This window comes from Photobacterium rosenbergii (assembly GCF_003026455.1).
In the GTDB taxonomy this organism is placed as follows: domain Bacteria; phylum Pseudomonadota; class Gammaproteobacteria; order Enterobacterales; family Vibrionaceae; genus Photobacterium; species Photobacterium rosenbergii.
Genome location: NZ_PYMB01000019.1, coordinates 1 through 57,671 on the forward strand (window position 1 = coordinate 1; position 57,671 = coordinate 57,671).

At 46.0% G+C, this 57,671-nt stretch carries 47 protein-coding genes and 6 tRNA genes (1 of these 53 running past the window's edge); 30 read left to right on the plus strand and 23 right to left on the minus strand.

The window, feature by feature from the left end; genetic code table 11:
- The 4 genes from C9J01_RS22650 to C9J01_RS22665 all read left to right on the plus strand — a co-directional run bounded on the left by C9J01_RS22650 (nt 1) and on the right by C9J01_RS22665 (nt 530).
- Nucleotides 1-74: transfer RNA gene (locus tag C9J01_RS22650), tRNA-Cys, on the plus strand.
- An 85-nt stretch (nt 75-159) separates the two neighbouring features.
- Nucleotides 160-233, plus strand: a tRNA-Cys gene (locus tag C9J01_RS22655).
- Nucleotides 234-297: 64 nt separating this feature from the next.
- A tRNA-Cys gene (locus C9J01_RS22660) sits at nt 298-371 on the plus strand.
- 85 nt (nt 372-456) lie between these two features.
- A tRNA-Cys gene (locus tag C9J01_RS22665) sits at nt 457-530 on the plus strand.
- An 85-nt stretch (nt 531-615) separates the two neighbouring features.
- Here C9J01_RS22665 and C9J01_RS22670 read toward each other — a convergent pair.
- Complete coding sequence (locus C9J01_RS22670) at nt 616-1,701, minus strand: cytochrome-c peroxidase (RefSeq protein WP_107300409.1); 1,086 nt, start codon at nt 1,699-1,701, stop codon at nt 616-618.
- Between the two features lie 199 nt (nt 1,702-1,900).
- On the opposite strand from C9J01_RS22670, the gene C9J01_RS22675 reads away from it, so the two are divergent.
- Nucleotides 1,901-2,938 carry a GGDEF domain-containing protein gene (locus tag C9J01_RS22675; RefSeq protein ID WP_107300410.1) on the plus strand — a complete coding sequence of 346 codons (1,038 nt, stop codon included), beginning with the start codon at nt 1,901-1,903 and terminating at the stop codon, nt 2,936-2,938.
- A gap of 17 nt (nt 2,939-2,955) precedes the next feature.
- Here C9J01_RS22675 and C9J01_RS22680 read toward each other — a convergent pair whose 3' ends face one another.
- From C9J01_RS22680 to C9J01_RS22685, 3 genes are all read right to left on the minus strand, one after another.
- Nucleotides 2,956-3,561 carry a LysE family transporter gene (locus C9J01_RS22680; protein WP_107300411.1) on the minus strand — a complete coding sequence of 202 codons (606 nt, stop codon included), beginning with the start codon at nt 3,559-3,561 and terminating at the stop codon, nt 2,956-2,958.
- A gap of 250 nt (nt 3,562-3,811) precedes the next feature.
- The gene (locus C9J01_RS29815; protein WP_170114928.1) at nt 3,812-3,955 is read right to left on the minus strand and encodes a hypothetical protein; all 144 of its coding nucleotides are present in this window, start codon (nt 3,953-3,955) and stop codon (nt 3,812-3,814) included.
- A gap of 84 nt (nt 3,956-4,039) precedes the next feature.
- Entirely contained in the window at nt 4,040-6,283 is a 2,244-nt protein-coding gene (locus C9J01_RS22685) for an acetyl-CoA hydrolase/transferase C-terminal domain-containing protein (protein ID WP_107300412.1), read from the minus strand.
- A gap of 328 nt (nt 6,284-6,611) precedes the next feature.
- On the opposite strand from C9J01_RS22685, the gene C9J01_RS22690 reads away from it, so the two are divergent.
- Both C9J01_RS22690 and C9J01_RS22695 read left to right on the plus strand, forming a co-directional pair.
- Nucleotides 6,612-6,977, plus strand: coding sequence for a phasin-related domain-containing protein (locus tag C9J01_RS22690; protein ID WP_107300413.1), 366 nt, complete (start codon nt 6,612-6,614; stop codon nt 6,975-6,977).
- Nucleotides 6,978-7,110: 133 nt separating this feature from the next.
- Nucleotides 7,111-8,787 (plus strand): wax ester/triacylglycerol synthase family O-acyltransferase, encoded by a 1,677-nt coding sequence (locus tag C9J01_RS22695; protein ID WP_107300414.1) that lies wholly within the window; start codon nt 7,111-7,113, stop codon nt 8,785-8,787.
- 153 nt (nt 8,788-8,940) lie between these two features.
- Here C9J01_RS22695 and C9J01_RS22700 read toward each other — a convergent pair whose 3' ends face one another.
- Nucleotides 8,941-9,207, minus strand: a complete 267-nt coding sequence (locus C9J01_RS22700) for an acyl-CoA-binding protein (protein ID WP_107300415.1) — start codon at nt 9,205-9,207, stop codon at nt 8,941-8,943.
- A 361-nt stretch (nt 9,208-9,568) separates the two neighbouring features.
- Between C9J01_RS22700 and C9J01_RS22705 the strand changes: the two genes are divergently transcribed.
- The 9 genes from C9J01_RS22705 (at nt 9,569) to C9J01_RS22745 (ending at nt 18,199) form a co-directional block, all read left to right on the plus strand.
- Complete coding sequence (locus C9J01_RS22705) at nt 9,569-11,206, plus strand: GMC family oxidoreductase (protein ID WP_107300416.1); 1,638 nt, start codon at nt 9,569-9,571, stop codon at nt 11,204-11,206.
- Between the two features lie 250 nt (nt 11,207-11,456).
- The gene (locus C9J01_RS22710) at nt 11,457-12,554 is read left to right on the plus strand and encodes a PGAP1-like alpha/beta domain-containing protein (protein ID WP_107300417.1); all 1,098 of its coding nucleotides are present in this window, start codon (nt 11,457-11,459) and stop codon (nt 12,552-12,554) included.
- A gap of 122 nt (nt 12,555-12,676) precedes the next feature.
- On the plus strand, nt 12,677-13,438 hold the full coding sequence (locus tag C9J01_RS22715) for a metalloregulator ArsR/SmtB family transcription factor (RefSeq protein ID WP_107300483.1): 762 nt from the start codon (nt 12,677-12,679) through the stop codon (nt 13,436-13,438).
- A gap of 93 nt (nt 13,439-13,531) precedes the next feature.
- The gene (locus tag C9J01_RS22720; RefSeq protein ID WP_107300418.1) at nt 13,532-14,026 is read left to right on the plus strand and encodes a phosphatase domain-containing putative toxin; all 495 of its coding nucleotides are present in this window, start codon (nt 13,532-13,534) and stop codon (nt 14,024-14,026) included.
- Between the two features lie 315 nt (nt 14,027-14,341).
- Nucleotides 14,342-15,343 (plus strand): ArsJ-associated glyceraldehyde-3-phosphate dehydrogenase, encoded by a 1,002-nt coding sequence (locus C9J01_RS22725; RefSeq protein ID WP_107300419.1) that lies wholly within the window; start codon nt 14,342-14,344, stop codon nt 15,341-15,343.
- 83 nt (nt 15,344-15,426) lie between these two features.
- On the plus strand, nt 15,427-16,656 hold the full coding sequence (gene arsJ / locus C9J01_RS22730) for an organoarsenical effux MFS transporter ArsJ (protein WP_107300420.1): 1,230 nt from the start codon (nt 15,427-15,429) through the stop codon (nt 16,654-16,656).
- A gap of 241 nt (nt 16,657-16,897) precedes the next feature.
- Nucleotides 16,898-16,973: transfer RNA gene (locus C9J01_RS22735), tRNA-Gly, on the plus strand.
- Between the two features lie 136 nt (nt 16,974-17,109).
- Nucleotides 17,110-17,196 (plus strand) — tRNA-Leu (locus tag C9J01_RS22740).
- Nucleotides 17,197-17,905: 709 nt separating this feature from the next.
- Complete coding sequence (locus tag C9J01_RS22745; protein ID WP_107300421.1) at nt 17,906-18,199, plus strand: hypothetical protein; 294 nt, start codon at nt 17,906-17,908, stop codon at nt 18,197-18,199.
- 301 nt (nt 18,200-18,500) lie between these two features.
- Here C9J01_RS22745 and C9J01_RS22750 read toward each other — a convergent pair whose 3' ends face one another.
- From C9J01_RS22750 to C9J01_RS22765, 4 genes are all read right to left on the minus strand, one after another.
- On the minus strand, nt 18,501-19,793 hold the full coding sequence (locus tag C9J01_RS22750) for a TRAP transporter large permease (RefSeq protein ID WP_107300422.1): 1,293 nt from the start codon (nt 19,791-19,793) through the stop codon (nt 18,501-18,503).
- On the minus strand, nt 19,780-20,286 hold the full coding sequence (locus C9J01_RS22755; RefSeq protein ID WP_107300423.1) for a TRAP transporter small permease: 507 nt from the start codon (nt 20,284-20,286) through the stop codon (nt 19,780-19,782). Before C9J01_RS22755 ends, C9J01_RS22750 begins: the two co-directional genes overlap by 14 nt.
- Before the next feature lie 11 nt (nt 20,287-20,297).
- Nucleotides 20,298-21,266 carry a TRAP transporter substrate-binding protein gene (locus C9J01_RS22760; protein ID WP_107300424.1) on the minus strand — a complete coding sequence of 323 codons (969 nt, stop codon included), beginning with the start codon at nt 21,264-21,266 and terminating at the stop codon, nt 20,298-20,300.
- Nucleotides 21,267-21,563: 297 nt separating this feature from the next.
- The gene (locus C9J01_RS22765) at nt 21,564-22,031 is read right to left on the minus strand and encodes a hypothetical protein (RefSeq protein ID WP_107300425.1); all 468 of its coding nucleotides are present in this window, start codon (nt 22,029-22,031) and stop codon (nt 21,564-21,566) included.
- A gap of 186 nt (nt 22,032-22,217) precedes the next feature.
- On the opposite strand from C9J01_RS22765, the gene C9J01_RS22770 reads away from it, so the two are divergent.
- From C9J01_RS22770 to C9J01_RS22790, 5 genes are all read left to right on the plus strand, one after another.
- A complete protein-coding gene (locus C9J01_RS22770) occupies nt 22,218-22,895 on the plus strand; it encodes an SDR family oxidoreductase (RefSeq protein ID WP_107300426.1) in 678 nt (225 codons plus the stop codon).
- A 269-nt stretch (nt 22,896-23,164) separates the two neighbouring features.
- Nucleotides 23,165-24,187: a LacI family DNA-binding transcriptional regulator gene (locus C9J01_RS22775; RefSeq protein WP_107300427.1), complete on the plus strand. Its 1,023-nt coding sequence runs from the start codon at nt 23,165-23,167 to the stop codon at nt 24,185-24,187.
- Between the two features lie 17 nt (nt 24,188-24,204).
- A complete protein-coding gene (locus C9J01_RS22780; RefSeq protein WP_107300428.1) occupies nt 24,205-25,440 on the plus strand; it encodes an alpha-amylase family glycosyl hydrolase in 1,236 nt (411 codons plus the stop codon).
- 173 nt (nt 25,441-25,613) lie between these two features.
- The gene (gene malE, locus C9J01_RS22785; RefSeq protein ID WP_107300429.1) at nt 25,614-26,810 is read left to right on the plus strand and encodes a maltose/maltodextrin ABC transporter substrate-binding protein MalE; all 1,197 of its coding nucleotides are present in this window, start codon (nt 25,614-25,616) and stop codon (nt 26,808-26,810) included.
- 8 nt (nt 26,811-26,818) lie between these two features.
- A complete protein-coding gene (locus tag C9J01_RS22790; RefSeq protein WP_107300430.1) occupies nt 26,819-27,787 on the plus strand; it encodes an aldo/keto reductase in 969 nt (322 codons plus the stop codon).
- A 75-nt stretch (nt 27,788-27,862) separates the two neighbouring features.
- Here C9J01_RS22790 and C9J01_RS22795 read toward each other — a convergent pair whose 3' ends face one another.
- Entirely contained in the window at nt 27,863-28,669 is an 807-nt protein-coding gene (locus tag C9J01_RS22795) for a MerR family transcriptional regulator (protein ID WP_158264589.1), read from the minus strand.
- Between the two features lie 393 nt (nt 28,670-29,062).
- Here C9J01_RS22795 and C9J01_RS22800 point away from each other — a divergent pair, with 393 nt between their 5' ends.
- The 7 genes from C9J01_RS22800 to ald all read left to right on the plus strand — a co-directional run bounded on the left by C9J01_RS22800 (nt 29,063) and on the right by ald (nt 41,235).
- On the plus strand, nt 29,063-30,874 hold the full coding sequence (locus tag C9J01_RS22800; protein WP_419687656.1) for an ABC transporter ATP-binding protein/permease: 1,812 nt from the start codon (nt 29,063-29,065) through the stop codon (nt 30,872-30,874).
- Nucleotides 30,875-31,018: 144 nt separating this feature from the next.
- A complete protein-coding gene (locus C9J01_RS22805) occupies nt 31,019-31,822 on the plus strand; it encodes a MetQ/NlpA family ABC transporter substrate-binding protein (RefSeq protein ID WP_107300433.1) in 804 nt (267 codons plus the stop codon).
- Nucleotides 31,823-32,039: 217 nt separating this feature from the next.
- Complete coding sequence (locus tag C9J01_RS22810; RefSeq protein ID WP_107300434.1) at nt 32,040-35,339, plus strand: prealbumin-like fold domain-containing protein; 3,300 nt, start codon at nt 32,040-32,042, stop codon at nt 35,337-35,339.
- Between the two features lie 282 nt (nt 35,340-35,621).
- On the plus strand, nt 35,622-38,579 hold the full coding sequence (locus tag C9J01_RS22815; RefSeq protein ID WP_158264590.1) for a sensor domain-containing protein: 2,958 nt from the start codon (nt 35,622-35,624) through the stop codon (nt 38,577-38,579).
- 66 nt (nt 38,580-38,645) lie between these two features.
- Complete coding sequence (locus C9J01_RS22820; RefSeq protein WP_107300436.1) at nt 38,646-39,293, plus strand: HAD family hydrolase; 648 nt, start codon at nt 38,646-38,648, stop codon at nt 39,291-39,293.
- Nucleotides 39,294-39,377: 84 nt separating this feature from the next.
- Entirely contained in the window at nt 39,378-39,644 is a 267-nt protein-coding gene (locus C9J01_RS22825) for a hypothetical protein (RefSeq protein ID WP_107300437.1), read from the plus strand.
- Between the two features lie 475 nt (nt 39,645-40,119).
- Complete coding sequence (gene ald, locus C9J01_RS22830) at nt 40,120-41,235, plus strand: alanine dehydrogenase (protein WP_107300438.1); 1,116 nt, start codon at nt 40,120-40,122, stop codon at nt 41,233-41,235.
- A 379-nt stretch (nt 41,236-41,614) separates the two neighbouring features.
- Here ald and C9J01_RS30090 read toward each other — a convergent pair whose 3' ends face one another.
- The 4 genes from C9J01_RS30090 to C9J01_RS22845 form a co-directional block, all read right to left on the minus strand.
- Nucleotides 41,615-41,746 carry a hypothetical protein gene (locus C9J01_RS30090; RefSeq protein WP_272898736.1) on the minus strand — a complete coding sequence of 44 codons (132 nt, stop codon included), beginning with the start codon at nt 41,744-41,746 and terminating at the stop codon, nt 41,615-41,617.
- A gap of 63 nt (nt 41,747-41,809) precedes the next feature.
- A complete protein-coding gene (locus C9J01_RS22835) occupies nt 41,810-42,457 on the minus strand; it encodes a murein L,D-transpeptidase catalytic domain family protein (RefSeq protein WP_107300439.1) in 648 nt (215 codons plus the stop codon).
- Between the two features lie 532 nt (nt 42,458-42,989).
- Nucleotides 42,990-46,142 (minus strand): chitinase C-terminal domain-containing protein, encoded by a 3,153-nt coding sequence (locus C9J01_RS22840; protein WP_107300440.1) that lies wholly within the window; start codon nt 46,140-46,142, stop codon nt 42,990-42,992.
- 368 nt (nt 46,143-46,510) lie between these two features.
- Nucleotides 46,511-47,176: a YccT family protein gene (locus C9J01_RS22845; RefSeq protein ID WP_107300441.1), complete on the minus strand. Its 666-nt coding sequence runs from the start codon at nt 47,174-47,176 to the stop codon at nt 46,511-46,513.
- Between the two features lie 202 nt (nt 47,177-47,378).
- Between C9J01_RS22845 and C9J01_RS22850 the strand changes: the two genes are divergently transcribed.
- On the plus strand, nt 47,379-48,140 hold the full coding sequence (locus C9J01_RS22850) for a sulfite exporter TauE/SafE family protein (RefSeq protein WP_107300442.1): 762 nt from the start codon (nt 47,379-47,381) through the stop codon (nt 48,138-48,140).
- Nucleotides 48,141-48,252: 112 nt separating this feature from the next.
- Here the strand turns inward: C9J01_RS22850 and C9J01_RS22855 are convergent, their stop codons facing one another.
- Nucleotides 48,253-49,443, minus strand: a complete 1,191-nt coding sequence (locus tag C9J01_RS22855) for a class I SAM-dependent methyltransferase (RefSeq protein WP_107300443.1) — start codon at nt 49,441-49,443, stop codon at nt 48,253-48,255.
- Nucleotides 49,444-49,566: 123 nt separating this feature from the next.
- Nucleotides 49,567-50,967, minus strand: a complete 1,401-nt coding sequence (locus C9J01_RS22860; RefSeq protein ID WP_107300444.1) for a methyl-accepting chemotaxis protein — start codon at nt 50,965-50,967, stop codon at nt 49,567-49,569.
- Nucleotides 50,968-51,058: 91 nt separating this feature from the next.
- On the opposite strand from C9J01_RS22860, the gene yccX reads away from it, so the two are divergent.
- Nucleotides 51,059-51,331, plus strand: coding sequence for an acylphosphatase (gene yccX / locus C9J01_RS22865; RefSeq protein WP_107300445.1), 273 nt, complete (start codon nt 51,059-51,061; stop codon nt 51,329-51,331).
- Nucleotides 51,332-51,415: 84 nt separating this feature from the next.
- Here yccX and tusE read toward each other — a convergent pair whose 3' ends face one another.
- From tusE to C9J01_RS30095, 7 genes are all read right to left on the minus strand, one after another.
- Nucleotides 51,416-51,745, minus strand: a complete 330-nt coding sequence (gene tusE, locus C9J01_RS22870) for a sulfurtransferase TusE (protein WP_107300446.1) — start codon at nt 51,743-51,745, stop codon at nt 51,416-51,418.
- 117 nt (nt 51,746-51,862) lie between these two features.
- Nucleotides 51,863-52,528 carry a Bax inhibitor-1/YccA family protein gene (locus tag C9J01_RS22875; protein WP_107300447.1) on the minus strand — a complete coding sequence of 222 codons (666 nt, stop codon included), beginning with the start codon at nt 52,526-52,528 and terminating at the stop codon, nt 51,863-51,865.
- A gap of 235 nt (nt 52,529-52,763) precedes the next feature.
- A complete protein-coding gene (locus tag C9J01_RS22880) occupies nt 52,764-53,489 on the minus strand; it encodes an amino acid ABC transporter ATP-binding protein (RefSeq protein WP_107300484.1) in 726 nt (241 codons plus the stop codon).
- 134 nt (nt 53,490-53,623) lie between these two features.
- The gene (locus C9J01_RS22885; protein WP_107300448.1) at nt 53,624-54,721 is read right to left on the minus strand and encodes an amino acid ABC transporter permease; all 1,098 of its coding nucleotides are present in this window, start codon (nt 54,719-54,721) and stop codon (nt 53,624-53,626) included.
- An 11-nt stretch (nt 54,722-54,732) separates the two neighbouring features.
- Nucleotides 54,733-55,929 (minus strand): amino acid ABC transporter permease, encoded by a 1,197-nt coding sequence (locus C9J01_RS22890; protein ID WP_158264591.1) that lies wholly within the window; start codon nt 55,927-55,929, stop codon nt 54,733-54,735.
- A gap of 54 nt (nt 55,930-55,983) precedes the next feature.
- A complete protein-coding gene (locus tag C9J01_RS22895; RefSeq protein ID WP_237157046.1) occupies nt 55,984-57,141 on the minus strand; it encodes an amino acid ABC transporter substrate-binding protein in 1,158 nt (385 codons plus the stop codon).
- 272 nt (nt 57,142-57,413) lie between these two features.
- Nucleotides 57,414-57,671: the final stretch of a cytochrome c peroxidase gene (locus tag C9J01_RS30095; protein WP_107300449.1), read on the minus strand. Its footprint extends 2,151 nt past the window's final position; the window shows 258 of its 2,409 coding nt (coding positions 2,152-2,409); its start codon lies beyond the right edge, outside the window; the stop codon is at nt 57,414-57,416.

The following is a 57,671-nucleotide window of genomic DNA, read 5'->3' on the forward strand; positions in this document are numbered from 1 at the left end:
GGCGCGTTGGCAGAGTGGCTATGCAGCGGATTGCAAATCCGTGGACCTCGGTTCGACTCCGGGACGCGCCTCCATTATTTCGGTTCTGGTGCCTTTGGGCGGCAGCAACTAAACAAACGACCTAATAATAATAGCTAAATAGGTACGTTTGAACAATTTGGCGCGTTGGCAGAGTGGCTATGCAGCGGATTGCAAATCCGTGGACCTCGGTTCGACTCCGGGACGCGCCTCCATTATTCTGGTTATGGTGCCTTTGGACAGCAGCAACCAAACAAACGGCCTACGTTTGGACAATTTGGCGCGTTGGCAGAGTGGCTATGCAGCGGATTGCAAATCCGTGGACCTCGGTTCGACTCCGGGACGCGCCTCCATTATTTTGGTTCTGGCCCCTTTGGGCGGCAGCAACCAAACAAACGACCTAATAGTAATAGCTAAATAGGTACGTTTGAACAATTTGGCGCGTTGGCAGAGTGGCTATGCAGCGGATTGCAAATCCGTGGACCTCGGTTCGACTCCGGGACGCGCCTCCATCATTGAAGGCCTAGCGGTAACGCTAGGCCTTTTTTGTTGCTTATGGTGCATGTCATGTTGTCGTTATATCTTGATTAGCAGCGGTTAAATATTACCACCCACCTTGAGTCCGCTCGGTACTCGGGTTGGAATTTCTTGATAGAAATTCTCTGAGTCCAGGCTGCGTAAGAAAGCAGCGAGATCGCCTACGTCATCATCTTCCATTGTCACTTGTAGATCGCCTCTGTCCTCGTATAGGCCAATGGCATTATTTAGCGTTGAAGAGTCACCCAAATGCATGTAAGGGGCCGTTTGGGATATATTCCTTAAGCTTGGCGTTCGCACAGCTTCAAAATTAATAACAATCTGATCTTCTCTTAATACGTTGTCAGCCAGCAGTGGGCCTGAGTGGCAACGGGCACAACCGCCATTGATGAATTTGTTCAAGCCGGTAATTTCCTGACTGGTGAGAGCGGCGTCATTACCTGCAATGAACTCATCAAAACGGCTATTTGGGGAAAAGACTTCGCGCTGGAACGTTGCTAGCGCTTTGGCGATATGCTCTTGGCTAATATTGTCAGCCGAAATAATTTCGGCAGGGAAGGCATGGCTAAACATGTCTACATACTCAGGAATACCACTCAGCCTATTTACGATTTCTGGTAAAATCTGCTGCTCTGTAAAACGCACCCCGCGCATCTCTATTTGATTTTTTATTGGTTCTAAAGCTTGTTGCTCAAGTGAGTCAGCACGCAAATCCCAAAAATAGCCTGTGGCTAAGAAACCCTCGGTACTCTCTCCGGCATCAAGGCCTGTGAAGGCGACATTCATAATCGTCGGGGCATGTTTGGGTGTTGCTTTTGTGCCCGTACGATCTGGGCCTAATCCCTTACCATCAACGCCAATAGATAATGCACGGCCATCTGCCCAGCCAAAATTAGGATGGTGGCAACTGGCGCAGGCAACATTTTGATCACCCGAGAGAATAGGGTCCCAAAACAGCGCTTCACCTAATTCAAACTTTTGTTGATTAAATGGGTTGTCTGCCGGGTGAATAGCTTCTGTGGGGAGGGCCGAAAAGAAGTCGGTGTAAGGTTGGCTTGGGGTAGAACCAGAGGCGCCATCCCCATCTTCACAGGCAGTTAGCAGGGCGGCGGTGAACAGTGGAAAGAGTGTTTGAATTCGCATCATTGTGGCTCACTTATTATTGTTATCCCGAGATTTCCACGGTAAACCGATCAATGTGAAAGAAATGTCATTTAACAGGCGTTAGTTCTGTATAAGTTAGCAAACCACAAACGCTAGGTTATTAGTCACGCCTGTTGCTATCAAAGCTTGAATACGTTAAATTACCCACCATACGGTACGACGTACTGTTTTGGTGAGGTCAATGTACTATTCAGTTTTTGATGAAGAAAAAAAGCTCAAATCACGAGTGCTTAGTTGCTTGTTCATTGTTGTTGGCGGGCTTGCCCTAATTTTGTCGGGCATCAACTGGTTCATTCACGAAAACTACGTGTTTTCCGTGGCGCTGGCTGGGTTTTCCGCCTGTTCGCTTGGCCTGCTGTTTCGTCAATTTGACTCACAATTAAGTTGGGAGGCAACTAAAAAAGATGAGTATTGTTTTGAGCAACGGATCGTTGAAGTTTACATCTTTTATTTGAGTGGCTTGGTTGTGTGGGGATGTATTATCAGCCGGATCGACAGTGGATTGTTGTTTTGGACATTACTTCTTTCTTCTATTTACTACTTCCTTTTGGGGGTCAGGCAGGGCGCTAAGTGGAGCGGGATACTGTTATTAGCAATTTCATCGCTCATGTATTGGAAGCTACAATTTGGGCAGTTTAACCCAAATATGATAGTTAACTATGTTGCTAGCTTTATCAGTATCTGGGCTATTTCGCATTACTATGAAAAGCACCGGCAAATATCAACCAATGGCTTAAAGCGCTTAGCCCTTAGGGATCCTCTTACTTCTACGTTGAACCGGCTAGCTCTAGAGCAGGATTTTGCAAGGTATATACAAGATGATGACTCCGTTCACCTTATTGCTTTTGATATTGATTATTTTAAAAAAGTGAATGATACCTATGGCCACCTTGCAGGGGATTCTGTGTTAAAGCAGGTTGCTAGTCGACTCCAAGCAATAGCTGGTGATTCCAGTGTCTATCGTCTCGGTGGTGAAGAGTTCTGTGTGTTGGCGGTGAATTATAGCCCGCAGGAAGTTGCATCAATGGCAGAAACGATCCGCAAAGATATAGCTGATGTTCCGTTTGAGGTTGATGGCTTGGAAGTTGCACTTTCGACCAGTGCCGGCATTGCTAAGTCCCAACAAACTCGTAGCTTAGACTCATTGTCTCGTGAAGCGGATGAACTGCTTTACCAAGCCAAGCTTGCTGGCCGAAACCGGGTTTACATGGCGCACTGATCTTTATGTGGCTGTGACTATCCAGCCAGCTCAATAAAATTATTCACGCCAAAAAGACAAATCAGCAATCCGCCAAGTAGCTGCAAATAGAACGGGAAGGTGATGCTGTCGTCATCTTTTAGGGCAAAGCCGGATATGGCAAGCAGGCACTGCACGATGAGGCTACCAACAAACACCGCCCCGGCAAGCTGCATCGCGAACAGTAAATCTACTTGCTCGGTGGAATGGCCGATAAATGCTGATAAGCCAATGATGGCTATCGGGTTGGCAAGGGTGAGGTAAAAGGCGGATCGAAACCCGAGCTTTTTCGACGGTCGGTGAACCTTAGCAAGGAGCTTGGTGTTTTTCATGGCATTGAACATCATATAAAAGCCCATGAAAATGAGCACCCAAGAAGAAAGCAGGATGATTTGGTAGTGGTACTGGTCGAGTTTACTGATGAGTAAACTACCGGTTACGAAGCTGACTAATGCATAGCAATAGTCAGCCAGTGCCGCACCCGCAGCACTACGAACTGCCGCCATATAGCCGTGATGCATCCCATTATTGAGTACCAAAATGGCAATTGGCCCGACGGTTAATGATAAGATAATGCCAAAGAGAATGGCTTTCATTACTTCCATACATACCCCCCACTGATTTCCCACCGTATCTGCTTTGGTTATATGTATTTCGGTGGTTTTATTTTAATCTTAGTCAGGAATGGAAATGATGTGCTAGAAGAAACAATAAGAATTTTAGCAGTTTATAATTGATGAGACAGTCATGGTGAGATAGTACACGAGGGGGCTTGCGTATGAATAACTCTTTGGGGATAGAGTCGTAGAGACTCCCAGCAACTGGTAGGGCAACTACTGGGAGGGGATTCGTTTGTTATTTCTCTGCTTCTTCCTTACGCTTTATCGGCTGGTCGCCAATTGTCGTCTTCCCTGGGCATATTTTCTTGACCGGACACTTTGGGCAACCCCAAACTGCGGCATATGGACACAGTGCCATTTCCTTGCTTTTCTTCGACATTGAACACCTCTTTTCTCTCAACGATTGCTTTTTATATAAGAAAGCCGGGCCACATAAGTGGCCCAGCCTTTATTTACGCAACGATCACTTTACAAGTTCAGCGATCACTAGCTTGCGTGTGATTTTTTCTTGCAGGTTTTCAGGTTTATCAAGGCCAACGCGTTTAAGCAGAATATCAATATCATGGCCAGGTTTAGGTGCTGACAATGATTGTGCGATAGCTTTCAGCTTGCCTTTAGGCGTTGCACATTTTGATTTCAAGGCTTTCAGCGCCTTGCCTAGTTTTAGTTCTTGGTCGGTAAAGCTACAACCGAATGGGAAAGGACCGAAAATATCCTGATCGGTGTATTTCTTATAGAAAGCCTGAATAGCTTCTGGCGTGTTGTTGGCGAACTCTTTCGGGATCTGGTAGTCCTTGGCGACTTTACCAGCAGCCTTGGCTTCTTCTAGCAATTGCTGTTGGAAGCGTGAGTCGGCAATCTTGATTAATTCTGTATATACCACATGGTCCGGTTTGCTGCGTAGGTTGGCAATACCGTATTCAGTAACCACGATGTCACGCAACTGGCGTGGAATAGTGTTGTGGCCATAGTTGAATAGGATGTTCGAGCGCAGCTTACCGTTACGGAAAGAGCAACTGCGGATCTTGATAATAGAGCGTGATTCGCGCATCTGGCCGGACTGGGCAACAAAGTTGTACTGACCGCCCACACCACTGACGACCTGACCGTTTTCTAGCGCATCCGATACCACTGAGCCATCTAGAGTGACCATCATACCTGAGTTCATAAAGCGGGCATGCTGGCGCTGAGCTTGCTTGAGCTGCTGGCTACCAAGGAAGTGATCGTATAGGTCATTGACGTAATTCACGCTGGTCATGCAGAACTTGTCGTGATCTTCCTGGGTGAAATTGTTCAGCTCTTGATAGAAGTCTTTCGGGCCGATGAAGAAAGCACCGTGCATCACCGTACCGCCTTTAAGGCGTTGGCCTAGGGCATATTTTGCGATCCACTCAAGGGCATCTTTGTCACGAATATTGGCTTTGCTGGTGCCGTCTGCTGTCTTTAGTTTGCCATCAACAAACTCAACGTTATCGTTGAAAATACCAAAGCGCTTGAGGTACTTAACGTCGGCAGCGGTTAGCTCTGGAGAAATGGCCTCACGCTCAAGCAGTGCCAACAAGGTCATTACCGACACGTCATGGTTAATCAATTCATCGTTGAGCAGGCGCTGGATAGTCAGGTCTTCAAATACTTCTCGCTTAAGGATACCGGCGCGGTAAAGGTGCACAAAGCCATCCACCATTAGCTCACTACAGCCGTATAGGCCTTTTTCGAAGGTGCCGGTATCACCCACTTCTTTACAGACTGGGAATTTTTCGTAGATGTTCAGCTCAGACAGCATTTTATTGTAAATGCGGTTCTGCTGGTGGCGAACAAGGGCACTGTAGGATAGGGCGCTACTCAGGGAACCAATACCTACCTGAAGGGTACCGCCATCTTTGAGCAAGGCACTGGCATAGAGGCCGATCATATGGTCTTCAGCAGAGATGCTGGCATGTGGGGCGGCAAACAGTTGGTAATCTTTGTGATCAGGTAGGCTGTTACCATCTAGGATGAAATCGAATTCAGAGCTTGGTAGTTCAGCGTGGTTTTGCATGAAAGGCATGTTGCTGTTTACTTCGCCGATAATCGTGATATTTCGACCTTGTGCTTTCTGCTTCTCGATCTCGATAGCGAAATCTAGCGCGAGATCTGAGTTACTGCTCAAACTGTAAGTTGTTACATCGTCAACGGTTCGGGTGGCGACCAATTGGCCAATGACATTGACGCCTTTATCCAGCAAATCACGAACAGCATGGGTGTAGTTAGTAGACGTGTAGTTTTGCTGCTGAGGTGAATTCATAAAGCTACCGGCTTTAAAGAAGAATTCACTGATAGTGATGTTGCTAGGGACTTTGCCAGCTCGGAGATCCATGATGTAGTCAATATCAGGAACACCATCGAATTCACGGGCTACAAAGGGTTCTAGGAAACAACGTTCAATCTTGCTTTTACCTACCGGTTTTTCCAAGGTGATCCCGGTTTCGATCCTCAGGTTGATGCTTGGATCTTTCTTCGCGCGTTGGTATAGCGCATTGACAAAGCTAACTGGCTTGCCGATGGCGAGTGGTGCACCAAGGACAATGTTCTTACCGACAGTCGCAATGATTTGATCAACCAGATCGTCTGCTTTAGCGATAACTTTTGCGGGAGCTTTCGTTGTGGTGTCAGACGCTTCAAGGGATGGGTTTGGGTATGATGAATCTACGATTTCTAAAACTGACATAGTGCATTCCTTGTTCGATATTATTCATATATGTTCTTATAGTTGTTATCCCCTCATTGTTGCGCCTGAACTTAGAGCGTTCACTCTATTTTTGGACAAAAAAGCCCCAAAAATTGTCTAGTGTGCGGTTTTGGGACTTCAGTCACGTGTATGCGCAATCGGCATTGTTAATGTGTACGCATACCATGAAACCAGTGATTCTTACCTGCAGGGGGTTGTGTGAGCTGCTTACCAATTCCTTGGTTGAATTAGAAAGATTGATCTAATTCTAATTGGTAGGGTTTAAGCATCGAAAAAGATATTTCTCTGATTTGTTGAGGATAAAGTGATGATTACCCCTAAAAAAATTATTGGAACTGTAAAATCAGCCACCCAGATGGGTGAGTCTTCTGTCCGTACTGTGATTTGGGCTGGCCTAGGTGCATACAGCAAAGGTACCGAGCAAGTTGGCATGGCACAGCACATGGTCAGTAAGCAAATTCAAGATTTGGTTTCCAAAGGTAGCGAAGTGGAAACTGAAATGGTTGAGCGTATCAAAGATACCAAGCGTGGTCTGTTCGGTCAGGCTGAGTCGCAATTCAACCATGCTTTCAACGCGACTTGCGGTATCGACCGCGATCGTTTGAGCAACTTCGAAGATAAAGTAGACCGTCTTCAAGAGATGGTTGAAAAGCTGGCTGAAAAGTCGAAGTAACGGATTTTATATAAAAGCGACAATGGCAAAGGGACAGACCTTGATTGGGTGGCATTAGCGCCAACTAGTTATCAAGTCCAGAGTTAATGCTCACCCGTCAGACCATGCCACACCGCAAGAAAGGATTAGATTTATGCCGAGTTTGTCTCTGCTGGATTTCAGCTTCATTGCCTTTGAAACGGCAAAAACCCCAATGCATGTTACGGGTTTGGTCATTCTTGACCCGCCAGAAGATCATGCCGGGACCTATGCCCAAGAACTTTACGCCAATTTCCTGCAGCAGCCGGAAACGGTGCCACCGTTTAACTGGAAGCTAAACTGGTCACTGACTGGCCGTCCGAGCTGGTCTACGGTAAACCACGTTAACTTGGAAGACCACCTGCGTATCACCATGCTGCCATCACCGGGTAACGAACAGCAGTTGCAGCAAGTCGTTGGTCGTTTGCACAGCCAAGTGCTGGATCGTAGCCGTCCGATGTGGGAAGTGTGGGTGATTGGCGGGCTTGAAAACAACCGCGTTGCCTTGGTATTGAAAATCCACCACTCAATGGCAGATGGTGTTCGTGCCGGTAAGATCTTTACCCAAAGCTGTGCGACATCGATTGAAGAGTCTTTCAACAAGCCGATCTGGCAATGCGATTTGCGAAAAACATCACGCCAGCGCCGAGAGGAATCTCACCTGACCGATATGGTCATGAAAACAGCAGTGGCGGCCACTAAGCAGATCTCTCTGATCCCATCAATGTTCAGGTTAGGCAGTAAACTGGCACTAAAAGCCGTTAATATTGCTGATTGTGATCTGAAGGTGCCATTTACTGCCCCGAAAACACCATTTAACCTGAGTCCTAAACGCAGCCGAGCGGTTAGTTTGGGCCACTTTTCTATCAAGCAACTTAAACACATCAGCCGTATCACTGGCGCGTCGATGAACGATATTTTGTTCACTATCAGTGATATTGCGTTGAACCGTTACCTTAATGACCGGGCAATCCCAATCCGTAAGCCATTGGTTGCCATGATGCCTATCAACCTGCGAGCGAAAGGGGATGAGGGTAAGTCTGGCAACAAGATGTCGATTGGCCATGTTGAGCTAGGTAAACAAGGGTTGTCTCCACTTGAGCGCCTTGAGTCTATCCAGCACGCGACGACGGATCTGAAAAACGAAGCCCTGAATATCTCACCTGATGCTTACATCAACTACTCGCTGTTGGTTAATGGTGTTTCGTTGTTTAGCGGTAAATTTGGCTTGAATAACTACATTCCGCCAGCCAGTAACCTACTTATTTCTAACGTTCCTGGTTCCAAAGAAGAGCTTTACTTCATGGGTGCCAAGGTCCGCGAGCAGTATCCAGTATCCTTGCTGATGCCAGGTCAGACTCTAAACATTACTTTCTTCAGTAATGCCGATACCATGTACTTCTCGCTGGTGGCTTGTAACCAATCGCTACCGGGCTTCGAAGTGATCACTGACTACATGTGTGATGCCTTTGCTGAGATTGAGCAAGAAGTCATGGAAACTGCAGCACAGGCTGTGGCTGAGCAATTGGGCTACCAGCACGATGAGTCACTGGCTGTTGAGCTTGCTGTAGAAGCGGCGCAAGAGTCGTTGACCCCTGAAGATGATGAGTTTGAAAGGCTTTATCAGGAAAAGCAGCGCAAAGTTGAAGAGTTGGAAAAGCAGTTGGCAAAATTGACTGAAATGCTATCAGCGACTGTCGATATTGATCCGGAAACACCGGCAACCAACCAAGATGACATCAGTCCAGCCCCACGAAAAGTGAGGGTGAGAAAGGCCAAGAGTGCCAGTTAGTTAGCTCGCTTGCTTTAAATACCTACGAAAACCAGAACCGCGAAAGTAGTTCTGGTTTTTTATCACATGTACTTTATCGAATCGGGATGTGGAGATGTAAAAAAAGGCCGCATAGCGACCTTTCATGAAAGTTGGGAGCGAGTTGGGTGTAGCTTATGCGTAAGCAGCAGTCAGTTCAGCGACTTTGTCGACATACTGTTGCATTGCTGTATCTGCATCCATACCTTTTAGTTTTTCCCAAGCGTCGTATTTTGCGCCGCCTTTGAAGTCAAACATGCCAGGGCGCTTGCCTTTCACGTCACCGTCGGTTGCTTGCTTGAATAGCGAGTAAAGTGCTAGTAGCTCGTCGTTAGATGGGCGTTTAGTCAATGCTTTTACGTCAACTTGAGCTTGTTCAAAACTCGCTTTTAGATCTGCCATGATGTGTTCCTTTACTTGTTCCTAGCCAGCACAAAAAAGTGTGCCGAGATAATTGATGAAAACTCTAACCGTCCAGAAAATAGGTTAGAGGAAACCGTTAGGTTTAATGAAATCAGAAAATGCTGTATTCCTTTAGCCCATACATATTTGCACTGGTCTGAGGTCATGTCTCCTATTAAATGCAAAAAGTTTAATATGGATCACTATTTAATTTTCTGCGATGAAATAATTCATAATCTGTGTGGTATTTGTCCCATCAGAATTAAACTACACTATGATTAAATGAAACAAAAAATAGATGATAAAGACTGGAATTATTAATTGGCTGGCTGAACAAGGATTATTCTATTGAGGGAAAGCTATGTATGACTTCATTATTGTAGGGGCGGGTTCGGCAGGATGCGTACTTGCAAATAGACTATCATCTGATCCTTCTTTAAAAGTCTGCCTCATTGAGGCCGGCCCAAAAGACAGTAGCCCGGTTGTCCATGTGCCTTTGGGCATCATCGGTATGATGCATTCTAAGAAAATGAACTGGCGTTACTACACCGACAAGGAACCTAACCTGCAAAGCCGCCAGTTGTTTTGGCCGCGAGGCAAGACACTTGGTGGAAGTTCTTCATCCAATGCTATGTGCTATATCCGAGGCCATGCCAGCGACTATGATGAATGGGCCGCACTGGGAAATAAAGGCTGGAGTTATGAGGATGTCCTGCCTTATTTCAGGAAGTCAGAAGCCCAAGAGCGCGGTGGTGATGACTACCATGGTGCCGATGGCCCATTGCATGTCTCTGATTTACGGATAAATAACCCGTTGTCAGACGCCTTCCTCAAGGCGGCAGAGCAAGCGGGGCATAACATCACCAAGGACTTCAATGGCAAGGAGCAAGAAGGGGTCGGTTATTATCAAGTAACCCAAAAAAATGGCCAGCGCTGCAGCTCGGCGGTTGCGTACCTTCGCTCAGCAGAGCAACGTCCAAACTTGACGGTGATTACCGACGCGACGACGACTAAGGTGCTGATTAAAGAGGGTAGAGCAACTGGTATCGAGTATATCAAAGCCGGACAACTGCATCAGGTAATGGCTAATAAAGAGGTTATTTTAAGCGGTGGGGCGATTAATAGTCCGCAGTTGCTTATGTTATCCGGCATCGGGGATAGGCAAGAGCTTGAAGCGCAGGGAATCGGGGTGAAACATCACCTTCCTGGGGTTGGCAAGAACCTCCAAGATCACTTGGATGTGCTGGTAGTCACCCGGGAGCGTACCTTCCACTCTGTCGGTTTCTCACCTGTTGCCCTTACCCGGGCAATCAAAGGAATATTTGATTACTTATTGTTTAGGAAGGGTAATTTCACGACCAATATCGCTGAGGCTGGGGGATTTGCCAAGACGTCACCTGAACTTGATAAACCTGATGTCCAGTTCCATTTCTCACCTTGTTACCTAGATAACCATGGCTTGAATTTATGGCAAACGGTGAAGCATGGCTATTCGCTACATGCTTGTAATTTAAGGCCAAAAAGCCGGGGCAGTTTGGGGTTGGTCAGTGCTGACCCACTAGATCCGCCACGGATAACCGCAAACTATCTGAGTCATCCCGAAGATATGGAGGTAATGCTCAAAGCCATCAAGTTATCACGGAAGATATTAAAGCAGGCAGGCTTTGATCACTACCGTGGTAAAGAGGTCTTTCCGGGTAAGGATGTACAAACTGATGCGCAATTAGAGGAGTTTATCAGGCGCAAGGCGGAGTCGATTTATCACCCTGTTGGCACCTGTAAGATGGGTCATGATGAGCAAGCGGTGGTTGATGAAAGACTGCGCGTGCATGGGGTGAAAGGGTTGCGTGTTGTGGATGCGTCGATTATGCCAACCTTAGTCGGCGGCAATACAAATGCACCCACAATCATGATTGGTGAGAAAGCTGCAGACATGATATTGGATGATATATCCATTACTGAAGTGAATATTTCCAAGTTGAAAGATTGTGTGGCGTAAATAGTTTTACCTTAATCTTCAAGACACGATAGAAATATATTTATCGTGTCTTTTAATTTTATTTAAAAGTTAGTAAGAATATTCTAATTTTTTACTCTATTATTTTTTGTTGCCTTAAATTTCATTTCATCATCCAAAATCATCTAATAAAGTTAGAAACACGCCTTTCTTCTAGCTGCTAAAATCGGTTGTTAATTCTAATCCATATGCTTAATATCAGATAAATAGATGGTATTTATTTGAGGTAGTAATGATTTCTAAAAACGAATGGAGCGAAAAGCTCAAAAGCCTCAAGGAAGATATTTCTAGCAAAGTGATAGAAAACTCGGAGTTTGCCAAACAACGGGTAGTTGAGTTGCTGGAGCACGGATTGCCGCCAGCTCAAGGGGATGCTTTGCTGGCAAGTTTCAATGGTCTGGTAGGAGACCACTTACTTCAGAGAAATAGCCGTTTTGCCATACCTATGGTGTTTACTGATCATACCCAGCATTTAAGCGATGATGCCGAAGTGCTTGAACGTCAGTTACCTGATGCATCGGGGCGTATCGTATTGTGTGTCCACGGTTGGTGTATGGCTGACAAAGGTTGGGTAAGAAAAGGCCACGATCACGGCAAGCAATTTATCAATGCGGGTTATACCCCGATCTATCTTTGGTACAACACGGGCAACCATATTTCTCTCAATGGTGAAGAGTTTGCCTTCAGGTTAGAGAAGCTCTTGCAGGCATGGCCTTGTGAGGTCAAAGAGCTGGTGATTATTGGTCACAGTATGGGCGGCTTGGTCACGCGTAGTGCCTGTCACTATGCTGGGCTTAATCAGCTACAGTGGCTGCAGGTACTTCGCACCTTTATTACCTTAGGGACACCGCATAATGGTGCGCCACTGGCGAAGCTAGCTTGTTGGATTGATGAACAAGTAGCAGATACACCTCAGCTGAAGTTTTTGCAAAAACTGGGGGAGATACGCAGTAGTGGCAGTAAAGATCTCAGCCGGGGTTACATTGTTCACGAAGACTGGCAAGCGCCGACAATTCCTTTCAAGCAGGTGGAGCAAGATACAGCCACTGGTACCGCGTTAATCCAACGGCCAACCTTACCTGATACGGTGCAGTGCTATGCCATCGCATCATGCCTTGGAAAGAACCTTCAGGACGAGAATAACCGTAAGCTGGGGGATGGTCTTGTTCCAGTGGCCAGTGCGCTTGCTGAGAGCACAAAAGGGGTGCTGGCACTGAATTACCCAACTGAGCATAAATGGGTTGTCGGTGGGGTTGATCACCTCGACTTGCTAAACCATCCTGCTGTGGCGGCGAAAGTCAGCGAGTGGGTACTTGGCAATACCTTATAGTGGTAATAGTTCCACTGACTAAACCTTAGTCAAGTTCAAGCTAGACTCGTTACTCGGGGATTTACATATAATGGAAAGCATATATAATGCTTTCCATATATAAATCAGTTGCCGCGAGTCACATGAAACGTATCTTATTTTTATGTACCGGAAACTCAGCCCGCTCTCAGTTAGCAGAAGCCGCTATGCGGCATATGGCGGGTGAGCATTACCAAGTTGTTAGTGCAGGGATGGCACCAGAGGAAGTCGATCCTCGTGTTTACCGTGTATTGGCCGAGCGTGGCATCAATAGCGATAACTTGCAAAGTTGTTCGGCTGCAGATCTCGAAGGTCAGCACTTCGATACTGTGATCACCTTATGTGACAAAGCCAGTAATGAATGTGCCTTGTTCCCCGATTCAGACGCACTCCTTCACTGGGATTTTAAAGATCCCAAACCCCAGAGTGGCGACCAACCTTTTCGTGATACCTTAGATGGCTTAGAAAGCCGTATGGCATTGTTTTTAATGCTTAACGGTGAAGAACACGATTCGGTGATTGGTCCGGTTGAATTATTTAAAGTACTCAGCGATCCGCTGCGCCTTCGTATCTTGATGTTGATTGAAGATGAGCAAGCGCTGACGGTTGGCGATCTTGTCGATGTACTTGGCGTTAGCCAGCCGAAAGTCTCGCGCCATCTTGCCTTGTTGCGTGACGGCGGTGTGCTGGAGACCCAGCGGGAAGGGCAGTGGATATTCTATCATTTGGCTAAGCAACTGCCGGTTTGGATCCGCCATATCCTTGCTACAGTGAGAAATGGCAATCCGGGTATGATCAACGACGAGAAGATAAAGCTCAGCCACCGTGAAGAGCGTAAAAAGCCAGGCTTTAGCAAAGTTAGCTAGTATTTTGATTTAAGACGAATAAGAGCGCTTGGTACTTTTGCCGGGCGGTTGAGAAATTAATTAGAAGTAAGTTACTTATTTATAGGTGCAAATATGTCAAACACACACCCATTCTGGACCCTGCCTTTAGAAGATAGCGGCAAACTGCTACTGACTCCTTGTCCAGGTACCAAAGAAGTTTCTCTGCACGATTCTCTAGTGCAACTAAAAGAAGCTGGCGCAACTGCTGTACTGACAGCACTTGAACCTGAAGATCTACCAGAAGGTGGTTTGGAAGCACTGGCGGAAGAGTGCCGTGGCCTAGGTATGCGCTGGTTCCACCTACCTATCGAAGATGACTGTGCACCGGGTGCTCAGTTTGATGCTAATTTCCCTGAAGCCAACAAAGCAGCTCAGGCTATGTTGGATAACGGCGATGCGATTGCAGTTCACTGCATGGGTGGCTCTGGCCGTACCGGCTTGATCGCAGCACGTATTATGCTTTCTCGTGGTGCAGAACTGAACTCAACAATTGAGAAGATCCAGGCACTTCGCCCGGGTGCCTTCCAGCGTCAGCCACATATCGACTACATCCAGCAGTACAAGTAAGTCACTGCCGTCAGGCTTTCCTTACTCATTGAATGCCCTGCTTTTGCAGGGCATTTTTGTATCTGGTACTTATCTCCTGCACTCCGCCATTCTCTCGTTATCCCCTTGCAAGACCCTAACTATAATTTGCTTTGTGATCCTTTATGTTGCGGAGGGGGACAAAAAGACCTCTATACCTAACGTCACCTTGGTAATGGCCGTGGTAATTATTTGAAAAAAGATCTGGAAAAGCGATTCGGATCTGGCTAGTATATGCGGTATACCATATATATGCTAAATCATATGTTCAAGTTAACGGTTTAAGGAAAGTGGATTATGGCTATCAAAGTAGGTATCAACGGTTTTGGTCGTATTGGTCGTTTGGCAATGCGTGCTGCGTTTGATTGGGAAGAAGTGGAGTTTGTTCAAATCAATGATGTAGCAGGTGATGCAAAAACATTGGCTCACTTGATGGAGTTCGACTCAGTACAAGGCCGCTGGCACCATGCCGTGACTTCTGATGGTCAATCGATGCAGATTGGTGATTCTGTGATCCGCTGTACGCAAGAGCGCGATATCGATGCGGTAGATTGGTCTGGCTGTGATGTTGTGCTGGAAGCAACTGGTGTGCACCGTGAAATGGAATACCTGAACAAGTACTTAGCACAGGGTGTTAAGCGTGTTGTTGTTTCTGCGCCAGTGAAAGATGACAGCGTATTGAACGTAGTCGTGGGTGTGAACGATTATCTGTTCGATGCTGACAAGCACAAGATTGTCACAGCGGCTTCTTGTACCACTAACTGTATTGCGCCTGTTGTTAAGGTTATCCACGAGAAATTTGGTATCGAGCAGTCGTCATTCACGACGATTCACGATCTTACAAACACCCAAACTATCCTTGATGCGCCGCACAAAGACCTTCGTCGTGCCCGTGCATGTGGCATGAGCCTTATCCCAACCACAACAGGTTCTGCGAAAGCTATCATTGATATCTTCCCAGAGCTTGAAGGCAAGATTAACGGCCACGCGGTTCGCGTACCGTTAGCCAATGCGTCACTAACAGACATCATTTTTGACTTGAGCCGCGATGTAACTGCTGAAGAAGTTAACGCTGCACTGAAAGAAGCGTCTGAAAACGAGCTTGCAGGTATCCTGGGTTACGAAGACCGCCCACTGGTATCTATCGACTATAAAGGCGACCAGCGCTCAACAATCGTTGATGCACTATCGACCATGGTTGTGAACGACCGCATGGTGAAAGTGTACGCTTGGTACGATAACGAGATGGGTTACGCAACACGTACTTCTGAGCTAATCCGCAAGGTTGGCCTAGCATAAGCAACACAGTAACAATGGCCAGCTCCATATATTGGAGCTGGCTTTAGCAATAAACAGCAACAAACAGTAGAGTGAGTTATTGCATGATTTCGGCTATTGCCAACCTCTCCAAAGATGTTCGTCAGTACATGCTGGTGACATTCAATTACTGGAACTTCACCATTACCGACGGCGCGTTGCGTATGTTGGTCGTCTTACATTTCCACCAGTTGGGTTACTCCTCGCTGCAGATCGCTTCGCTCTTCTTGTTCTATGAATTTTTTGGCGTAGTCACCAATTTGATTGGTGGCTGGCTGGGTGCCAAGCTTGGCCTGAATCGCACCATGAATATTGGTTTGGCGATGCAGGTTGGTGCGCTGGTTATGCTGGCGGTGCCATCTGCTTATCTGACCGTGCCTTGGGTAATGTTGGCGCAGGCTGTGTCGGGTATCGCCAAAGACCTCAATAAGATGAGTGCCAAGAGTGCCATCAAAACCTTGGTACCTGATGAGAAGCAGGGCGCATTGTACAAGTGGATTGCTATCCTGACTGGCTCGAAGAACGCCCTTAAAGGTGCAGGTTTCTTTATCGGTGGTTTGCTACTGGCGGTTGTTGGCTTCAAAGGCGCAGTTTTAGCAATGGCTGCAGTATTGGCGTTGGTACTTATCTTGAGCCTAGTGTCACTAGAAAAAGACATGGGTAAGGCCAAGAACAAAATCAAGTTCAAGCAGATCTTCTCGAAAAGCGAGAGCATCAATATTCTCTCTGCAGCCCGTATGTTCCTGTTTGGGGCAAGGGATGTCTGGTTTGTGGTCGCGTTGCCGATTTATCTGAGCCAGGTGTTTGACTGGGACCACACCATGGTAGGTGGTTTCCTAGCCCTTTGGGTGATTGCCTACGGCTTTGTCCAGGGCATCGCTCCTAAAATTACCGGCAAAGCGAAAGGTACAGTGCCAGATGGTCGTGCTGCAATGGGGTGGGCCGGTTTGCTAAGTATCATCACCATGGGCGTTGCCCTGGGTGTGCAGTTCAACTGGCAGCCTGAGTTTACCATTGTGGTTGGCTTGTTGATCTTTGGCGCGGTGTTTGCGGTTAATTCATCATTGCACTCATACCTGATTGTTAGTTATGCCAAAGACGACGGTGTTTCACTGGATGTCGGCTTCTACTACATGGCTAACGCAATGGGCCGCTTGATTGGTACTGTGCTGTCTGGTTTGGTTTATCAGTATGCTGGATTGGCTGCATGTTTGTGGGTTTCAGTGGTTTTCTTGGTACTGACCACGATTATCTCAATCCGTCTGCCTGCACACCCTGAGAAAGCGAAAGCCTGACCACGTGATGTCATCGCTGAATCATTAAATCGATCATATTTGTAGCCCAGCCATCGAGCTGGGCTTTTAGTATGAGAAGACTAAAAGAATTGCAAATTTATTGGTTGAAAAATGTGAGATATTTCTTCGTCTTGATCGAGTTTTGTTCATTCAAATCAAAACATTAAAAAAACGCGTTGACTCATTTCTGTAATCGGTTAAAGTACATCTCGTCTTCAGGGCAAAGCCCACAAGAAGCAATGCGACACTAGCTCAGTTGGTAGAGCGCAACCTTGCCAAGGTTGAGGTCACGAGTTCGAACCTCGTGTGTCGCTCCAAATATAGGGAAGATGTGCTCACGCGAGGAACCTCGTGTACCTAGTCGGCCACGTCTCTCCAAATTAAACCTTACGGCACTAAGCGGTAAGAAAAGATGGTGTTTACTGTACTAAACGGCATCGCAAAGTATTGCGTGCCCTGGTGGTGGAATTGGTAGACACAAGGGATTTAAAATCCCTCGACGTTCGCGTTGTGCCGGTTCAAGTCCGGCCCGGGGCACCATCTATAGAAAAGCCCGCAAGCATTAGTTTGCGGGCTTTTTTTGTTGTTTGAAAGTCTCCAAAGTTTATAACTAGCTTCTGATTCAACTTCATTGACATCCCCTCTAATTGAAAAGCACTCAAAGCGTTATCTATGCTTAAGCTATCTATATTTCTCCTTGAAATAGGGGGGACTAAATAGCATACGTTGGTTATGTTTTCTGTGGTTGCTATTTCATTGATTTTAATGGTTTTTTGTTTATTTTAAAAGGTTGATAAATATAAAAAATATAAATTAAAATCTGATTTTGCTTAAAGCTGTAAGTTTTATAATGCCTTATAAAAACTAAATATAAATACACTTTAAATAATTCATCAGTAAATTATTATGCCCCTAAACGTGACGACGCCTTCGTTTTCATTATTTGGAGTTAGGCTGATGCTTGAAGAGCTAAAGGCGAGGCTAGAGCTAGTTTGGCTTTGCATGAAAATAGGCGCTGCTGTGTTCCTCATGGTATGGCTGGTTACCGGCAATTGGGACAAGCTATTAGATATTTTTGCATAACCAGATGCGGTTAGCACTTTGATCCATTACTGCCACTGTTTGGATATCTCTTCTCTGAGGTAATGGTGATTTGAACAAAATATGGCGAATACTGAGGCCTAGCTCAGTGACTTCTTTCGCCTGCAATTTGACAACGAACAGTAATGAACATTTACAGGAAATAAAAATGAAAAAGATGGCACTCACCGCATTGCTACTTGCGCTACCAGTTACAGCCACGGCAGATGAGTCTTGCGGAAACTTCATGGCAGCTAAAAAAACAGATAATGAAGCGCGAGTTCTGGATTCATACAAGGACGGTATTCGTGACCTACGCGGCTTGGAACAGCCAGCAGTGATGAAAGAGTTTGAGAACGCCGATCTTGGCCAAAAGAAAGCGTGGGTTGAGCGGGCTTACAGCAAGTGCAAACGCCGTGGCGCGGGTGAAGACCTAGCTAATGTAATTACTGATATTCAATAACCGTATGGAGCGCCTCTCATATTTATTGTGAGGCGCCGTAACATCACTAATGCCATGTTAGATCGCGCGCAAATAATTAAATGGATATCCGGAGATCCAGACAAGAGAAACCTGAAGCGCTTTAGTCGTTATCAGCAAAAGTTCACCAACTGGGGAACTTTGAAATTTTTAGATAACACGATTTTTTAAGATGGAAATATGAAAATCAATATCCAATTGAAATACATAAAGAAAGCCAGCAACAGGAGTTACTGGCATAAATTACACTTTCAACTTATTTAACGGCAGGACATTAAACACTTCAAAGCATTGATGGGAGCCAAAGGGTTAGTGCTGGAATGTAAGTTACTGCCATAAGCACCGCAATCATAGTTAACCAAAATGGCAGCAGGCCACGGCTTACTTGAGTCATACTGACATTCCCCACCGCACAGCCTGCAAACAGCGCTGTTCCAACCGGGGGAGTGACCAACCCTATGCCAAGGTTCAACATCATGATAATGCCAAACTGGGTAGGATCAATGCCTAACTTGGTGATGACAGGGTACAAAATTGGTGTACAAATCATTATTAGTGGTGCCATATCCATGAAAGTGCCGAGGATAAGCAACATAATATTGATGAGTAGCATGAGTACCAGCGGGTTGTCAGATATTGAAAGAATAAAGCTACTTATCTTTCCTGGAACCTGCATCATAGTCATTAGGTAGGCAAAGCCTGCGGCAAAAGCGATGACGCTCATCACCATAGCCACAATGCTAAGCACATTTACCAGCATGGCTTTGGTTTCGCGCAGCCCTATAGAACGGTATATACAGTAAGTCACAAATGCTGCCCATAATACCGCGATTGCAGCTGACTCAGTTGGGGTAAATACCCCTCCAATGACGCCAGCCACAATGATCACCAACGTCATTAGGCCAAGCAATGCTTCCTTGCAATAAATTACAGCCTGGCGAAGCGGAACCATTTCACCTTTTGGCATCTGCTTCTTGTGGGCAAGGATGGATACAAGGAACATTAGTGCCAACCCAATCAGGATCCCTGGTATTACCCCTGCAAGAAACAGGCTTGAGACAGATACGACACCGCCCGTTGCATAGGCATAGATGATGACATTATGGCTTGGCGGGATCACGACCCCTTGGGTTGAAGAGGCGATAGTAACGTTGACACTGAAGGCATCATCGTAACCTTGCTTCTTCATCATAGGGATCATTATTGAACCAATAGAGGTCGTATCTGCAACGGCTGAACCAGATATCCCCCCGAAGAACATCGAGGACAATATATTTACCATTGCCAATCCTCCCCGGACGAAACCGACGAGTACATTGGCGAGGTTAACAAGCCGCCATGCGATGCCTCCCTGCGCCATGATAGCACCGGCTAGGACAAAGAAAGGGATTGCCAGCAAGGTAAAGTTATCGACACCGGCGACGGCTTTAAGCAGAACAGCCTCAATGGGCAAATCAATGTAAAAAGCGGTCAACAGTGTTGAAATCCCAAGGGCGAAAGCAATGGGTAACCCAAGGAAAAGCAGGGCAAAGAATCCTAATAAAAGGATTGCAGTGGCGATCTCATAGCTGGGCATCGCACACCTCCTCACTACTCACAAACATTCCAAGTAGCTTTTCCAAACTGAACAAGGCAACCAAAGCCCCGGCAGCAGGAACGGCTGTGTACACCAAACCTACGCGTAGCCAGGTGATCTCCGGATAGCGTTGAAACCATGTTCTATCGACCAGATCTATCCCATACCTCACAAGACAAATGGCAAAAACCATGACAAGGAGATGCTGAAATATTTCAAGCACGCGAAGCTTAGTGCCTTCCAGCCAGTCATTGAGTAGCGAAACTCTTAAGTGTTCACTCCGCCGGTAACACAGGGCAGTACCGTAGAAAGTGATTTGCACAAGAAAGAACTTCGAAATAGGCTCTGCAAAGCCAGATCCTGAGCCGATGAAGAAGCGTAAGCTCACTCCTGTGATGATTGAGATCACCATGGCAACCAATAGCACCATGCCGGCAAACATCAGGGTATTCTCAAGCCTATCCATGGCACGTCCATAAAGGTGTACTGCCATTCCAGCCTCCTTTACATCGCCATTCTTTCAGCTAGCTCCAGAAGTTCTGGATAGTTGCTGGCGCTTTTCTGGCGGATAGGAGCTGTCGCTTCAATAAACTCTGTTTTATCGAAGTCGGTAATGACATTGATACCAGCCTCTTTAAGGCCAATAAGCGCTTGCTCTTCAGAACTTACCCAAAGCTCGCGCTGTTTATCAATAGCTGCTTTGGCTGCTTTCATCACCATTTCTCTATCGTCATTGGATAGTGATTTGTAGAATCGGCTAGACATCATGAAGGCATCAGGAATAGTAAGGTGTTCTGTTAATGTGTAATTACCAGCAACTTCATAGTGCTTGTGCTGGAAGTAAGTCGGTGGGTTATTTTCAGCACCATCAACAACACCTGTTTGAAGGCTAGTGTATAGCTCGGAATAGCTCAGTGGCATACCGTTCCCACCCATAGCATTCATCATTTCGATAAACAGTGGGTTCTGGATAACCCTTACTTTGAGTGACTTCAGATCTTCTGCTTTATTGATTTCAGTTTTTGCGTTGTAGACTGAACGCGAGCCTGCATCCATATAGCCGATACCCAACAAGCCCTGGCGCTCGATAGAGCTGAGCAGCTCTGCAATTTCAGGGCTATCGGTCACTTTGTACATGTGCTCACGGCTTAGGAAGAAATAAGGTAAATTAAGTACATCAAAGCGAGGATCCAATGCACCTAGGATGCCATTGGTCACTCGTGTCATTTGAATAGCACCAAACTGTGTCTGCTCAAGTAACTCCTTTTCGCCACCTAATTGGCCACCGGAGTAAATCTCAACGCTGATCCTTCCGTCAGACCATTCGCCAAGAAGCTGATCCATATACTGGATGGATTCGATAACAGGGTGCCCCTCAGGGTGAACATCCGCATATTTAATAGTGATGTCTGCTGCCGAAGCGCCTGCCGATGCCAAACCTACGATGACTGCCAACAACCCTTTCTTGAACATATGCCTCTCCTTGTTGTGTTTGCCTGTTTTATAGATACAGACAGTTTTATGGGTACAGACAATAGGCTAGGAATTTTCTTGAGTGTTTTCTCATTACGAACTCACAGTTCAAAGTTGAAAATATTCAAAGTGAATTCCTGTATTTGCCGATAAGAGTAGAAAGGTACTCGGGAGGAGGCGGGCACCCAATACAGAAAAAGCCCCAGTAAAAATACTGGAGCTTTTGGGTATCTGGCCTTATGTGCAAACAATCTCAACTAATATTGAGAGTGCTGTCTGACTTCCTAATTTTCTTCGTTACTTATTCAAACCCAGCAACCCTGTCATGGTTAAGCCGAAAAGGTGTTGGAGCAGAGCTAAGCCATCCTCCTTGGGCAATTTATGCTGGATGATATTTACCAGTCCTTTCGCGCCGAGTGCGCCTTGCCCTCTGTCCTCATGTTTGGAGGCATGCATCATGAACATTTTCATTATCATCCTGAACTCCTTGGACTCGAGCGATACCGACCAGGATTCAATCAACGCCTCTTTGGACTCGAACGAAAGATGATCCATGATGATAGGGAGTACCTTTCCGTCCATGGCGATAGCAAAGTCCTGATTGGAAGGGTAGTAGCCCTGCAAGGTGCTTTTGCGAAGTCCGGTTTCTTTGCTTAGCCTGTCATACGTGACATGGTCCCATCCTTCGTTGAGAAAGATGTGTAAAATTATCGCATTGTATTTGGCGAGGTTTTCCTGCCATTTTTCTTTAGTAATACGGGCCATTGCATATCTCCCAATGATCTATGCATCAACAATATCATAATACGTATCCAGAACGATATTTATATTATCAAGTCATTGATATTGCAGAAAATAGCTCCGCTTAATACCGATGAGATTTGATTCTTTTTAAGACTTTTTATGGCAGACTTGCTTCATCTCCTCATCAAAACAGGCTTAAGGAAAAGGATGAAACGTATATTAGTGACTGGCGCGACCAGTGGAATAGGCTACGAGCTGGTAAAAACGCTAACCGGAAAAGGACACAGCGTTGTTGCTACAGGGCGTAATCAGGCTAAGTTAGAAGAGCTAAGTGAACAAACTGGTTGCCAGTCGATCCAGGCTGATCTGAGTGATGCACAACAAGCTCTGGAGCTGGTCGGCAAAGCTGTCGAGCATTTAGGTGGGTTGGATGTCTTGGTCAACAATGCCGGGATGAACTCACGTAAATGTGGCATTGAGGATTTCACCTTAGAAGAGTTTGATTACCAGTATGCGGTGAACCTGCGTGCTCCTGCTGTGTTAAGTCGCGAAGCTCTGAAAGTGATGAAGCCTGCCAAGAGTGGTCAAATCATCAATGTCCTCAGCACGGTTGCCAAGCGCTCGAATGAAACCATGAGCGTCTACACCGCTATGAAACAAGGGTTAGCAGGGTTCAGTGCCATTTTGATGAAAGAGGCGCAACCTCACGGGATAAAAGTCACATCCTTATTCCCAGGTGGTGCCGATACCAATTTCAGGGAAGTGGACCGCCCGCAGTATATGCACCCGAAAAGTGTTGCCGAGACCATTGCCGTGCTGCTTGAACTTCCGCAGGACGTTGTGATGCATGAGATGGTGTTCAGGCCACCGGTTGAGGTTGAGTGATAGCCGACTCAAACTTACTTGCTTTTTTCAAGCTCAGTTTCCAAGTCCAGATAACCTTCTGGGCTTGATTTCTTCTGGCCTCCAGAGCTATTCAACCCGAACCGTTTTTCCTTTCCTGCCCATCAAAAATCAAATTTAAACAAAATTTAAAGCGCTTTAAATTGTTGTGCATTTCGATATCCATGTCACACATGTTGCATTACATGGTTGATGCTTGTAGGGGATAAATGCAAACTTAAAGCGCTTTAAATAATTTGAAAAAGAAGAATATGACGACTTTAGCAGCAATATCAAAACACCTTGGCCTATCGATGGCGACAGTGAGTCGAGCGCTCAATGGTTATCCAGAAGTCAACGCCAAAACCCGGCAGCGTGTGGTTGAGGCTGCTGAACAACTGGGTTACAAGCCCAACAGTGTGGCCCAGCGGTTAGCGACCGGAAAATCCAAGATGGTGGGTATTATGCTCCAATCGCCTGATGAGTTGGTCTGTGCACCGACTTTCCTGCAGGAGCTGTTTTATATTAGTAACACACTGCAAGCCAAAGGTTATGACTTGCTCATTAACTCGTCGACGATGGGTGATAATGTCGAGGGCTTGAAAAATTTTGTCGCCAAAAGTGCCATTGATGGCCTTATCGTAAAGGCACCATTGGTTAACGATGAACGTATCAAGTTTCTAATCGAGAAGAATATACCGTTTGTTGTCCATGGCCACGATACCAGCGCGCTCGAATATGCGTATTACGATATTGATAACAGCTCGATCTCTTCGAAAGCGGTGGCACATTTGTCTGAACTGGGCCACGAGAGAATAGTGCTGATCAATGGCGATGAAAAACAAGCGTTTGCCAAAAAACGTTCGGACAGTTTTATTCAAGCGGTTGTTGAAAATAACCTTAACGCCGAACAGTGCCGAGTATTGCATTGCGCCCCTTCGGTAAGGGATGGTGAAAACCTCGCCAAACAGTTACTTGGTGGAAAAGACAAGCCAACCGCAATTATTTGCTATAGCAGTAAGGTTGCTCACGGCATTTATACTATCGCCAAAGAAATGGGACTGACAATTGGCGCAGACCTCTCTGTCATTGCCCACGACGATGGTGTTGCTCACTTTGAAACGGAGAAGTTCGAACCACCTATGACGGTAACTTGTGCCCCATTAACCAATTCTAGTGAACCCATTGCAGAAGCAATCATCCAACTTATTTCTGGTGAGTCACCAGCAAAGCTTCAAACCTTGATGCCTGTGGAACTTGTTATTAGGGAGTCTACTGGCACACCACGTAATTAAACATTTAGGGAAAAATAATGAGTGGATTTAACCATCCAGAATGGACCAAAGACAAAAATATCTATGAAGTGAACCTACGCCAGTATACCGAGGAAGGCTCCATTAATGCATTTATGGCTCACCTTCCAAGGTTGAAGGCGATGGGTGTTGATATCCTTTGGTTGATGCCTATTCATCCTGTTGGAGTAAAAAATAGAAAAGGCACCTTGGGGAGCCAATATGCTTCGCAAGATTATTTAGCTATCGATGCATCTTTAGGGACAGAGGCTGATTTAACACAGTTGGTAGAAACAGCCCATGATATGGGGATGTATGTCATCCTGGATTGGGTCGCCAACCATACCGCTTGGGACAATGTATGGGTTGAACAGCATCCTGAGTGGTACCAGCGAAATGACGACGGCGAGTTATTCCCTTATACCTATGTTGATCCGAGGAAAACGGAGTACTGGACCGACGTTATCGGCCTTGATTATCAAAACAAGGAATTATGGCAGGGTATGACCGATGCCATGGCTTATTGGGTCAAGATATTTGATATCGATGGCTTCCGCTGTGATGTTGCAGGCTTGGTACCAACTGCATTCTGGGAGTTTGCCACAGAACAGTTACACCAAATCAAGCATTTGTTTATGCTAGCTGAATGGTCGTCTCCGGAGTTGCACAATAAAGCCTTTGATATGACTTATGACTGGGGCTTTTATGAGTTGATGGGCGCAATCGTCAAAAAGGAAAAGACGGCGGAAGATATTGCACCATATCTTGATGCGTTATTTACTGAATATCCTGCAGATGCTTATCGAATGGTCTTTACCACCAACCACGATAAGAATACTTGGGAAGCCAGCGATGAAGAATATTTCGGGGATGCATTCAAGGCGTTTTCGGTCTTGGCTGCAACCTTGTATGGCATGCCGCTAATTTATAGCGGACAAGAAGCCTATTTGGATAAGCGGTTGGCCTTTTTTGAAAAAGATAATATTGATTGGAAAAGGCTTGAACTAGAGACCTTCTACTCTGAACTGCTGACCCTTAAACGTGAAAACCAAGCCTTGTGGAACGGACCATATGGTGCAATGCCATTGCTGCTGCAAACAGGTAACCCAAATGTTGTTGCATTTAGCCGGGAAAAAGAATCGAATTGTGTTGAGGTAATTATTAATTTATCTGAACAAGTTCAAGAATATCAAATTAACAATATAGCTAAAAAAGGAAAACTATCACCATTTGAATATGTTATTACAGTAAAATAATTATTTTACATCTTATCTAATATAAATCTTATTAAATATCTTAATCACCATGAATTATTATGGTGGTAGAGGGTGCTTGATTTTTAATATGCAATAACGAACAAATCGTTTGATTGTTTGGGGTTTTCTACACCCCAAACAACTCGAATAATACAAGCTATAGGGATATGAATATGAAAAATAAAACCATCTTGAGCCTAGCTGTATCATGTGCAATCGCTTCTTTTAATGCTGCGGCTTTTTCTGATTCAGAGTTAACTGTTTGGATGCCATTGGACAAAGGCCAAAAAGGCATGACATATGCGGTTGAAAAATTCGAAGAAGAGATGGGTATAAAAGTTAATGTCGAGTTTCCTGTCCAGTTAGAAGAAAGGTTTACCCAGGTGGCTTCTGTTGGTAAAGGTCCTGATATTATGATTTTTGCCCATGATAGGTTCGGCGGGTATGCCGAGGCTGGGTTTGTCAAAGAAATTAGGCCGTCAGAGAGCTTTAAAGAGAAATTTGCGCCTTATACATGGGAAGCGATGAGCTATAAGAGCAAGATTTATGGTTACCCTATAGCAGCAGAATCCCTTTCACTAATATACAACAAAGATGTTATCAAGGAGCCACTGGAAAATTGGGAAGATATCTATAAAGTCGATGAAGAGTTGCGCAAACAAGGGAAAAAAGCGATAGCTTGGGATCTGAGAAACCCTTATTTCACCCACCCATTATTCTCGAGCGCGGGCGCATACACCTTTGAGCTGACCCCTGAAGGGTTTAATCCAAATAATACCGGGGTTAATACTCCTGAAGCCAAACGTACAATGCAGTTCCTCAAAGATATTGTCGATAAAGATATTATTTCCCGAGATATGGACTACTCGCGCGCCGAGGCTGCATTTATCAATGGCGAGGTGGCTTATACCATCAACGGCCCTTGGTCATGGGCCAATATCGACAAGCTCGGTGTCAATTACGGCATTGCGGAATTACCCAAGTTTGAAGGTAAGCCTTCAAGACCTTTTGTCGGTATATTGATGGCAGGGATCAATACCTCTACCCCGAATGCGGATATTGCCGCGGAGTTTATCGAAAACTACCTTCTTTCTAAAGAATCGCTTGAATATATGAACAGTCAGGTACCTATCGGTGTACCTGCACTCAATGCTTTCTCTGAAGAGTTAGCAAATGATCCAAGAATAGAGGCTTCGCTGATCAATGCGAATAACGGTGATGTCATGCCAAATATTCCGCAGTTGTTGGGATATTGGAACGGCATGACCGATGCCATTGCCAATATTCTTGAAGAACGAGAATCTATTGAAAAATCCTTACAACGTCTAGAAACCCGTGTGCTGGCTAATGCGGAAAAAACAGAAAATTAGGAACAACAATGAAAACCATTAAAGATATAAAAACATCATCACTGGGTTTCGGCTGCTGGGCAATCGGTGGTACCTGGAACAATATCAATGATAGCGATTCGATTGATGCGATTCGTGCAGCGGTGGATTATGACATTAACTTCTTTGATGTCGCCCCTGTGTATGGGCTAGGGCATGCAGAAAAGGTACTGGGCAGGGCGCTGGAGGGTGTTGAACGCTCCAAAGTGGTGATTGCCACCAAGTGTGGTCTTGTCTGGGATAGTAATAACAATGTGAAAAATGATTTGAGTGCCTGCAGTATCTTCCGTGAGGTGGATGAGTCACTGTCGCGTTTGAAAACTGACCATATCGATCTTTATCAAGTGCACTGGCCGGATCCGAATACGCCGATTGCAGAAACAGCCCAGGCGCTTGCTGAGCTAAAGCAGCAAGGCAAGATCCGGCATGTTGGGGTATCTAACTACTCACTAGATATGACTCGTGAAATGATGGAAGGCGTAGAGGTCGCGACTTTCCAGGGCTTGTATAATCTTATTGAGCAAAACCCTAAGAGTTACCATGGCATTCCGTTAAGTTACCGAGCTCGAGACGAAGTCATACCTTTTTGTGCTGAAAATGACATCAAATATTTGCCTTATTCTCCGCTGATGCAGGGACTGTTAACCGGCACATTGATGCGAACAAACAACTGGGATAAGAATGATGACCGCCATAATAACCCCAAGCTCAATGGAGAGGTATTTGATAAATATTTCAACTGTGTTGAAGAGCTCAAGCAGCTTGCAAAAACAGCCCAGGTGCCACTTTCATATATAGCTATCCAGTGGTTGACTCATCAACCCGAAGTCGGGCCGGTTATTGCCGGTGCGCACACCATAGAACAGGTGAGGGAGAATGCATTAAGCCTCAATAAGGTTTTGGACCAAGAGATATTACTTCGAGCAGAAGACATAGTCCGCAAGTGGGGCGTTCAATAAGTAACAACAATGATATGAAAGAAGGCCTGCAGGTTAACTGCGGGCCTTTCATAGTAGCTTTTACTCGTTGATAATTTATCTTGCAAAAGGAATTTGTAGCTCAGTTAAAAATTCTTCAGGATTATCTGTTTCATGGATATCTATCAGATAAATCTCTATTGCTGGCCCTGTCATAGTTAGGTTATGAGTACGCAGGTATTGCTTGATTCTGTCGTAATGATATTGGATTTTTCCCATATCATTATGGCCCCAGAAAGACAGGCAAGCATATTCACCCGCAGGTAGTGTGTGATCCCCTTGCTCATTTAAGATGAAGCAGTCGTTATAGGTACTGTAATTGCCAGCAAGAAAGTCTTTGTGGCAAATTCTGGCACCGTAAAGACCTAAATTAACAGTACTATTTTGTTTGCAATTAACTTCACTTTCAATTTCGCGGTGGACACGGTCAATATCCCAAAAGGAGTGGACTTTTTTAGTTCGTAGCCATGCTTTTCTTTCAGCAATATATTGCTCGGTAATATGCATGTCGTTGGAGTGAGAGGTTGCGGCTTTCAATGTTGTTTTTCGTGCCAGGATCTCACTTCTTACTCGTTCGAGTTCTTGCTCCTTTTTAGATATAGTTTCAAGCTGGAGATCAATGAATGCAATACTTTTATCTATACTTCGTTCAATGAGGTAATTCGCAATATCATTTAATCCTATTCCTAGAAAGCGTAAGTCACGGATAACGTTTAGCTGCCAAACTTGACGGTTGGAATAATAGCGGTAGCCATTATCTTTGATCACTTCTGGTTGAAGTATTCCGATCTTTTCATAATGCCTAAGCGTATCGACACTAATATCATATAACTTACTAATTTGACCAATTCGATATAACTTCATGATGATTAATCCATTTATATGAAAGTTGCTTGGCATCAACTATTGCTGTTAATAGATAATGCAAAGATAAAGTGTCAAATCCATCTCTCACATATTAAATAGAAAAATATCCATATTCATCAGCTATAAATTAACCTACCTTACAGACCAGTCGTTTAAAAGTAGAGATATGTTTCATTGTTTAACGAAGTATGAATATTGGACCTCCGATAAAAAATAATTGACTGTGGGGCTATTCCAGACTGCAAGATAGCCGGGTCAGATCCATTTCTCATATACATTTGCAAGCTTACGAATAGAATAATCCATAGCGTCGGGTCGTTTATATGCCGTTATCATTGTTACTTGGTGGTATGCTCAAGGGTACAGGGAACCCAATAAGACATGGTAATGATGGAATCGCAATCGACTACGGATAATCCTAATTTGAATCAAGCGACTCAGCCTCAAGTGAAACGCAAGAGCCTAAGCATCTTGCTGGAACTAGTGAAGTTTGTGCAGCCATACCGTGGCAGGGTATTGGCCGCGCTGGTGGCGCTGGTCTTTACCGCCTCGCTCACCTTGTCTGTAGGGCATGGGGTTCGTATCTTGATTGACGAGGGCTTTTCCCAGCAGTCGACCAGCGAGTTGGCCAATGCCATTCAGTTTATTCTTGTCGTGACAGTGCTAATCTCCATCGGGACATTTTTCCGTTTTTATCTGGTCTCCTCGGTCGGGGAGCGGGTCAGTGCCGATATTCGGCTAGCGGTGTTTAACCATGTGATCACCTTGCATCCGAGTTACTTCGAAACTAATGGTAGCGGCGAGATCATGTCACGTCTTACCACCGATACCACCTTACTGCAGAGTATTATCGGCTCATCGTTTTCGATGGCGATGCGCAGTGCCTTAATGTGTGTCGGTGCAATTATCATGCTGTTTGCCACCAACATAAAATTGACGTTGATTGTATTGGCTTCGGTGCCGTTTGTACTTGTTCCTATCCTTATCTACGGTCGCCGTGTCAGGGCTTTATCACGTAAAAGCCAGGATTCAATGGCCGATGTGGGCAGCTATGCAGGCGAAGCCATTGAGCACATAAAGACGGTGCAGAGTTATAGTCACGAACAGCAGGAAAGGGCGTCATTTGCCGATGAGGTCGAGAAAGCCTTTGATATCGGTCGCCAAAGGGTCAAGCAGCGAGCAATCTTGATCTCCGGTGTTATTGTTATTGTGTTCAGTGCAATAGCGGGGATGCTTTGGGTCGGCGGTAGCGATGTCATTAATGGTGTCATGAGCGCAGGTGACCTTGGCGCGTTTGTCTTCTATGCCATCATGGTGGCTTCTTCTCTGGCAACGATCTCCGAGGTGATGGGGGAGTTGCAACGCGCAGCTGGTGCGACAGAGAGGTTGGTAGAATTACTTCATGTCGATAGCCACATTGTGGCACCTAGTCAAAATACAGCTTCTACCCAATCACTTGCGGCTGAAGTGATGTTTGATGATGTGACCTTCAGCTACCCATCCAGGCCGGATCAGGCTGCGATCAAGCATTTACAGCTCACAGCCGAAGAAGGCAAGGTATTAGCGTTAGTCGGGCCATCAGGCGCGGGCAAGACAACCCTGTTCGAGTTGTTGCAGCGCTTTTACGATCCGCAACTTGGTAAGGTGACATTGGGCGGTGTCGATATCCGTCAGTTTGAACCCGGTGAATTACGCCAGCAAATGGCGCTGGTGCCCCAGCAACCGGCCTTGTTCAGCCATGATGTGTTCCACAATATCCGTTATGGCAATCCAGAAGCGACTGATGAACAGGTGGTTGAGGCGGCCAAGAAAGCCCATGCCCATGAGTTTATTCAAAACTTGCCGGATGGCTACAATAGCTTTCTTGGCGAGCGCGGGGTTAGGCTCTCTGGTGGTCAACGCCAGCGAATAGCCATTGCTAGGGCGATATTGAAAGATCCGAAGATCTTATTGCTGGACGAAGCAACCAGTGCATTGGATAGCGAAAGCGAATACCACGTACAACTGGCTCTTGAGGAATTGATGCGGGGAAGAACCACCTTGATTATTGCCCATCGCCTTTCAACGATTCAGCATGCCGACCAAATTGCCGTCTTCGATCAGGGACAACTGGTGGATATTGGTGACCACTCATCCTTGATGCAAAGCAGTGATTTGTATCAGCGTTTGGTCGAGCTCCAGTTCAAGCATATGAGAGCTTAGTTTAGTTATATTCCCAAGAGGAATAATAAATTCAAATATGCTCTATGCCAGTTTCTGATTAAGCGTTTGATTTATTGATAGGCCTCTATATTATGGACGTATAGAAGTCTAAATGCATTAGAAACACTTTTTCAAGGAAGAACAATGAGAACACATACCAAGCTGAAACGTTGGATAATTGCGGCAGTTGCATTAGTAGGCCTAACCGCATGTGGCCAGGAAGAGTCGTCAGTCATAAAAATTGGCGCGACAGCTGGCCCTCATGCACAAGTGGTTGAAGCGGTGGCCGTGGAGGCTAAGAAGCAAGGCTTGGATATCGAAGTGGTAGAGTTTTCTGACTACATCACCCCAAATGCTGCCTTGGCTGACGGAAGTATCCAATTAAATAGCTACCAGCACCTGCCGTTCTTGCAGAATTTCAACAAAGGCCATAACAGCGATTTGGTTTCGATTGGTGAGTCGATTTTGATGAGAATGGGTATTTACTCCAACAAATACAGCTCGCTGGCTGATTTACCCGACAATGCTCAGGTTGCTATTCCAAACGATCCAACCAACGGCGGACGTGGCTTGTTGCTGCTAGCAGATGCAGGGCTTATTACCCTTAAGCCTGATGTCGGCTTTACCGCGACGCTGCATGATATTGCTGAAAACCCGAAAAGTCTGAAGTTTATTGAGGTCGAGGCAGCCCAATTGCCAAGAAGCCTTGATGATGTCGATGCTGCTGCCATTACCATGAACTACGTGATGTCTGCAGGCCTAAACCCTAAAGAGCAAGGTCTGTTCCTCGAGGCCAAAGATGCCCCTCTCGCGGTAATGGTTATTGCTGCACGTGAAGAAGATAAAGCCAACAGCACTTACCAGAAAATCGTCAGTATTTTCCAGTCCCAACCGGTGAAAGATTTCATGCAGGAAACCTTCAACGGGACGATTGAACCGGCGAGCTAAACAAATTAATTACTGTTAATTTGAATAAAAAACCAGACATTTTTGTCTGGTTTTTGTTCTCTCATAACTAATAAATCGACTCATCTTGAGTAAATCCGCACTTATTCTAATTGTAATAAAAACCACCTAACTAATTTTGAAGTAATCAGTTTCTGGGAGCCAGAGTTGCTCCAGAGGAAATAACTGTAATAAAACATAACGACAGAAGGTTAGGTGTATGAAACTTCATGCTTTTGAGCGTATAAAGCGGCACGCTCTATGGGGAATCGCATTTTCATTGGGTATTTCGGCGTTACCTGTACAGGCGTTCGAACAGCCGCCAATGACCGTCCAATTTACTTTAGAGGGGTGCCGTAATGATGGTAACCCTACGCTGATTGATGGTAGTAACACTTTACCTAATGCAGAAGACAATTTTACTTGTCAGGACCCGAATGATTTAGGTGGAAATGATACACCATATACTTCAGGTAACTTAGGCAAGGGTTGGAATGAACTGGATCTTGTTCCTCACCGCTTAATTGCAACAAACGGTGATAGTGATGAAGCGGTTACTTACAACGTGATAATTGCTGCGGATAATGCCGATAGTGATGATGTCATGGGTTATGACCAAATCTTCAATGTTCAAATCATCCGCTCTCCCGAGATAAATGCCTTTTCGGATGATTCCTGTGAGTTGATGGTTGGCGATCAACAAATAGATAGTTCAGGTACCGTTACCGGGGGAATTGACGATGTTATTTATCGTCAGCTGACCATTACTCAAGACCCAAATACTACTTGCGTGATTGACTGGGCGAATCGCCTTGCAATAGGGGCAAGTGATTTTTCTGGCTCTTCATTACAGGCTTATATGTTTGAGTCTGAAGACTTCCAAACAGGTAAGCGGACTGTCCCTATTCCTGTCAGGGAAATACTGGCAGCCGGTGTTAGAAAAGATATGACGGCGACGGAAGGGGGCGATGGTGTTGTATGGAATGTAACGAAACAAGCAACACCTGCAACGGTTGATCTGGGCAATACGTGTGATCAGGACGAAAGTAATAGTGAAAATGTATCCATTCGTGTTGAATGGCAGGCATTTCCTGTACCTGGTGAAGGAGTATTGGTTATTACTAATATTTTCGCTTTTAACCCCTCATCGAGAGAAGTTAGTGTCAGTGTGATGGATACTATTTTTGGCGATGCAGATGGTCCGGATAATGGTTCAAATATAACTCCTTTGGATACCGTAACTTCTCCTACTGAAATATTAAATCCAGGGCAGGAAAAGTTAGTTTTAACCCACACTTTTAATGCGCCGACGGATGTTTCAGATTTAAGCGATACGGCTGTTGCCACATTTATAGATACAGCGACAGGAATTGAATTTCCTGAGAAGCCTGAGGTGACTTTTGAGTTGGATAATATCCAACCTGGCCCATCCGGTTTTACAACAGCTTTCGTTAGTGACACTGAGCGGATTACTGGCCAAGGGCTCACATATAAAGTGACAAGCCTTACCAACGGTAGCGCTGATGGTTCATTCTCTAACGGTTATACGCTCAATACGTCTTTGTCACCAACTGATCCAGATTTAGTTTGGACATCAGTCATGCAGGAAACAGAGTGTTCGAATTCGCTGGGGTGCGATGTAGGCTTTGCCGAGTTCAATAAAACTATCGAGGCGGCTCCCGTAACATCAACAACAGGTTCACTCGCGGATTGGGCTTTGTTGACCGCGTCTGATGGTTCTATGTCGATGAGTGGTACCGAACAATCACCGGTTCAAATTATTGTGACAAGTTCAGCATTGATAGACTTAGATGTTCGTCTTGCTGTTCCTGCATTAACCGAACCAGATACCTTGCAGTGCACAGTAGAAGTCAAAGATTCATCTGATGGTATTGTTGCGACATTAACTTACGACTTCGACAATACAGTTAATGACATTACCCAAACTATTGACGATATTGCCCCGGATAACTACACCGGAGAAGTAACCAGTTGTGGCAACTTGGTTGGGGATACAATCAAAATGGTTGACCTAACCTTCCCTGAAGAACCTACGTTAGCTAACTGTTCTGGTGATTTGGAATTCGTGCTCGTTGCACCTGAACCACCTGCACCGGTTTATGCGGCAGTTGATAAGATCACAATGCCTTACGGTGAGGAAAATGGCTGGACAATGACATTAACAGGACCGAACACTGGGCCAAATGGCATTGTGTTGGTGACTAGTGATTCAGAGCCAGGAGCCTATGAGCTGTTTGAAGATCAAAATGGTCCATTTGAATTAGTCGAGGGTTACTATACCGTTACCGAGACTGTTCGCGAAGGTTGGGTGCAAACGGCAAGTACGGGTTGTGAATTTAGAGTCAATTTGCCGGAGGATGAAGGTAGCGTCAAGCGGTGCTCATTTACTAACAAGAAGCTCGGTAAAATTATCATCCATAAACTGACCAAGCCAAAATATGGTACTGGGTTTAGTTTCACACAAAATATAGAGGGTGATTACGAGTTCTTGCTCGACCATGGTCAGAGTAAGGTGTTTGAAGGTGTGGTACCAGGTAATTATCGGGTAACAGAAAACGATCCTGCGCCAGACTTTAATCTTGTCGATTTGGTTTGTACTGAGTCTAAGATGGCAAATACCCAAACCAATACAATGACCAGACAGGCGGATATCGTATTGGATCCCGGAGAGGTGGTCGAATGTACTTACACCAATCGTGAAAACGGTATGGTGCTAGTGAAGAAATTGACTAACGGCTATGCAACCAATGATGAGTGGAAATTTACGTTAACCGGACCAGGGGTAAATACCTTTGCGTTGACACCACCACACTTGTTCGACTTTGATGGTATCAAGCTTACTCCATACGAGAAATATACCTTGTGTGAAGTAGACATGCCTTATGGTTGGCAGTCATTCTGGATGGTTGATATTAATGGTGATAATCAATTTGATGAACGATTAAGGCTGGAAAATAGCAATAACGATTCACCAATTAATTACTACCTCCAAGTCAGTGAGTTGTTTAACCCGGACTATGGCAACATCCAGTCCATTTACGATGATTTGACGCTCTGTGTTAACTTCATTGTGAAACCCGGACAGACCTTGTTCTTCCAGGTCGACAACAGGCAAGTGAAGAAAACAGAGCCAGTTGCTTGTTACGATAAGCCAATTTATGGCAATTATCTAAGCAATGATGATCTACAGGCAAACACCTACATGCTTGGTGACTATCATGTCGATACTTGTGAAGAAGCAAAAGAGGTGCTGGATAAGCCTTCGTCATACGCAAGTGCTGATCATCTAGCCTCAAGGTTGTTCAGTGCAAAACTGCATGAGCAGTATGGCTTGAACAGTTGCCAGCAAGCACAAACGGCAATGTATGAGACGCAATCAATGCTCGAAAACTCTGGTTACAGTGGCTATGGTTATCAGCCAAGAACGTGGAGTAACTGGCAAGCCAGTAACCTAATTCGGGATTTAGATACGTACATTGCGGGCTTCATGTGCCGGTAAAGTATAATCCAGGGAATTAACAAAAGGCCGAAGTGAGCTGTCGCTTCGGCCTTTTCTTTTATGGAAAAGGCCTAAATTGAATACACAACCCATTTCGTATGTTATGTAAACGATTGGTTTTCATTAGAGTGATGTTAATCAATGTTTTGTTATATCGCTTTTATGAATGCTCGCGATTGCTTTTATCTCTCATTCTCATGCGGTAAAGTCCGCTGCGGGTGTGGTGATAGTGTTATTACTAAACAAGCATTAAGGTTGCTGTTGGTAATAATAGAAAAGCTGATGGATTACAAAAAATTAAATACGTTTAATCAACTCTGCGGGCAAGAGCTCTTTGATACTGTTGGCTTGAGTTTGTATGAAGCCTTTGCTGTCGATAAAGTTATCATTGGCTCTGTTCATGATGACAATGAAGGCGTACATATCCTTTCTAGTTGTTTTCAAGGGGAGAGAGGGGAGAAGAGCTACTTTCCTCTAATCAATGTCCCAGAAAATCAAGTCGTTGAACTCTGTCAGCGGGTGATTATCCCGAATGCACTTGAACAGGCTTACCCGCTATATACTAACCAGCATGTTGAGTCGGCTGAGACGTATGTTGGAATTCCTCTTTATGCGAGAAACCAACAGCTGGTTGGTGTCCTTTCCTGTATTTTCAAACGTCGTTTTGATTCCGTTGATGCCTTATGCGAGTTTTGCGAGACATTCACTGGCTATCTTGGGCATGAAGTCGGCTACGAAACCTTATTGATGCGGCAATCGCAACTACAATGGCAGTTGGAAGAAGGGCAAAGGGTCGCAAAAGTCGGAAGCTGGATTTGGAATCTCCAAGAAGAGTATTTCGAATGGAGCAAAGAAGTCTATCGCATCTACGATATCAAGGATGAATCGGTACTACCCACCTTATCACTGCTATCAGCGTTGATTCACCCAGAAGATCGCGAATGGGTCCTCGACACCCTTCACCGTTCAATCGAAAGCGATGCCGTCAATTACAACTTGGTTCACCGAGTTCAGCTTTGGGATGGCACCATTAAGTACCTGCGCAAGCGTGCCGAGGTACTGCGTGATAGCCAAGGTAAGGCGATAGAAATGCGCGGTACTGTTCACGATGTGACGGATGTGTATCAAATCTCGGCCAAATTAAATAAAGCTTCTCGCCAACTGACAACGACATTCAATTCTGTTGATGAAGGGATTTGGGAATTTGATCTTGAGCGTCGAGAACTGGCGACATCGGCTAAGTTTTGGCATCTGCTTGGCCGTGAAAAACCTAAAGAAGGGGATGATCTCGAGGCCTGGTTATCGTGCATTGTTGAAGAAGACAGGGATGAAGGTGTTGATTATTTTGATCGCTTCATTCAGCAACAGCATGCTTCCGTTTTTCAGTTTGAGTTCCGGTTAAAACCCTGTAGCCGGGTTGCGGTTGATGGCAATGAGTGCTGGCTGACAGTTAAAGGTAGTATTGTCGCTCGGGATGAGAATGGAAAGCCAACTAAAGTTGCAGGTATCCAGCGAGATATTACCCATACCGTTGAGGCCAAGCGGCAATTGGACCGAGCCCAGGTGGTATTTGATAACACCTCGGAATGCATTTTGATCACCGATAAACACAACAAAATTATATCGGTTAACCGTGCATTCGAAGAGACGACGGGCTATCGGGAAAAAGAATTACTTGGTTTATCTCCGAGTATCTTGTCATCAGGGATCCATGACGCAAAGTACTACCATTCTCTGTGGCACAACTTGAACCGATATGGGCACTGGAAAGGCGAGGTCTGGAACAGGCGCAAGAATGGTGAAATCTACCCGGAAGAAATATCGATCAATGTGATCCGCGATGATAATGAAGAGATCATCAACTTCGTAGCAGTATTTCGGGATATTAGCCATTGGAAAAAAGCCGAAGAACAACTGACTTTCTTTGCTTACAAGGATCCGCTTACCGGCCTGGTAAATCGCCGTAGTTTTGTTCAGCGGGTGAAAAAGCATATATCTTCAATTGATGATAAGCGCGCTCAAACGTTCTCGTTATTGTTCATTGATATGGACGACTTTAAGTCGCTTAACGATCTTTATGGCCATGACTTTGGTGACAAGGTCTTGGTCCATATTGCCAGTTGCCTAAAGCGTGTTTTTCCTGTTGCAGATGATATCTGCCGTTACGGCGGTGATGAATTTTGTGTGCTGTTGCCTGAAACCACGTCTGGAGCGGCAAGGGTATGGGGGCAACAAGTTGTAGATAGTGTTGCTGAAGCTTTTGTCTTGGATGATATTGAGGTGAATACCACTGTTAGTATTGGTATTTCGACTTACCCGGAGAGCGGTGAAACCCATACTGAGTTGCTAAAGAACGCTGACTACGCCATGTACAACATGAAAGGGCAGGGTCGAAATGGGATTTGTCAGTACGATAGTGCTCTTCAGTCAGACTACATAGAAAAACTAAAAATGCGTGATCGCTTGAAAAAGGCGATCTCCGATGAGTTACTAACCGTATATTACCAACCTGTTGTGGATGCAAAAACGGGGCAAATCAGCCGGTTTGAAGCCTTGATTCGGTGGATTGATGAAATTGAGGGAAGTATCTCGCCTGCTGAGTTTATTCCTGTGGCAGAGCGCTACGGTTTGATCAGACCGTTGGGAGACTTTGTACTCCATCAAGTGTGCCGTGATCTGAAACAACTCCATCAGTTTGGTTTTTCGGATGTGACTATCAGCCTAAATCGGTCGGTGAAAGAGTTTATCAGTAGCAATGGGCTCCCCCCAATCTGGGACACGATTGAATCTTATGGTTTGCCTTTGAACGCAATCATTGTCGAGATCACTGAGTCGACAGCATCGAGTGAGAGTAGTGATATCCAATCGCTGTTATCGTCGTTTAAACAGAAGGGGATAGAGATTGCTCTGGATGATTTTGGTACCGGTTTTTCTTCATTGAGTTCGATTGTAGAACTTAGACCCAATATCATCAAAATCGATCGTAGCTTTATAGAAGGGATAGACAAGCAGGAAAATCGAACCTTGGTGTCTTTGATTATTGATTTGAGCCATAAGCTAGGGATTCAGGTGGTGGCAGAAGGGGTTGAGACTCGCAAGCAGCTGAATATTTTGCGGGAGATGAACTGCCATTTTGTTCAGGGCTTCTTCTACAGTCCTGCTGTTCCATTTTCTAACTGTATTTCAATCCTTGAAGGGCAGTTGTTGGGCCAAGCGCTGGCTAAACAGGTGCGTAAGTAAACTTGACTTGGATTTGTTGGGTTTAACTGAGTAAGATGTCGGTCTTGTTGTTCGTGGAGTAGGCCCATGCAGGCAGTTTGTTTTGATTTTGATGGTACCTTGGTCGATTCTGAAATTTTTCATGCTCAGAATTGGAGCCAATATCTGTCGGGCTTGAATATCGATATCTCAGCACATGATTTTTTAGCGGATTTCGCAGGTGTTCCATGGGAGAAAGTCGCTAACCATTTCTCTTCAATGGCTCCGATTCCCCATAGTACCTCGACCGTGGTATCTGATATGGAGCGATTGACCTATCAAGCTATTGTGGAAAGAGGGATCCCTGCTAAGCAGGGGGCGTTTGATTTGATTAAATCTCTTCATGGTTCTCTACCATTAGCTGTGGTAACGGGTTCTCCTAGGGTTTATGTTGAGGGAATCTTGTCGCATCTTGGTTGGCTGCATTATTTTGATCATGTGTTCTGCGGTGAAGATGTCGCAAATAACAAGCCCGCACCGGAAATCTATCAGCTTGCTTGCCGTACCTTAGGCGTTCGGGAGCACCAAGCAGTGGCGATTGAAGATAGCCAGACTGGCGCTCAATCAGCATTTACTGCCGGCCTGAGGTTGGTCGTGGTCAATGACTTGCATCCGTTTGGTGCGGAAATGACCCCTTATCGCTATGACAACTTGGCAGAGGCGCAAGCGCAGCAGGCTAAATGGCTTGTCGCATAACACCCGTTTTTTCGCCTATGATATAGGCAAAGAACCAAGATTCTGTAAACCGGCCATATTGTAGGCCCTGTTAAAGGCATTGTAATGCAAGACGAAGATATCATGACTGGCGATATGCTGGTTGAAACGGTTAAGAACCAACTTGAAGAAGGCAATCCTATCAAGGTAAAAGAAACCTTGATGCGTTTGATGATGACAGGTACGGCCCGTGAAGAGGCTATCGAAATGATGGCCTGTGCCCTGTCTGTTGAAGTATTTGACGTAGCCAAGAATGGCGGCAGCTTTGATTTGAAACGATACAGTGAAAATTTGGATGCCCTGCCTGATATGCCTTGGGATTTCGAAGACTAACTTTTGGGTTAGCTCACAAAAAAGCCGCTTATAGCGGCTTTTTTGTTGCCTATATGTTTTGGTTTTGTTTCTCGTGCTTGGGTGGGATCTATTTTGAGAAAAATCTGTACTGGATACCAAAATAGAGAAAAATGTCGCATGGGGCCGTTCAGGTGTCACTTTTTTTAAAATAAGCACTTGAAAACAACAAAAAACACGAAACTTTTCCCGTGCTAGTCTAGCATATAAAACTGCTTTCATGGCTTCTTGGTGGTTTAAATCACTGGATGATAGAAAAATAGTAGATAACTGGTCTGGTTTGTTCGTATATGTTGGGTTTTTCTTGTGTGACCAAGCTCAAAAACAGTTCGTTGTGCTGGTTTGGAATAAAATACTAGTTTGATTTGTTGTCTTTAAGTTAAAAAACGGTCACACATTCCAAGGTTTTTTCTTTATTGTGTATATATCTTTTAACGAGGCAGCAAGGAAACAAAAGATGATTATTGGTGTACCTAAGGAAATTAAAGTTCACGAATACCGTGTGGGTATGGTACCGGCTTCAGTTAGCGAGGCGGTTGCACATGGACACAAGGTATACGTTGAAACCAATGCTGGTGCTGGTATCGGCTTTAGCGATCAGGACTACATTGATGCAGGTGCCCAGATTCTGCCAACTGCTGAGGCGGTATTTGCAGAGTCAGAGATGATTGTAAAGGTTAAGGAGCCACAAGCCGTAGAACGTGCCATGCTTCGTGAAGGCCAAATCCTATTTACTTACCTTCACCTTGCGCCAGACCCAGAGCAGACTCACGACCTAGTTAACAGCAAGGCTGTATGTATTGCTTACGAAACTGTTACAGATGATAAAGGCCGCCTACCACTATTGGCTCCTATGTCAGAAGTTGCCGGCCGTATGTCAATCCAAGCCGGTGCACAGGCACTTGAGAAGTCACACGGTGGCCGCGGTATGTTGCTAGCAGGCGTACCGGGCGTAGAGCCAGCGAAAGTGGTTATCATCGGTGGTGGTGTTGTAGGTGCTAACGCTGCACAAATGGCTGTCGGCCTACGTGCTGATGTTGTTGTTCTAGACCGCAATATCGATGTGCTGCGCCAACTTGATGCTCAGTTTGGTGGTTCTGTACAGTGTGTGTACTCGACTAAAGATGCGATTGAAAAACACGTACTGGAAGCTGACCTTGTTGTTGGTGGTGTATTGGTTGCTGGTGCTGCTGCGCCTAAGCTAGTCACTGCTGAAATGATCAAGAAGATGAAGCCAGGTGCTGCGATTGTTGATGTAGCAATCGATCAGGGCGGCTGTGTTGAAACTTCACATGCAACCACTCACAGCGATCCAACTTACATTGTTGATGACGTTGTTCACTACTGTGTAGCGAACATGCCTGGTGCGGTTGCTCGCACATCCACATTCGCACTGAACAACGTGACTCTGCCTTACATCCTTAAACTAGCAGATAAAGGCTACAAAGCAGCACTGCAAGAAGACAAGCACCTGCTGAACGGTTTGAATGTATACCGTGGCCAGATCACTTGCGAAGAAGTGTCGGAAGCACTAGACCTTCCATACCTAGCTCCAGAAAAAGCGCTAGCGTAATCTAAACTTTCGAACACTAAATCCCTGCTCCGGCAGGGATTTTTTTTGCCTATAGTATGCCTGAGAGGCGAGAGGCGAGAGGCGAGAGGCGAGAGGCGAGAGGCGAGAGTGATATGACCCCCGTAAAGTAGATACGGGGGTTAAATTCCACGGGACATTAAGCATTAAATTTTGCTTTGATTTTAGCTGCTTATATGTATCTTTTTACATTAGGAACAAATAATAAATAAGTTTGTTAACTATTAAGTATTCCAATTAATTGTCAGTGTAGATTGCTAATTTAGGCAAAGATGTATGAATTAAAAATGACTAAATACAGAGGTTTAAAATAAAATATATGACAAATTAGCTATTGCTGTCTGTAAAATTAGTGTTCAAACTAAATAAGCCAATAGCCAATAGCCAATAGCCAATAGCCAATAGCCAATAGCCAATAGCCAATAGCCAATAGCCAATAGCCAATAGCCAATAGCCAATAGCCAATAGCCAATAGCCAATAGCCAATAGCCAAATAAAAAAACAGCAGCTTAAATAAGCTGCTGTTTAGTAAACAATAATAACAGGGAAAATGAGATTATGCGTGCGCGTAGATAACGCTGCCACCTTTGATGGTGTCGATAATTTCCCTTGAAAGCTCTGTAGGTAGCGCAGGGCAACCCCAACTACGGCCAAGGTAACCGTGGCGGTTAACGAATGACTGGGTAGCGTAATCGGCACCATGAATCACGATATAGCGTTGGCGGGCTTTGTCATTTACCCCTGGCGTCAAGCCATCAAGGCGTAGCGAGTAACCATTGCCACCGTAGTAGGTGGTATCCGTCAGGAAGGTGCCAAGAGAGGTCTGGCGTGAGTTCACAATGTTCGAGAACTTAGTCGCGTTTTTACCGCCGCTGTTCACGCCATGAGAAACGAGAGTACGGTAGAGCAGTTTGTTGCGCTTAAGGTCAACGACAAAGAAACGTTCTTTAGTCGAAGGCAAGCTGTAATCGATAATCGTTAAAATAGGTCTTTTACGGCCTTTGGTATTGTAATAAGCCTCGTAGGCTTCTTTAAATACTTGATAGTTAATAACTCCATTTAACTTTGCTTTGTTATAAGCATCTTTCACTAAGATGTCTGCTTGCTCATTTTTCGAGTAAGGCTGGCTGGATATAACACTTGCGGTAGCCTGCAATGGCAACATGAATAGTGCCAGTGCAAATAATACGGTTAGCTTTTTCATTGTCCCTGTAAAATGTTCAATAATGTCGTTGATGTTGGTTGCAGCTGACTTTAACACAAAAAAAAGGACATTTAAGTTGAGTGTTCGCGGAAGGGAGAGGATAGGAAAAGCAAAAAAATCCCGTTTTATTGCTGAGTGCTGTTCAAAAAATAATTAATTACAAGTAATTAAAAGCGATTGTCATTTTTATATGAAATTTTGTCTCAAAGGTGAAAAAATCCACCAAATTATTCACTGTTACAATTGTCAATACGATAATTTATTGTTTGTTAAAGCCAAATCTTATGTCATATTTTGAAAACAAAGAAATGTTAGCAGTTTGACTGTTTGATTGAAAATTGAGCGCTTTATCGCAGTTTTTTACTTCTTTGATGAAAGGGCAGAAACAGAACGATTAATGTTATTGCATATGAAGTTCACTAATGTTGCTTGTAAATTGTCATTTTAAAAATGATAAACCACCTGTTTTTCTTGCTCTTTGCATAAAAAATGCGCAGGAAAGGGCCTGCGCATTGGTTTTATGCTGAATAGGTTAAATTGTGCACACTATTGCCCAGCTACCATCACTGCCAGGTGTTGAACTGCTCCACCAGTTAGCCTGATAAACAACACCGTTGTAGATGATTTTATCGCCCTGGTTGGCATGGCTTGGATTACCTGCCCAATCAGTTTGAGGCCAGTTAGGGTAAGTGTTGATGCCGGTTGTGTTGCAGGTTCCATCACCACCGCCCGGGTTTCCACCATCCCCATCGCCGCTGCCGATTGAACCTAATGGTAAATCAGGCTGCTCTGACTTAAATGCGTAATCTTTACCATTTATGTTGACGCTATAGTTGGCCGGGCCAGAAATAGGCAGGTAGTAAACCATGTCTAGTTCATAGGTTCCGCCATCAGGTAGGCTCTTCCATCCAGGTAGGGTAAAGGCCACCCGGTGCATCACACCATCCAAACCACCAATGTTATTGGCTCGGGTATGACCGGATGCGATAACCTTCAAACCGCCGCCGGATTGATCTTTGGCGTTGTCCGGCGCTGAGGTTGGAATATCAAACTGGAACTCTGTACCCCCAGGGATATCTTGGCCGGTGTTATTGGTAAAGGTAATCTTCGGGTTAATAGGGTAGTTCTGATCGCCGACTTTAAAGCCTGATACATCAACTTTGATATCAAGTGCCTCAGTTGGGATAGCTCCCGTTGCTACCTTGTTGCCATACGGAGTTGCCGATTTGAACTTCTCGTAGATGGCTTTGGTCATGGTATTACCCATGTGGTATTCACCATTGCCTGTCTTACAGGCATTTTCAGTGGCGTCAACCGCTGTGCGGTTACCGTTGGCATCAAAGACATAGCAGTTGTAATCGCCTGCGAGTTCCCAGAACATGATCCCACCGATTTCTTTGTCGATGACGTAATCCGCTTTGACATTAATCGACGCTTTATCTTCAGTTGACAGGAAGACTTTCTTGTCGGCATTCCATAACCATGGAGCGACGGCAACACTGTCGTAGTGGCGGGTATAACTGCCGACTAATTGATGCTCAGGGTTGTTAGCCGGCTCTAGGCTGTAGGCGGTGCTATAACTACCAAAAATCCCTTCGGCAAGGTTCATTGCATGCCACATTGGGTTTGAACCTGCTCCCATCTCTTCGCCTGCTGCATTCTTGTCATGCCATAGGTTATCGATACCGACGGCGCCATGGCCACAGTTATTCTTCTCACCTTCGCCAGTGCCTGGCGCACACTGTGATTGGTTTGGCAGTGCTGCACGACCCCAAAGGCCATTTTCACCGCCAGTTACGCCTTGCCAGCCTCGGGTATAGTAAGGCACCCCGATGTTAATACGCCCAGCTGGCATTGAGCCGCGGAAATAGTGGTATGCCCAGTCAGTGTTGAGGTAGCCAATGCCACCATAAGCGGCGGTACCATAGACATTCCATTGTGCTAGCTCAGAATCTTTGCCGGTGTCGAACAGGGCAGCATTGTGACCGACATGATCGTTCCAAGCCCCATGTAAGTCATAAGACATAATGTTGACGTAGTCGAGGTACTTGGTGACATCGAAATCTTCCATACCACGCAGCAAGTAACCTGACGATGGCGCCGCAATTGTCAGCATGTAGTGAATGCCATCTTGTTCAGAGGCTTGGTCAAGCTTGTGACGAAGCACCTTCATCAATTCTTGGTACGAAGCCCACAAGTAAGCTCGGCGAGGCTCCATGAAGGCTTTGTCATCCGGATTACCGGCGCCTGCCATTGAGGTCGGGTATTCGTAGTCGATGTCTAGACCATCGAACTGATATTGACGCATCATGGCGACGGCAGAAGTGGCAAATTTCTCGATACCGGCATGGTTGATCGAGCCATCAGCATTGGTAGTCATGGTGTAGAAGCCACCATCAGCAACACGGCTACCATCAGCGGCGAAATGACCGCCTGTTTCGGCCCAGCCACCAATGGATATCAAGGTTTTGACGTCATGCTTCTTTTTATAGGTAGCAAGTGCACCAAAGTGTCCTTTGAAGCCTAGGGTGGGATCTATTTCTACACCCGGCCACTCTTTACCTGTTGCTGGGTTGGTTGGGTCGGTTGTGTCTCCAACATTCACTTTGCCATCGCTGCCAATACTGACAAAGGCGTAGTTAATATGGGTTAGCTGCTCCCACGGAATGTCACTCACTAAGTATGAGGCTTGAGGATCGTCTCCACTGCGCCAACTGGTAAAGTAGCCAATAACACGTCGGGGGTGGTCAGCCCCCATGATTTCACGCCCTTGATCATCATAGATCGTACAGTAAGGGACGTTTACCCCTTCAGTTTGGTACAGGCCATCTGGTCGGCAACTTTGGGTTGTTACGCCGCCATTAACCGTGAGTGTTGATAAACTGGAATCAGCAGTGCCTCCTAGATCGTCAGTTGCACGGGCAAAGAGGACGATACTGCCAGTTTGAGAAGGTGTGTAGTCAAGTGTATAAGGGGCTGTGGCAACGGTGCCAATTAATGAGCCGTTGGCAAAAAAGTCGACTTTTTCAACGTTTCCATCGCTGTCATCGGCTGTCGCACTAAGAGTAATATATTCGCCCTGTTCAATGTTATCGGTAGACAGGGTAAGCGTTATCGTCGGCAGAATGTTTGCTGTTTCCTGCACCGTGACTGTTTGGGTCGCTTCTGTTTGCTCCCCTTTGTCATCAGTTGCGATCACTTTGAGTACTTGGGTACCAGCTACCGCCGTCCAGTTTATGCTGTAGGGTGGCTGGGAGACGGAACCTAGCAAAGAGGTGCCCAAATAGAACTCGACACTGGTAACAGTGCCATCACTATCACTGGCATCTGCGGCAAATGTAACGATATCGCCGACAACTAGTTGTGCGCTGGATGATGGGGAAGTGATCGACACCGTCGGTGGCTGGTTTATTGCACCGGTAGAGCACTCATCAACATACGACCACTCTTGGTAAGAGCGTGAATGGGTGGCAGGGTTGTTCCCCATCGTCCACCAATTCGCCTTATAGATTTTGTTGTCTTGTTGAACCTGAGCACCACCCGTATAGGCAACCGTGCTGTTCCATGGTTCGATGTTAGTACAGTCCATTGCTGCATGGGCATTCATCGCCGCCATGCATGAAACGGCGAGGGTACTGAGCTTGAGTACTCGTGAAATCGCCTGTCCGTGTTTCAGGTGTTCCATTCGATTAATTCCTTTAAGTTAATACGTGGTCGTTAACAATACAGGCGCCTTGCTCTTATATTGCGCCGTGAAAAAAGTATAAAAGGAATATAAAAAACCGCAGGGAAATTGTTGTGTTTCTTATTATGACTCGCAAAAAGTTGCTATTTTGATGTAATTCAAAGGTGGTTAATTTGCACCGATAACTAAATTCATGCAATCTAAAAACGAGGGGAGGAAAAGTAATGATGTTTGGCAGATAGCCGCAAGGGCTTACGGATTTTTCCCAATGGAAGCAAAGAGATCGGGGCTAGGAGCAAATTATGTGAACGAATGCAGGGAACTTTTAGGGGGGAAGAAAAAGAGCCCGTAGGCTCTTTTTTACAAGATTACTCTTGGTTGATTTTTGCTTTGAAGCGAGCGCGTGTTGCTTCATCAGCTTGTTCATACCAGTAATTCAGCATGTTTTCAGCCACATTACGTGTCTGCTGCTGATCAACTGGTGGTTTTGGTGATGTTGCCGCTGGTGCTGCGGTAGCCGGAAGTGTTGTTGGTACGGCAGCCGTTGCCGCAACGGCTGCTGTAGTCGCGACAGCAGCAGCTTTACCTGACTGGTTGTAAACCGCAATTTCTTTCTCAAAATCACGACCAAACTGAAGGCCTGATTTAATTAGCTTGTCTTGCTCGAAGTCAATCTTCTCGCCGTTGGCTGCAACCAGGGCAAGCTGTGGTGATTTGTTGAACTTACGAGCATCTTGAGCGGTACGAAGCTTTGGTAGATCAAGCTTTAGTGCTTCATCACTGGCATCAAACTTAACAATGATGACATCTGACTTGTAGAGGTAGTCGTCGCCATTTTCACGTAGTGAATCGATATAAGTGAATGCGAACTGGTTGACACCATTTGGAAGCGTTAACGTGTCGTTGCCATCTTGCTCTACGCCATTGACCAAAACAAGATCGGCTTGGTATGGAAGATCCAGTTTTACGTCAGCAAGAGTGGAGAAGCTGATGCCGCATGCTGCAAGAGCCATTAACGCGGTACGAAATTTCATAGCGGTTCCTTGAAAAACAATGTCCGAATTAGATTGTAGTTATCGGGATTATCCTAGCAGTTTGTCGCTAGGTAGCTGAATAAGGGCTGAATACTGGTTTTGATGCCCTAATAAACTAATCATCAAATATAACACTTTGTTTAATGTATTGGGTATATTGCGTGTAGACAAAAGACGTAATTACTATGGATAGAGCATTACAATGGACATGTCATTACTGCAGGCTAGCCTGCTGATCGGAACTGGATTTCTGGCTGGGATCATCAATACATTGGCTGGTGGGGGCTCGAACCTAACCCTTCCTGCCTTAATGGTAATGGGGATGCCAGCAGAAGTGGCGAATGCCACTAACCGGGTGGGGGTAGCGGTACAAGGGATTACAGCACTGTTTGGCTTTCGCCGCCATGGAAAGCTGGAGACATCTGATACTGGCCCGATTTTGCTCCCTACCATTATCGGTGGTTTACTGGGTGCTGTCGGTGCAGCTTATGCCCCCTCAACCTGGATTAAACCTTTGTTGCTCGGCACTATGCTGACCATGGCCCTGATTATCTTAGTCCGCCCTGCCATAGTCGCACCACCTGCCGGCACAGAGCCAAGAAAAGTGAGAGATACCCCGAGTTCGTGGTGGGGCTTAGGGCTAGCGGGTTTTTATGGTGGTTTTGTACAAGCTGGCGTAGGGTTTGTTTTATTGGCGGCCCTGGCTGGAACACTGCGGTATGACTTGGTTCGAGCGAATGCTCTGAAAATGCTCTGTGCCTTGGCTTTTACCTTAGTGGCATTAGTGCTGTTTATTGTTGAGGATTTAGTGATGTGGGGACCGGGTCTGATCCTCGCGGCTGGCACGATGGTCGGGTCACATATCGCTGTAAAAATGGCAATTTCAGCCCGCCCAGAAACCCTGAAATGGTTCCTGTTCTTGATGACGCTATGCGGCTCGGCGGCGGCAATGCTGACCGATTAAATAGACGAAATCTCACCAGCCTGCGATAACTAAACGAAAAAAAGCCAGCAATCATTGCTGGCTTCATTGGCTTTGTTCTAGACAGGGGTTAGCTGACGAAACGCAAAATATATTACTTCACGTAACAGGCGAAGCCTTTAAGGTAGAAACCTTCTGGGTAAGCACTGTCTAGCGGGTGGTCAGCGGCTTGGCCGAAGCGTTCGATGAACTGTACTTCACGGTGAGCATCCAGCGCGGCATCTGCAATGATTTTCTGGAACAGGTTGTTGTCCATCAGGCCTGAGCAAGAATAGGTCAACAATGTGCCACCTGGTTTTAGGATCTGCATAGCTAGCATGTTGATATCTTTGTATCCACGGCATGCTCCGACTAGCTGTGACTTAGATTCCGCAAACTTAGGCGGGTCCATGATCACGACATCAAATAGCTCACCGCGCTCGCGGTATTCGCGAAGCAGTTTGAATACATCAGCATTGAGGAACTGCGCATTCTCTAGCGGGTAGCCGTTTGCTTCGGCGTTCATTTGTGCCGTATCCAGTGCTGGCTGTGAAACATCCACATTCACCACTTCGCTCGCGCCGCCTTTTAGTGCGTATAGACCAAAGCCACCGGTGTAGCAGAAGCAGTTCAGGACCCGCTTGCCGTTAACGTACTTAACGGCCGCTTCACGGCTGTCACGTTGGTCAAGGTAGAAACCTGTCTTGTGACCACCGACAATGTCCACATTGATTTTTACGCCGTTCTCTTCGATGGTAACGAACTTAGGTGGCTCTTCACCAGACAGAACGCCAGTACGCTGTTTTAGGCCTTCTTTCTTACGAACTGACACGTCTGAACGCTCATACACGCTGCACTCTGGGTAACAGATGTTTAGGGCTTCTACCAACGCATCTTTTTGAGCTTCGGCACCAGCGCTTAGCAACTGGCATACTAGAAAGTCTTGGTAGCGGTCGATAGTAATACCAGGCAGGCCGTCAGACTCAGCAGCGATCAAACGGTAGCCAGTAAGGCCATCGCGGGCCGCCAAAATGTCACGCAGACCTTGGGCAGCTTTCAAGCGGTTTACGAAGAAATCAACATTGATTTGTTCGTTACGATCAAAGGTCCATACTCGAACGCGGATCTGAGATTGCGGAGAAAAAGCACCGCGTGCTAACCACTCACCTTTGTGGTCGAAGATATCAACGGTTTCACCAAGTGCTGGTTTACCTTCTACACGTTGAATGCCGCGAGAGAAAACCCATGGGTGGCGGCGGCGAAGTGATTTTTCACGGCCTTTAACCAGATAAATTGAAGCTGTCATGACTTGCCCAGTATGGAGTAAGGAATGGGGGCGTATTATGTTGTCGAAAGCACATAAAATCAAATTTATATGGCTCATTGCGATAGGCAGTGCCGGTATAGAGGCACTTCCGGAGGGGAGGGGTTAGACTTTGAGTCCTCTCATCAAAGACTCCAGCACTTCGGCCTGCTTGTTGAGCTGCTCGATGTCATTTGCCGAGGCGTTGATGGCACTGCAAATTTCATGCGATTGGCTACGTACCTGCTCGACATTGTTGGCGATATCATCCGCTACGGCGCCTTGTTGCTCGGCTGCGGCAGCAATCTCGGTGCTGCGATCTGAAATAAGCTGGTTACGTTCGGTGATCTGGGAGATTTCACTGTCTACCGAATCCATCAAGGCTTCGCTGTTTTGCGCATTCTCAACCGTATTCTTCATCACTGCCATCAGCTTCTGGCTGTTTTGTTGCAAGGCTTCAATCATCTGTTGAATTTCAACGGTTGCGCTTTGCGTCCTGCCCGCCAAGGTCCGCACTTCATCAGCAACAACAGCAAACCCACGTCCTTGCTCACCGGCTCGGGCCGCTTCAATCGCCGCGTTTAGTGCAAGCAGGTTGGTCTGCTCTGAAATGCCGTTGATGGTAGTTACCACATCATCAATTTTCGCCGCGTTACTATCAAGCTCTGCCACCGCATCAGCAGCTTGGTTTATCTCGGAGCTGAGGTGGCTAATAGCGTTACGGGTCTGGTTGACTTGCTCCCGGCCTTGTTCAGATACCTGCTGTGCTTCAAGGGTTTGTTCGGAAGTTTGATGGGCGTGGGTTGCCACTTCGCGGATTGAGGTTGCCATTTCCTCGGTCGCACTGGCCAGTGAATCAAGATGTTGTTGCTGTGAGGTTGATAGTTGCTCACTACCCGCACTACGCTGGCGCAAGCTGCTGCTAATTTGCTGCATCAGGGCGATGGCTTGTTGGGTTGCCTGTACCAGTTGTTGTTCCCGCTCGCTCACCTTATCGATAGTGATGGCGATAGAGCTGAATTCATCTCGTACTTTGAAGAAATTGAGGCGGTTGGTTAAATCACCGTCAGCGAGGCTCTGCAATGCTTTATTAGTGGTAAACATTGCTCCACCAATGAAGGTCATGATGTAGTACACCGCAGCCAAACTGATGAGTAGGATCGTAGCGATGATGATCCATTGGCTAGTACTGATGTGAGAGAAAAGCCCCGCAGCGGCATCAGAGGAAATACTGTAGTTCATACCGCTTACGTAAGTAGAAATATCTCCCGGGCCAACGTGCAGGTTAGTATTGGCTAACAAACGCTGGGCCTCTGATTGGCTGATTTGCTGCTGCGAAAGAAGGGTAGCAGTCGTTTCTACCTGCTGTGTCGTGATTTCAATACGTTGCTGGCTAGCGCTATCGGCTAATATTGTAGCGACGCTCATCAGCGCAATAATGGGTAGCAGGAACAGCAAGTAGAATTTTTCCTGCAAGGTAATATGGATTAAGTAACGGTCAATCCATCGGAAGGCAACTTCTTTCATATTAATTCCTAAAAACAGAAGCTTAGAGCATTTTTTGTGCGAGTAATATTATATTGTTATCGGGTTGAGAGTAGGAAGCTTGAGGTGATCTATGTCACAAATATGTGTAAAGGCACTAATTACCGGTATGGTTCAAGGTGTTGGGTTCAGGTTCCATACAGCGCATGAAGGGCTGAAGTGTGGTTTGACAGGGTACGCAAAGAACTTACCGGACGGTAGTGTCGAAGTCATGGCGTGTGGTCAAGAAGAGCAAGTGAAACAACTGCTTGCTTGGCTGGAGGATGGCCCGAGAACCTCTCGCGTCGATAGTGTTGAATGGGAACAGCTCGACTGGCGCCATTATGATGGCTTTGAAATTATGTAGCTGGCGCTATGTTACAGGGACAGAGATAGGCGAGTGGTCGCTCCCACTCGCGCTAACGTGATTTGCCTATTAATGCACTTGGCTTTAAATACACTTCACCGGTTTTGGTAGGCCAGCCAATTTAGTGGCTTGCTTTGCCGGACCTTTCGGGAAAAGTTTGTATAGGTAGCGTGAACTACCTTTCTCTTCACCGTATTTTTTCGCCATCGCCTTCACTAGCATTCTGATAGCCGGTGAGGTGTTGAATTCCTGATAGAACTCTCGGACAAAACGAACAACTTCCCAATGGGCTTCTGTCAGGGTGATGCCTTCTTCTTCAGCCAGCATGGGTACCAGAGCTTCACTCCAGTCGTCGGTGTTTTTCAGATAACCGTGGGCGTCGGTCTCTATTTGTTTACCTTCAAATTCAAGCATGTTTGCCTCGCATATAGAACGGACAAAGGATAGTGATATTCGAAGTTAGCTGCAAGGTTGCGGCCATAAAAAAAGCGCCTTGCGGCGCTTTTTCGAGACAATCCAACTAACCAGAGATTAGTCGTTGCTACCCATGATGCCTAGGATTTGAAGTAGGCTCAGGAATAGGTTGTAGATTGAAACGTACAGGGTAACTGTCGCTGAGATGTAGTTTGTCTCACCGCCACGTACGATGTTCTGTGTTGTCAGCAGGATAGCTGCAGACGAGAACAGTACGAACATACCGCTGATCGCCAGTGATAGCATTGGCATCTGTAGGAAGATGTTTGCTACAACCATAACTAGGATGGCAACAAAGCCTGCTAGTAGCATGCCGCCTAGGAAAGACAGATCACGCTTGGTAGTCAGTGCGTAAGCCGAACACGCCATAAAGGTCAGTGCCGTACCGCCTAGGGCAGGAACAATGGCATGGCCCATGCCTGCGCCGATGTACATATTGAGGATTGGCCCCAATGTGTAACCCATAAAGCCTGTTAGCGCGAAGGTAAATACGATACCTAGGCTGCTGTTACGGTTTTTCTCTGTCAGGAACATCAGACCGTAGAAGCCAACCAAGGTGATGATTAGGCCTGGGTGAGGCATATTCATCGCCATTGCAAAGCCTGCAACGACAGCTGACCATACAAGCGTTAGAGACAGAAGAAAATAAGTGTTACGTAGAACCTTGTTTGTAGAAAGTACGCTTTCGTAAGCTGTGCCACGATTGACAATACGATCGTTCATAAATAGTCCCCTCAGGGTTAGATATGTGATTGCTAATGTAAATGTATATTGGGGCATTTCATCGTTATTGCAAGCCGTTTGTCAAATTAATGCGGCTGTCCCCAAACAATAAACTCAGTGTAACGATATGACCTGAATGATACTTAACAATTCCTTATCTTTGTGGTCAAAGTTGTAAATGAATGTTACAGCACATTGTTGCTGCGCCTCAATAACCTCATGATTAATATACGACTTAGTGCAGTATTTGGTTCAAGAATAACTGTGTCCTGTCTGATTGTGGGCTATCAAAGAATGCTTGCGGGGTGTTTTCCTCGATAATTTCGCCCATATCCATGAAGATAACCCGGTCTGCAACCTGACGGGCAAACCCCATTTCATGGGTTACACAAATCATGGTCATCCCCTCGTTGGCAAGCTCGACCATGACTTCTAGCACTTCTCTGACCATTTCCGGGTCAAGTGCCGAAGTCGGCTCATCAAACAGCATCACTTGCGGGTTCATACACAGCGAGCGGGCAATCGCGACACGCTGCTGCTGACCGCCTGAGAGTTGGCCGGGATATTTGTTGGCTTGCTCTGGGATTTTTACCCGCTCCAAGTATTGCATCGCAATCTTTTCGGCTTCTTTCTGCGGCAGCTTTTTTACCCAGATAGGAGCTAGAGTACAGTTTTCGAGCACGGTAAGGTGGGGGAAGAGGTTGAAGTGCTGGAAGCACATACCAACTTCTCGGCGCACTAGTTCGATGTTCTTCAAATCGCTGGTCAACTCGTTGCCAGCGACAATGATTTGCCCCTGCTGATGTTCTTCCAATCGGTTGATACAGCGGATCAAGGTCGACTTTCCTGAGCCAGAAGGGCCGCATATCACGATCTTCTCGCCTTTCTTAACGGTCAGGTTGATGTCTTTTAGAACGTGGAATTCCCCATACCACTTGTTCACACCAGTCATAGTGATCATGGCAGCATGCTTTGCTGATTGATTTGGTGAACTCCGGTCTATGGAGCTTTCACCTTTAGCATTATCGTTAGCAGCACTGTTACTTGGTGTGTTATTTATGATTGTACTGTCTGTCATACTATCCCTCTCATGACCTAACGTTTATGCCCAGTATGGAGTTTGTTTTCTAGGTAAATACTGTATCTCGACATACCAAAGCAGAATACCCAGAACACTAGTGCCACGAAGACATAGCTTTCTGTTGCGAAGCCTAACCATTTAGGGTCGGTATTGGCTGCTTGGCCGATCCCAAGTACATCGAACATACCGATAATGAGCACCAGGCTGGTGTCTTTAAACAACCCGATGAAGGTGTTAACAATGGCTGGAATGCTAATCTTTAGCGCCTGTGGAAGCACGATGAGGTACATTTTTTTCCAATAACTTAGCCCCAGCGCATCTGCAGCTTCATATTGCCCTGATGGAATGGCCTGCAAACCCCCACGTACCACTTCTGCCATGTAGGCCGCACTGAACAGCACCACACCGATCAGTGCCCGAAACAATTTGTTGGTTTCAGTCTCTGCGTTGAGGAACAGTGGCAGCATGACAGATGCCATGAACAGGACGGTGATCAGCGGGACACCACGCCAGATCTCTATATAGACAGTACAGAGGCTACGGATCACCGGCATATTTGAGCGCCTGCCCAAAGCCAGTGCGATACCTATTGGTAGTGAAACCACTATGCCAACAATAGCGATGATCAGGGTGATTAAAAGCCCTCCCCACAAGTGGGTTTCCACAACAGGAAGGCCAAAAATGCCACCATATAGCAAGCCTGCGATGATGAAGGGGTAGATATTGACGAAGAAAAGCCAAATCCATGCCCGGCCGGGTGTTTTTTCAATGGCGAGCAGGGTAATGAATATCGCGAGCGTGAAGTAGAACAGTTGAGGGCGCCATAATTCTTCCTGCGGATAAAACCCAAACATGAACTGATCGAAACGCACAGAGATAAACACCCAGCAAGCTCCATCCCGATGGCAGTCATCGCGGGTAGAGCCAACCCAATCGGCGTTGAGAAAGGCCCAGTCAACGATGTTCCACAATGCCACGATAGCAAGATAGCCAAGAATAAGGGTCAGGCAGGTGTTGATAGCATTGGAAAATAAATGCTTGCGTAACCAACCGACCATACCCACGGTATTGGCTGGTGGCGGCAAGTCTGGGCGAAATTGATGTTGATGCATTCCCATTCCTCCTAACGCTCAACCAGCGCAACTTTGCGGTTGTATATGTTCATGAGTAGAGACGTCAGCAAGCTGAGTGTGAGGTAAACCGCCATGGTCATGACGATGATCTCAATAGCTTGGCCGGTTTGATTGAGTGTCGTCCCTGCAAACACAGAGACCAGATCGGGATAGCCGATTGCCATAGCCAATGATGAATTCTTGGTGAGGTTGAGGTACTGACTGGTCAATGGCGGGATGATGATCCTCAGGGCTTGAGGGATCACGACCAGACGTAAAGTTTTTCCTTGAGGTAACCCAAGCGACAAAGCTGCCTCAGTTTGACCGTGGCTGACGGCGTTGATCCCGGCACGGACAATCTCAGCTATGAATGATGCGGTATAGATGCTTAATGCCAACAGCAACGCTGCCAGTTCGGGGATAATGCCGATGCCTCCACGGAAATTGAAGCCTTTAAGGACTGGGGGCTCCATGTGGACCGGTTGCCCACTGGCAAAGTAAGCGATGGTGGGGAGCACTATAAGCAGACTTAATGATACCCATAAAATGGGAGATTGCTGCCCTGAAGCCTTTTGCTTTCTTTTGGCATAAATGGTGTAGCTGATGCTCAGCACCACGGCGGTAATGAGCGCAAGGCCAATCCAGTAGGCGTTTTGTTCGAAAATAGGTTTGGCAATATACAGCCCCCTAACATTGAGGAACACACTCTCGCCGAAGCTAAGGCTGTTTCTCGGGGAGGGAAGGGCTTGTAGAACGGCGAAATACCAAAAGAAAATTTGCAGTAGCAGGGGGATATTGCGGAATGTCTCGATATAAACCGCAGCAAAACGGCTCACTAACCAGTTTGATGAAAGCCGGGCAATACCGATGACAAAGCCCAATATAGTCGCTAGGAAAATACCGAGTACAGAGACTAGGGCTGTATTGAGCAAGCCGACAAAAAAGGTTCGGCCATAACTGTAGGTTTCGTCGTAATCAATCAGGCTTAACCCGATACCAAACCCTGCTTCCTGAGTGAGGAAGCCGAACCCTGTTGCAATACCGCGCTGATCCAAATTGGTCAGGGTGTTATTGATTATCGAATAGATAACATAGGCCAGTGCTGCTGCAGCAAGTGCTTGGAACAGCAGGGCACGAAAGGTAGGGTTATAAAATAGACTTGTCTTCTTCGCTGCCAAAACAACACATCCTGTGTAAAAGATTATCATGGCAGGAGGGGAAGCCATCGTTCCCCTCCAAATGGGTTAACATTTGCGACAGAACTAGCGCATCGGTGGTGCGTATAGGAAACCACCATCATTCCATAGCGCGTTGGCTCCTCGTTTAATTTGAAGCGGTGAACTCATACCCACAGTACGCTCGAAGCTTTCACTATAGTTACCCACTTGCTTGATGACTTGATAAGACCAATCGTCGTTTAGACCCAACCCTTTACCTTTCGGGCCGTCAACGCCAATCAAGCGTTTTATATTAGGATCGTTAGAATTTTTCATGTCATCGACATTGTGCGAGGACACACCCAATTCTTCAGCATTGATCATCGCATTGAGGGTCCACTTCACAATATTGAACCACTGATCGTCCCCTTGGCGAACGGCTGGGCCTAATGGCTCTTTGGAGATGATATCTGGCAGAACCACGGCTGAAGATGGGTCTTGCAGGTTCAAACGAAGGGCATATAAGCCTGATTGGTCAGTGGTGAGCACATCACAGCGACCTGCCTCGAAGCCTTTCACGGTTTGGGCTGCAGTGTCGAAAACCACTGGGGTATATTGCATTTCACGGTGACGGAAGTAATCGGCAAGGTTTAGCTCAGTTGTCGTACCTGATTGAACACATACAGCGGCACCATCAAGTTCACCCGCGCTCTCGACTTTGAGTTCTTTGCTGACCATGAAGCCCTGACCGTCATAGTAATTGACACCGGCAAAGTTGATCCCGAGTGCAGTATCACGGTGTAACGTCCAGGTTGTGTTACGGGATAACAGGTCGATTTCACCTGACTGGAGGGCGGTAAAGCGCTCTTTGGCGGTTAGCGGGATGTATTTCACTTTGGTTTTATCGCCGAGAACTGCAGCGGCAACCGCCTGGCAAAATTCGACGTCAATCCCTTCCCATTCCCCTTTCTCGTTAGGGTTGGAGAAACCGGGTAAGCCAGTTGTTACTCCACACTGAAGGTAGCCTTGTTTTTGAATTTGAGCGAGTGTACCAGAGCCAGTCGCTGATGCCGGTTTGTCACTGTCGTCTGCTGCTTCAACGGCTCCTCCTGATGTTTGGGCAAGTTGCTGCTCTAGGGTCTCGACTTTGTTCTGTAGCGATTGGATCATTTCTTTGTCTTGACTGCTACCACCACTATCACAGCCAGCAAGAATGAGAGCAAGAGTAGATACTGCCAAGGTAGAGGTAAGGGTTTGCTTCATAATTACGTCCTGTTAATCCTTATCAAGAGAAATTGACGCTTCTTATCGTCATTATTCGCAGTTATCTCTAAAAGGGTGCCCCGTGATTTATCCATCTAATAAGCACTTTCTTTTAGCCAGAAAAAATAACTGTCTGTTTTTGTGTCAATATTTAGTATAGAAACAGTTTGAAATAGTTCTAGTTAATAAGTTGTTAACAATTGAGCAAAAAAAAGCCCCGCACAGGGCGGGGCTCAAGTCATAGTGAAGTTACATTGCTACGTTAGGATTCACTAGCGGTAAACATTAAGGTTGATGGTTGCTACGTTAGACTCCTTACCACTGCTGTCTTTCACAGAGTAGGTAATGCTCATGTCGTAGTCCTTCAGTGGTGTCACTGTAATGCTACCGTCAGTGTGGATGTAGTAGCGACAATCGCGACTGCTAGGGGCATTGTGAATCACAATACTTCTTGGGTCGATGTCGTAACTGCCAGCTACATCGTTATCGAGCGGCTTGATAGATGTCGAACGGCCGTATTTAGCTGAGAA

Coding starts and splice junctions, on each gene's coding strand:
- C9J01_RS22690 (WP_107300413.1), top strand. CDS start 6,612: ATGATTACCCCTAAAAAAATTATTGGAACTGTAAAATCAGCCACCCAG.
- C9J01_RS22685 (WP_107300412.1), bottom strand. CDS start 6,283: ATGTCAGTTTTAGAAATCGTAGATTCATCATACCCAAACCCATCCCTT.
- C9J01_RS22700 (WP_107300415.1), bottom strand. CDS start 9,207: ATGGCAGATCTAAAAGCGAGTTTTGAACAAGCTCAAGTTGACGTAAAA.
- C9J01_RS22800 (WP_419687656.1), top strand. CDS start 29,063: ATGGAATCGCAATCGACTACGGATAATCCTAATTTGAATCAAGCGACT.
- C9J01_RS22815 (WP_158264590.1), top strand. CDS start 35,622: ATGGATTACAAAAAATTAAATACGTTTAATCAACTCTGCGGGCAAGAG.
- C9J01_RS22875 (WP_107300447.1), bottom strand. CDS start 52,528: ATGAACGATCGTATTGTCAATCGTGGCACAGCTTACGAAAGCGTACTT.
- C9J01_RS22880 (WP_107300484.1), bottom strand. CDS start 53,489: ATGATCACTATGACTGGTGTGAACAAGTGGTATGGGGAATTCCACGTT.
- C9J01_RS22795 (WP_158264589.1), bottom strand. CDS start 28,669: ATGAAGTTATATCGAATTGGTCAAATTAGTAAGTTATATGATATTAGT.
- C9J01_RS22820 (WP_107300436.1), top strand. CDS start 38,646: ATGCAGGCAGTTTGTTTTGATTTTGATGGTACCTTGGTCGATTCTGAA.
- C9J01_RS22860 (WP_107300444.1), bottom strand. CDS start 50,967: ATGAAAGAAGTTGCCTTCCGATGGATTGACCGTTACTTAATCCATATT.
- C9J01_RS22835 (WP_107300439.1), bottom strand. CDS start 42,457: ATGAAAAAGCTAACCGTATTATTTGCACTGGCACTATTCATGTTGCCA.
- C9J01_RS22670 (WP_107300409.1), bottom strand. CDS start 1,701: ATGATGCGAATTCAAACACTCTTTCCACTGTTCACCGCCGCCCTGCTA.
- C9J01_RS22805 (WP_107300433.1), top strand. CDS start 31,019: ATGAGAACACATACCAAGCTGAAACGTTGGATAATTGCGGCAGTTGCA.
- C9J01_RS22850 (WP_107300442.1), top strand. CDS start 47,379: ATGGACATGTCATTACTGCAGGCTAGCCTGCTGATCGGAACTGGATTT.
- tusE (WP_107300446.1), bottom strand. CDS start 51,745: ATGCTTGAATTTGAAGGTAAACAAATAGAGACCGACGCCCACGGTTAT.
- C9J01_RS22725 (WP_107300419.1), top strand. CDS start 14,342: ATGGCTATCAAAGTAGGTATCAACGGTTTTGGTCGTATTGGTCGTTTG.
- C9J01_RS29815 (WP_170114928.1), bottom strand. CDS start 3,955: ATGTCGAAGAAAAGCAAGGAAATGGCACTGTGTCCATATGCCGCAGTT.
- C9J01_RS22855 (WP_107300443.1), bottom strand. CDS start 49,443: ATGACAGCTTCAATTTATCTGGTTAAAGGCCGTGAAAAATCACTTCGC.
- C9J01_RS22680 (WP_107300411.1), bottom strand. CDS start 3,561: ATGGAAGTAATGAAAGCCATTCTCTTTGGCATTATCTTATCATTAACC.
- C9J01_RS22720 (WP_107300418.1), top strand. CDS start 13,532: ATGTCAAACACACACCCATTCTGGACCCTGCCTTTAGAAGATAGCGGC.
- C9J01_RS22770 (WP_107300426.1), top strand. CDS start 22,218: ATGAAACGTATATTAGTGACTGGCGCGACCAGTGGAATAGGCTACGAG.
- arsJ (WP_107300420.1), top strand. CDS start 15,427: ATGATTTCGGCTATTGCCAACCTCTCCAAAGATGTTCGTCAGTACATG.
- C9J01_RS22760 (WP_107300424.1), bottom strand. CDS start 21,266: ATGTTCAAGAAAGGGTTGTTGGCAGTCATCGTAGGTTTGGCATCGGCA.
- C9J01_RS22890 (WP_158264591.1), bottom strand. CDS start 55,929: ATGATAATCTTTTACACAGGATGTGTTGTTTTGGCAGCGAAGAAGACA.
- C9J01_RS22885 (WP_107300448.1), bottom strand. CDS start 54,721: ATGCATCAACATCAATTTCGCCCAGACTTGCCGCCACCAGCCAATACC.
- C9J01_RS22755 (WP_107300423.1), bottom strand. CDS start 20,286: ATGGCAGTACACCTTTATGGACGTGCCATGGATAGGCTTGAGAATACC.
- ald (WP_107300438.1), top strand. CDS start 40,120: ATGATTATTGGTGTACCTAAGGAAATTAAAGTTCACGAATACCGTGTG.
- C9J01_RS22840 (WP_107300440.1), bottom strand. CDS start 46,142: ATGGAACACCTGAAACACGGACAGGCGATTTCACGAGTACTCAAGCTC.
- C9J01_RS22845 (WP_107300441.1), bottom strand. CDS start 47,176: ATGAAATTTCGTACCGCGTTAATGGCTCTTGCAGCATGCGGCATCAGC.
- C9J01_RS22765 (WP_107300425.1), bottom strand. CDS start 22,031: ATGGCCCGTATTACTAAAGAAAAATGGCAGGAAAACCTCGCCAAATAC.
- C9J01_RS22745 (WP_107300421.1), top strand. CDS start 17,906: ATGAAAAAGATGGCACTCACCGCATTGCTACTTGCGCTACCAGTTACA.
- C9J01_RS22695 (WP_107300414.1), top strand. CDS start 7,111: ATGCCGAGTTTGTCTCTGCTGGATTTCAGCTTCATTGCCTTTGAAACG.
- C9J01_RS22780 (WP_107300428.1), top strand. CDS start 24,205: ATGAGTGGATTTAACCATCCAGAATGGACCAAAGACAAAAATATCTAT.
- C9J01_RS22705 (WP_107300416.1), top strand. CDS start 9,569: ATGTATGACTTCATTATTGTAGGGGCGGGTTCGGCAGGATGCGTACTT.
- C9J01_RS22710 (WP_107300417.1), top strand. CDS start 11,457: ATGATTTCTAAAAACGAATGGAGCGAAAAGCTCAAAAGCCTCAAGGAA.
- C9J01_RS22775 (WP_107300427.1), top strand. CDS start 23,165: ATGACGACTTTAGCAGCAATATCAAAACACCTTGGCCTATCGATGGCG.
- yccX (WP_107300445.1), top strand. CDS start 51,059: ATGTCACAAATATGTGTAAAGGCACTAATTACCGGTATGGTTCAAGGT.
- C9J01_RS22825 (WP_107300437.1), top strand. CDS start 39,378: ATGCAAGACGAAGATATCATGACTGGCGATATGCTGGTTGAAACGGTT.
- malE (WP_107300429.1), top strand. CDS start 25,614: ATGAAAAATAAAACCATCTTGAGCCTAGCTGTATCATGTGCAATCGCT.
- C9J01_RS22790 (WP_107300430.1), top strand. CDS start 26,819: ATGAAAACCATTAAAGATATAAAAACATCATCACTGGGTTTCGGCTGC.
- C9J01_RS22750 (WP_107300422.1), bottom strand. CDS start 19,793: ATGCCCAGCTATGAGATCGCCACTGCAATCCTTTTATTAGGATTCTTT.
- C9J01_RS22895 (WP_237157046.1), bottom strand. CDS start 57,141: ATGAAGCAAACCCTTACCTCTACCTTGGCAGTATCTACTCTTGCTCTC.
- C9J01_RS22715 (WP_107300483.1), top strand. CDS start 12,677: ATGAAACGTATCTTATTTTTATGTACCGGAAACTCAGCCCGCTCTCAG.
- C9J01_RS22810 (WP_107300434.1), top strand. CDS start 32,040: ATGAAACTTCATGCTTTTGAGCGTATAAAGCGGCACGCTCTATGGGGA.
- C9J01_RS22675 (WP_107300410.1), top strand. CDS start 1,901: ATGTACTATTCAGTTTTTGATGAAGAAAAAAAGCTCAAATCACGAGTG.